We start from the raw sequence: 57,671 nt of genomic DNA on the forward strand, positions 1-57,671 counted from the left end.
GCGGGCCAGTGCCGCTTTCGGCAGCGGGACGGGTCAGGGCCGAGAGTTGCGCCCGGTTGGGACGTTCAGCCCGTTTCAGGGCGTCATGCAGATGTTCAGTTCGCACGGGTTTCACCACATAGCCCACGGCGCTGGCCTGCAGGGCTTCCACGGCAAATTCATCGGGGCTGGTGCAAAACACCACGGCGGGCGGCGTTTCTCGTTCGCACAGACGGGCAGCAACCTGCAGGCCATCGAGGCCCGGCATGCGGATATCGAGCAACACGATATCCGGTTTGTGGCTGTCGATCAGTGCCAACGCCTCCTCGCCATTCGTGGCGCTGGGCTCCAGAACTGTATAACCCTCGAGCTCGCTCACCATTCGGCTGAGGCGCTCGCGAGCCAGTGGTTCGTCATCAACGATCAGGACATTCATATTGCGCTGGATTCCTGCGTGAGTCTCGCACAAGCATAGCGTAGACAGGTGAAGTGACGTCCGTCACCGCGATCCACGCTAAGACTAGCCCGAGCGCCAAAAAGTGCCGTACGTCGGCCAGCAATATTTGCCAGTGTCCGGGTCGTACCGCTCAAAGCCCGCTGTTTCTCGCGTTTTTCACGGGGATTGCCGAAGGACAATTGCACCCACCCCCTCTTCTTATAGTCGGCGGCCAGACCTTTGCGCGATCCGCAGTCACGCCGACCCTTATGTCCTACTGTAGACGTTCGTCGGAACGATATTGCTCAATCGAAAAATATCCTTGCGCAAATCCGCGGGGGCAGCGCCGACTATGGTCGAGCCAATGAGAAAAAAACGTATCGACCGGTGTCAGCGACAGTCCGGGCAACCCTGTTATTATCCGCGCCAGCGTTTCACGCCTTTTTTCTTCAAGCCGATACGAGCGAATTCATGAGCACTGACAAGACCAATCAGTCCTGGGGCGGCCGCTTCAGTGAACCCGTCGACGCCTTCGTCGCCCGCTTCACCGCCTCCGTCACTTTCGACCAGCGCCTGTATCGCCACGACATCATGGGTTCGATTGCCCACGCCACCATGCTGGCCAAGGTCGGCGTGCTGACCGATGCCGAGCGCGACAGCATCATCGATGGCCTGAAGACCATTCAGGGCGAAATCGAGGCCGGCCAGTTCGACTGGCGCGTCGACCTCGAAGACGTGCACATGAACATCGAAGCACGCCTGACCGATCGCATTGGCGTCACCGGTAAAAAGCTGCACACCGGGCGCAGCCGCAACGACCAGGTCGCCACCGACATCCGCCTGTGGCTGCGTGACGAAATCGACCTGATCCTCGCCGAAATCACCCGCCTGCAAAAAGGCCTGCTGGAACAAGCCGAGCGCGAAGCCGCGAGCATCATGCCGGGCTTCACCCACCTGCAGACCGCACAGCCAGTGACCTTCGGGCACCACATGCTGGCCTGGTTCGAAATGCTCAGCCGCGACTACGAGCGTCTGGTCGACTGCCGCAAGCGCACCAACCGCATGCCTTTGGGTAGCGCCGCGCTGGCCGGCACCACCTACCCGATCGACCGCGCATACACCGCGCAACTGCTGGGTTTCGACGCTGTGGGTGGCAACTCGCTGGACAACGTTTCCGATCGCGACTTCGCCATCGAATTCTGCTCGGCTGCGAGCATCGCGATGATGCACTTGTCGCGTTTCTCCGAAGAGCTGGTGCTGTGGACCAGCGCGCAGTTCCAGTTCATCGATCTGCCAGATCGTTTCTGCACCGGCAGCTCGATCATGCCGCAAAAGAAAAACCCCGACGTGCCAGAGCTGGTGCGTGGCAAGACCGGCCGCGTGTTCGGTGCACTGATGGGCCTGCTGACCCTGATGAAAGGCCAGCCGCTGGCCTACAACAAGGACAACCAGGAAGACAAAGAGCCGCTGTTCGACGCCGCCGATACCCTGCGCGACTCGCTGCGCGCCTTTGCCGACATGATCCCGGCGATCAAACCGAAGCACGCGATCATGCGTGAAGCGGCGCTGCGTGGTTTCTCCACCGCGACGGATCTGGCGGACTACCTGGTACGCCGTGGCCTGCCGTTCCGTGACTGCCACGAGATCGTTGGCCACGCGGTGAAGTACGGCGTGGACACGGGCAAGGACCTGGCCGAGATGAGCCTGGAAGAACTGCGTCAGTTCAGCGACCAGATCGAGCAGGACGTGTTTGCCGTGCTGACCCTGGAAGGCTCGGTGAATGCCCGTGACCATATCGGCGGCACTGCGCCGGCGCAGGTCAAGGCAGCTGTGGTTCGCGGTCAGGCGCTGATCGCTAGCCGTTAAAAGCATCGCTGGCAAGCCAGCTCCCACAGGGTTCTTTGCTGGAACACAATTTTGGTTCGACCCAAAGACCTGTGGGAGCTGGCTTGCCAGCGATGACTGACTTCAGAACGCTAAAAAATCACTTCTTGGCCGCGATCATCGCCAAAAACGCCGGCATAGCCGCCTCCTTGTCCGCCGCAATCTTCTGCACATGCGGATTCTGCTCCAGTCGCTCCAACAGCGCCTTCGCCTGCGGCATCTCCGCCAGCAAATCAACCCCGAACAGTTTCTGCCCAACCGCACAGGCCAATGGCACGCTGTAGAGGAAGTACAAATCAGCAATGCTCAGACGGTCGCCCGCCACGTACGGGGCGAATTTGCCGTGCCGGCCCAACGCTGCAAATCCCAGCAGCAATTCGGCCTTGGTCTTTTCCTTGATGGCCTCGGGCAAGGTCACCCCGAAAAACGCTTCGCCGTAACAGGCGCGGCCCGGCAGCTCGATGTACAGCTCGATTTCCTTGGCAATCGCCAACACCTGCGCACGCTCGAACGGATCGCTCGGCAGCAGCGCTGTGCCTTTCTGGGTCTGCTCCAGATATTCAAGGATGATCGCGGTTTCGTTGATGTAACCACCATCGACGCCAAGCACCGGCACTTTGCCGCGCGGGCTGATGGCCAACGATTCCGGGGTCGGCGTCGGGTAGAACGTGACCTCTTCGAACGGCAGGCCTTTTTCCAGCAGGGCCAGTTTGACCATGTTGTAGTAGTTGCTGACTGAGAATCCGTAGAGCTTGAGCATCACATAGCCTCCAGGCCGTGCGGGGTGGGCAGTGCCTGTTTATAGATCGCCCCGGTCAATCCCGCCAGCAGCATCACGCCGCTGAATGCGGGTAAACTGGCGCCTTTCCTTGAGGAGCCTGCCATGAGCGAGCCGACAGACATCGACACTGACAACGACGAAGAAGAGTTCACCGAAGCGACGTTGATCGAAGCGATCGAGAACCAGATCGAAAGCGACAATCCGCCGGCCGCCAAAGCGACGTTCAACAAGCTGACCCTGGTCGGTGTCGAGCGTGAAGAGATTCTCAATCTGATGGCGCACGTATTGGCCTACGAGATTGACGCGATGCTCGATGAAGATCGCGCGTTCAATACCGAATGGTATGAAGCGGCGCTGCGCGCATTGCCTGAGTTGCCACCCGAAAAACAGTAAACCGCGATCCTGTAGGAGTGAGCCTGCTCGCGATAGCGTTCTGTCAGTGAAGAATACGCTGACAGGCACTCCGCTATCGCGAGCAGGCTCACTCCTACAATGTTTGTTACGCATCCATCCAGCCTTCTGCCTGGCCCGGACTACACTGGAATCCGCCTCAAGACAAAATCCCTGATCTGAGCACTGGACATGCCGCAAAAGCGGGTTCACCTTAGGGGCGCTGTCGTCCAATTCCTAGAAAGTCTGGAGTCCTTATGTCGCTTACCCCTGAGTTGGTTGCCGAACTGGAAGTCCTCGCACTCTTTCCCCTGGACAGTTCCCAGGAAGGTTTGAAAATTCATCAGACCGCTGCCCCGAAACATATTTCTGCCGCCAAACGCCTCTTTGAAAAAGACCTGACCGATCAGCCTGATGGCGGTTATCTGACCAGCCTCGGTCGCGACGCTGCACAAAATGTGCAAACCGTGCTGACCATTCTGAGAGAGCAGGAAACCGCCTGACCCCCCCTGACTTCGCCCACGGGAACTCCTGCCACGGGATTTCCGCGGGCCTGCCTGTTTGCCCGCGATAGAAATCTGACGTCAAAAAACAAAATCAGCTAAAAGTCCCGCCGCGCTAAGGCTAAACTGCCTCCCATTCCGAGACCCTCTACGTCCGAGCCTGCGAGCCGGTTTGAGCTGACATGATGCGCACCCACGAAATCCGCCCCGACCTGGACGAAGGCATTGACCGCAAGGTCCTCAGCCAACTGCGCGCGCGGTTTCTCAAACTCAATGAAGGCCGCCTCGGCCGTGCCCTGGAAGGGTTATCGACACGCCAGCAAAGCGTACTGACGCTGCTGCCGCTATTTTTCCACGTCAACCATCCACTGCTGCCGGGTTATGTCTCGGGCAGCACGCCGGCGGGGGTGTCCAATTACGAACCGGACACCGATGCACTTGCCGAAGCCCAGCGCCTGACCCGTTCGTTTTCCTACAAGCCGCGCCATGGCAGTAATCCGCCGCGACCGATTCACGGTCTGTTCCTGATGGGTAGCCTTGGCACGCTGGCGCAGGCCGATCAGAGCGACATGGACGTGTGGGTCTGCCACGCCCCAGACCTGAGCGAAAGCGAACTCGCTGAACTGAGCAAAAAATGCCAGTTGCTGGAAACCTGGGCGGCCAGCCAAGGTGCGGAAGCACATTTCTTTCTGATCGACCCGGTGCGCTTCGTCAAAGGCGAACGCGACACCCAACTGAGTTCGGAAAACTGCGGCACCACCCAGCACTATCTGCTCCTCGACGAGTTTTACCGCACCGCGATCTGGCTCGCCGGGCGCACGCCGATCTGGTGGCTGGTGCCGGTTTATGAAGAAACTACTTACGACCAGTACACCCACACGTTGCTGTCGAAACGCTTCATTCGCGCCGACGAAACGCTCGACCTCGGCCACTTGGCGACGATCCCACCGGGCGAGTTCATCGGCGCCGGTTTGTGGCAGCTGTTCAAGGGCATCGAATCACCGTACAAATCGGTACTCAAACTGCTGCTGACCGAGGTCTACGCCAGCGAACACCCGCACGTGCAGTGCCTGAGCCTGCGCTTCAAGAAAGCCGTGTTCGCCAATCAGCTCGATCTCGATGAGCTGGATCCGTACATGGTCGTGTACCGGCGCATCGAGGAATATCTGACTGCGCGCAACGAGCCGGAGCGCCTGGAACTGGTGCGCCGCGCTTTGTACCTGAAGGTCAATCGCAAGCTCACCGGCAACAGCCGCACCCAAGGCTGGCAACGTTCTCTGCTGGAACGACTGGCCGGCGAATGGCATTGGGATCAACGCCAACTCGCCCTGCTCGACAGCCGCAGCCAATGGAAAGTGCGCCAGGTCAGCGCCGAGCGCCGCGCCCTGGTCAGTGAGCTGAATTACAGCTACCGCTTCCTGACCCAGTTCGCCCGTACCGAGAAGACCGTCAGCCTGATCAACAAGCGCGATCTCAACGTCCTCGGCCGTCGTCTCTACGCTGCGTTCGAACGCAAGGCCGACAAGGTCGAGTTCATCAATCCCGGCATCGCCCCGGATCTGGCTGAAGACACGCTGACCCTGGTGCAGTCGCGCAATAAAAAGGAGCCTGGGCAAACTCAGTGGGGTCTGTATAACGGCAGCCTGACCGCGCTGGAGTGGGAACACTTCGCGCCGATCAAGCGCAGTCGCGAGTTACTCGAGTTGCTGACCTGGTGCCATCGCAACGGCGTGATCGACAGCAGCACGCGACTGGCCCTGCATCCCGGCACCAGCGATCTGAGCGAATTCGAGCTGTTCAACCTGCTCGGCAGCCTGCAACAGTGCATCGCCCTGCCCTTGGCCACAGTGGCCGAAGAGCCATTGCTGCGCGCCGCCGTGCCAAGTGAAGTGCTGATGCTGGTCAACGTCGGTGTCGACCCGCTCAAGCATCACCGCGACCTGAACATCCTGATGACCACCGAGCGCACTGACTCATTGAGCTACGCCGGTGTGCGCGAAAATCTGGTGCTGACCCTCGATCAAGTCACGCTCAACAGTTGGAACGAGGTGCTGGTCAACCGCTTCGACGGGCCGCACGCTTTGCTCGACTGCCTGCGCGACTACCTCAACAATCTGCCGCGCGGGCCGTTGCAGCCGTCGTTGAAGGTGCGTTGCTTCTGCCACAACCGCGCGCAATTCATTGCCCGCCGCGTCGAGGAAATCGTCGACACCGCGCAGAATCTGCTGCTCAGTGATTTAAACCACCGCTACCTGATTCAAGTGCAGCAGCACTATCACGTGCTGGAATTGGTGCCGGGCCAGGTCAACCACGTCGCTCTCGCCACGCTGCCGGCGTTGCTGGATTACCTCGGTGAGGAGCAGCCGCGCTACAGCCCGCTGCACCTGGACCCGATGGCGCTGGAGGAACACGATCTCGCGCTGATCCTGCCAATGGGCCAGCCGGAATGCATTCAAGTGTTTTACCGGATCACCGAGCAGCAGGCCGAGCTGTACGTGCTGGATGAATTCAATGCGTTGTGGCAGCAGCATTTGCCGTACCACGACGAGCAGAGTCTGCTGGTGCCGCTGCAGCGTTTCCTGCAATCGATCCTGTTCCGCCGCGAAGCGGTGCTGCCGATGGACGCGAGCCCGGAGGTGCGTCTAGAAACGTTGTATTACCAGTTATTGCCTTCGGGTCCGGGACGCGCACGGCGGGTCGAAGCGCGGCCAGCGCCGCAGACGCCGGTGAACAAGCCGTTCTACGACGTGCAGGCGATCGTCGGCAAAGCCGCACCGGGCGAAGTGCAGGTCACTTTGTATTGCAATCAACGGGAATTCAGCGAGCTGGAACATGGCGACCAGCTGTTCAGCGTGGTCGCCCGGGAGATCGTCGAGCAGCGCCGCGACAGCGAACGCTATCGCTGCTACATCACCGATCTGGACCTGTCGGGCCTGCTCGGTGATGGGCAGAGTTCAAGCAATCTGTATCTGCGCTACAAGGCTGACCTGGAGCGCGCCCTGAACGAGGCGCTCGAACAGGTCTGAGGCGGGATTACTCGGGGAAGGCGCCACCGTTGGCCGGCTGCGATTCGACTTCGAGCAAGGTCAGCTTGAGGGTCTTGCCACCCGGAGCCGGCCAGTCGATGTGCTGACCGACCTTCAAGCCCAGCAATGCACTGCCGACGGGCGCCAGAATCGAGATCTTGCCTTCGTCGGCGTTGGCGTCCTTGGGATAGACCAGCGTCAGGTGGTAATCCTTGCCACTGCCTTCTTCGCGGCAATGCACACGGGAATTCATGGTCACGACATCGGCGGGCACTTCATCGTGGCCGACCACGGTGTCGGCGCGGTCCAGCTCGGTTTGCAGCGCAATCACGCCCGGCGCAGCCTGATCTTTCTCGTTCAGGTTGTCGATCAGGCGCTCCAGACGTTGCACGTCCAGACGGGTAAGGGTGATGGAAGGTGCGGTCATGATCCGGGCAGACTCCTTTCTTCTGCACACAAAAAAAGCAAAACCCCGCCAAAAAAGACGGGGTTTTCACCAGGCCTCGATGGGTTGAGGCGTGTTCGGACACTATCACAGCTCAAAAAATATACAAGTCACGCCCCGCGGCACTGTTTGCGCTGCGATGCCTGCGCGCAAATTACCCGCCGCCGCTCATCGTCTGCCGAGCGCCATTCGCGAATATCTTCGACGTGGCGGAAGCAACCCAGGCAAACCTTCTGTTCATCCAGTCGGCACACGCCGCTGCACGGCGAGGGCACAGCCGGGCTGATGTTGCTGTAAAGCGGCTTCGGTGGACGAACAGGAGCGGTGTCAGTCACGGAATCACAGACCTTCGAAATCGAATTCGGCGCCGGCCTGCTGCTTGACGATGCGCTCGAGCATTTCGCCCAGCTGCTCTTCGCTCTTGTCGCACATCCAGCGCTCGCTTTCTTCGTCATAGTCGAAGTGGAAACCACCGGACACCGCCGCCAGCCACAGCTGACGCAACGGCTCCTGACGGCTGAAGATCAGCTGCGAGCCGTTTTCGAACTTGACGGTGAGGACACCGGCCGAGTTCTCCATGTCGATATCCAGGTCGCTTTCATCAAAGATGTCTTCCAGTTTTTCCTGGGTTTCATCGACCAGATCGTGGAAACGGGCTTCGGACAAACTCATTGTGGCAACCTCAAAAAATGTCTGATCAGGCTCAAGCGCCGAAAGATACGGACGCTTCCGGCCGATTGCAAAGATTAACGACCAAGCACCAATCGACGTAACGAACCTGGGCCCTGTGGGAGCGGGCTTGCCCGCGATGAGGCCGGCAAATTCAACATTGATCTCGATTGAACCACCGTAATCGCGGGCAAGCCCGCTCCCACAGGGTTCTACATGCTGGCGAACAAGCCCCGCCGGACGGGAACCCCCTCGCATAGGCAAGCTGCCGGGTGGCCGGTATACTCCGGCGCAATTAACGCATTTTCAAGGATTTCGCCATGAAGCGCCTGATCTCTTCCCTTGCTGCGCTCGTCGCGGTTGCCTGCCTTGTTTCGGCCTGCGGTCAAAAAGGCCCGCTGTACCTGCCCGATGACGACCAGGACCCGGCCGAGCAAGCCAAATCGTCGCAACAAAAGCCTGCCTCCAAGGCACACAAGCACGACGTTTACCAATAAGGGATCGCCATGGACGCTTTTAACTACCGTGGCGGGGAACTGTTCGCGGAAGGTGTGGCGCTGTCCGCCATCGCCGATCGCTTCGGCACGCCTACTTATGTTTACTCGCGCGCGCACATCGAAGCCCAATATCTGGCTTACGCCGACGCACTGGCCGGCATGCCGCACCTGGTCTGCTTTGCGGTCAAGGCCAACTCCAACCTCGGCGTACTGAATGTCCTGGCGCGTCTCGGCGCCGGTTTCGACATCGTTTCCCGTGGCGAGCTGGAACGCGTACTCGCCGCTGGCGGCAGCGCTGACAAAATCGTCTTCTCCGGTGTCGGCAAGACCCGTGACGACATGCGTCGCGCACTGGAAGTCGGCGTGCACTGCTTCAACGTCGAATCCACTGACGAGCTCGAGCGCCTGCAGGTCGTGGCTGCCGAGCTGGGCGTTCGCGCGCCGGTATCGCTGCGGGTGAACCCGGACGTCGATGCCGGCACCCACCCGTACATTTCCACCGGTCTCAAAGAGAACAAGTTCGGCATCGCCATTGCCGACGCCGAAGACGTGTACGTGCGCGCCGCGCATCTGCCGAACCTCGAAGTGGTCGGTGTCGACTGCCACATCGGTTCGCAACTGACCACGCTGCCACCGTTCCTCGATGCCCTCGACCGTCTGCTGGATCTGGTCGATCGTCTCGGCGATTGCGGTATTCACCTGCGCCACATCGATCTCGGTGGTGGTTTGGGTGTGCGTTATCGCGATGAAGAGCCGCCGTTGGCTGCCGACTACATCAAAGCCGTGCGCGAGCGTCTCAACGGTCGTGATCTGGCACTGGTGTTCGAGCCGGGCCGCTTCATCGTTGCCAACGCCGGCGTGCTGCTGACCCAGGTCGAGTACCTCAAACACACCGAGCACAAGGATTTCGCCATCGTCGACGCGGCGATGAACGACCTGATCCGCCCGGCGCTGTATCAGGCATGGATGGACGTTACCGCGGTCAAACCGCGTGACACCGCTGCGCGTAAATACGACATCGTCGGCCCGATCTGCGAAACCGGCGACTTCCTCGCCAAGGATCGCGAATTGGCTCTGGCCGAAGGCGATCTGCTGGCCGTGCATTCGGCCGGTGCCTACGGTTTTGTGATGAGTTCCAACTACAACACCCGTGGCCGTGCCGCTGAAGTGTTGGTGGATGGTGATCAGGCTTTTGAAGTGCGCCGCCGCGAAACCGTGGCCGAGCTGTTTGCCGGCGAAAGCCTGCTGCCGGAGTAACCCATGCTGCTGCGTTTTACCAAAATGCACGGCTTGGGCAATGACTTCATGGTTCTCGACCTGGTCAGCCAGCACGCGCATATTCAGCCAAAGCACGCCAAGCAATGGGGCGACCGCCACACCGGCATCGGTTTCGACCAGTTGCTGATCGTCGAGGCGCCGAGCAACCCGGACGTGGATTTCCGTTACCGGATCTTCAACTCCGACGGCTCGGAAGTTGAGCAGTGCGGCAACGGCGCGCGCTGCTTTGCGCGCTTCGTGCTCGACAAGCGCCTGACCGCCAAGCGGCAGATCCGCGTCGAGACCAAGGGCGGCATCATCGAACTGGACGTGCGTAACGACGGCCAGATCGGCGTGAACATGGGCGCTCCGCGTCTGGTGCCGGCGGACATTCCGTTCGAAGCGCCAGCGCAGGCCAGCAGCTATCAGCTGGAAGTCGACGGCACCACGGTCGAACTGGCCGCCGTGTCGATGGGCAACCCGCACGCGGTATTGCGCGTGCAGGACATCAACAGCGCACCGGTACATGAACTGGGGCCGAAAATCGAACACCATCCGCGCTTCCCAGCACGGGTCAACGTCGGTTTTCTCCAGGTCATCGACCGCAACCGCGCGCAATTGCGCGTATGGGAACGCGGCGCCGGGGAAACCCAGGCCTGCGGCACCGGCGCGTGTGCAGCGGCTGTCGCTGCGATCAGCCAGGGGTGGATGGATTCACCGCTATTGATCGACCTGCCCGGCGGGCGTCTGTCCATTGAGTGGGCAGGCCCAGGCCAACCGGTGCTGATGACCGGTCCGGCAGTGCGTGTATACGAAGGACAAGTACGTCTTTGAGTGAGCAGAAACCATGACCGATAAGCCTCAGGTACCCGCCCGACAGTCCGACGAATCAGCGTCCGAGAGCCTGGAGGCGGCAGCGGTTGCCGCATACCTCGAGGCGCACCCGGATTTCTTCGTCGAGCACGAAGAACTGCTGCCCGCCCTGCGCATTCCGCATCAGCGCGGTGACACCGTTTCGCTGGTCGAGCGGCAGATGACCATTCTGCGCGACCGCAACATCGAGATGCGTCACCGCCTCTCGCAGTTGATGGACGTCGCCCGTGACAATGATCGGCTGTTCGACAAGACCCGCCGCCTCATTCTTTCCTTGATGGATGCCTCCAGCCTGGAAGACGTGGTGATCAGCGTCGAAGACAGTTTGCGTCAGGATTTTCAGGTGCCTTTTGTCAGCCTGATCCTGCTCGGCGACAACCCGGCGCCGGTCGGTCGCTGGGTCACTCACGCGGATGCCCAAGTCGCCATCGGCGGCTTGCTCACCGAAGGCAAAAGCGTCAGCGGCAGCCTGCGCGAGCACGAACTGGATTTCCTCTTCGGCGAAGAACAGCGCAAGCAGATCGGCTCCACCGCCGTGGTCGCCGTCAGCCATCAAGGTATCCACGGCATTCTGGCAATCGCCAGCCGTGATCCGCAGCACTACAAGAGTTCGGTCGGTACGCTGTTCCTCAGCTACATCGCCGAAGTCATGGGCCGCGTGCTGCCACGGGTCAACAGCTCCCTGCGCTCGGTACGTTGACCATGGAACGACAACTGGACGCTTACTGCGAACACCTGCGCAGTGAGCGACAGGTGTCGCCGCACACACTGTCGGCCTATCGCCGCGACCTCGATAAAGTCCTCGGCTGGTGCGTCAAACAGAACATCGGCAGTTGGGCCGCGCTGGATATTCAGCGCCTGCGCAGCCTGATCGCTCGTTTGCATGCGCAAGGCCAATCCTCGCGCAGCCTCGCTCGCCTGCTCTCGGCGGTGCGCGGGCTCTATCATTATCTGAATCGCGAAGGCCTTTGCGACCATGATCCGGCGACCGGTCTGGCCCCGCCGAAAGGCGAGCGACGTCTGCCGAAAACCCTCGATACCGACCGTGCGCTGCAGCTGCTTGAAGGCGCGGTCGAGGATGATTTTCTGGCGCGGCGCGATCAGGCGATTCTGGAGTTGTTCTATTCCTCCGGACTGCGCCTTTCCGAACTGACCGGGCTCAATCTCGATCAACTCGACCTCGCCGACGGCATGGTTCAAGTACTCGGCAAAGGCAGTAAAACCCGCCTGCTGCCGGTCGGTAAAAAGGCCCGCGAAGCGATCGAACAATGGCTGCCGCTGCGCGCGATGACCAACCCAGCGGACGACGCCGTGTTCGTCAGCCAGCAAGGCCGGCGCCTTGGCCCACGAGCGATTCAGGTACGGGTCAAACTGGCCGGCGAGCGCGAACTGGGGCAGAACCTGCACCCACACATGCTGCGGCACTCCTTCGCCAGCCATTTGCTGGAATCCTCGCAGGACCTGCGCGCGGTGCAGGAATTGCTCGGCCACTCCGACATCAAGACCACGCAGATCTACACGCACCTGGACTTCCAGCACCTGGCGGCGGTCTACGACAGTGCCCATCCACGGGCCAAACGTATGAAAGGCGACGATTCATGAGCATCCAGTTGATCACCTTCGACCTCGACGACACCCTGTGGGACACCGCCCCGGTGATCGTCAGCGCCGAAGCAGTCTTGCGCGAATGGCTGAGCGAACACGCGCCGAATCTCGGCGCAGTGCCGGTGGAGCATTTGTGGGCGATTCGTGAGCGTGTACTGGCTAACGAACCGGGGCTCAAGCATCGGATCAGCGCTCTACGTCGGCGAGTTCTGTTTCATGCGATGGAAGACGCTGGATACGCCCATGGCGAAGCAACTGATTTGGCAGACAAGGGCTTTGAAGTGTTTCTGCATGCCCGGCATCAGATCGAAGTGTTCCCTGAAGTCGAGCCGGTGCTGGAGATTCTCGCCAATCATTACGCCCTTGGCGTGGTTACCAATGGCAATGCCGACGTGCGTCGGTTAGGGCTGGCGGATTACTTCAAGTTTGCGTTGTGCGCCGAAGATATCGGCATCGCCAAACCGGATGCGCGGTTGTTCCACGAAGCATTGCAGCGCGGTGGCGCCACCGCCGAAACCGCCGTGCATATCGGTGATCATCCGGGTGATGACATTGCCGGAGCGCAGCAGGCGGGGTTGCGGGCTATCTGGTTTAACCCGGCGGGTAAAGCCTGGGAAGCGGATCGCTTGCCGGATGCTGAAATCCGCAGCCTCACGGATCTGCCAGCGGTGCTCGCCCGCTGGAATACCCAACACTGACCCTGAATTTACATCACTCCCTGTGGGAGCTGGCTTGCCAGCGATGAGGCCAGCACATTCAACATCAATGTTGTCTGACAGGCCGCCATCGCTGGCAAGCCAGCTCCCACAGGGTCTGCATCGCCTTCAAATGTTTATTCCAGGCATGAAAAAGCCCGCAGCGACGGCGGGCTTTTTCAGCAAGCAAGCGGCACGCCTCAGATAGGGCGGCTGCCGTACTTGTTGTCCGGTTTCTTCGGTGGATCGGCGACCACATTGGCCTCCACTTCCTGCACTTTTCCGCCGCGCGACAGGAACTCTTCCATGGCCTTGGCCAGGGCGTCGCGTTCCTTGTTCTTGGCTTCAATGCTCGGCAACTCGTCTACCGACACCGCAGCCTTGGCTTTGCCTTTGGCAGCCGGGGCCGGCGTGTCTTCGCCGCCATCGTCGTCAGCAACGTCTTCCGCTGCTGCTTCCAGGCCTTCCTCGGCCTCGTCTTCGTCGCCTACTTCGAGGTCGTCGTTTTCCAGATCATCGTCGCTCATGTTCTACCTCATGACTTGCGAAAAGCAGATTAGTTATAGACCAGCTTTGGCAACTGTCGAAAGTCGCCGTTAAAAAATCAGTAACCATTGGTGACCAACGGTTTATGCCCCTTCACCGTGCAAGGTGGCGAGGACTTTTCGAGCACCGCCATGATCACGGTGCTCGCCCAGATAAACGCCTTGCCAGGTCCCCAGTGCCAACCGACCTGCCGAAACCGGCAGACTGATCTGACAACCAAGCACGCTGGCCTTGAAGTGCGCCGGGAGGTCGTCCAGGCCTTCGTCGTTATGCTCATAGCCGTCTGTTCCTTGTGGGATCAGACGATTGAAAAATCGTTCGAAGTCGCGACGGACCGCCGGATCGGCGTTCTCGTTGATGGTCAACGACGCCGAGGTATGCTGCAGCCACAAATGCAACAGACCAACCCGGCACTCCCTGAGTTCAGGCAGGCCGGCGAGTAACTCGTCCGTTACCAGATGAAAGCCCCGGGGCCTTGCCCGCAGGGTTATCAGAGTCTGTTGCCACATACAGTTCTCCGCACGTTCGGGGCGCATTCTAGCGCGCTCTGGGAAAAAACAAAGGCCCTAATATTCGCTCAATGATGTAAGCCATTGGCGGCAGAAAAACGCCCGTCGTAAACACGACTAAAGGCGTACGAAAAATCCTTTCAGCTGCTCTCTCAATGACAAATTCCAGACAAAAAAATGCCCGGCGAACCGGGCAAGTTTTTTGATGCGCGTACTTACAGGTTGTAGCCGCGTTCGTTGTGTTGTGCCAGATCGAGGCCGACCGACTCTTCTTCCTCGGTCACACGCAGACCCATCACGGCGTCCAGGACTTTGAGGATGATGAAGGTGACGATCGCGGTGTAGATGACAGTGAAGCCGACGCCTTTGCACTGTATCCACACTTGTGCGGCGATGTCGGTCACGGTGCCGAAGCCACCCAGCGACGGTGCAGCGAAGACGCCGGTGAGGATCGCGCCGAGGATACCGCCGATACCGTGCACGCCGAAGGCATCCAGGGAATCGTCATAACCGAGTTTGCGTTTCAGGGTGGTAGCGCAGAAGAAGCACACCACGCCTGCGGCCAGACCGATCACCAGTGCGCCCATCGGGCCCACGGTGCCGGCAGCCGGAGTGATTGCGACCAGACCGGCAACCACACCCGAGGCGATGCCCAATGCACTTGGCTTACCGTGGGTGACCCACTCGGCAAACATCCAGCCCAGCGCGGCAGCAGCGGTAGCGATCTGGGTGACCAGCATCGCCATGCCGGCGGTGCCGTTGGCCGCCGCAGCGGAGCCGGCGTTGAAGCCGAACCAGCCGACCCACAGCATCGCCGCGCCCATCAGGGTGTAACCGAGGTTGTGCGGGGCCATCGGGGTAGTCGGGAAGCCTTTGCGCTTGCCCAGTACCAGGCAGGCAATCAGACCGGCCACACCAGCGTTGATGTGCACCACGGTGCCGCCGGCGAAGTCGAGCACGCCCCAGTCCCACATCAGGCCGCCGTTGCCGGACCAGACCATGTGCGCAATCGGCGCATAAACCAGGGTGAACCAGATGCCCATGAAGATCAGCATCGCGGAGAATTTCATCCGCTCGGCGAACGCACCGACGATCAGCGCCGGGGTGATGATCGCGAAGGTCATCTGGAAGGTGATGAACACCGCCTCAGGGAACAGCGCCGCAGGGCCAGTCAGGCTCGAAGGCGTGACACCGGCGAGGAACGCCTTGCCCATGCCGCCGAAGAACGAGTTGAAGTTGACGACGCCCTGCTCCATGCCGGTGGTGTCGAACGCAATGCTGTAGCCATAAATGACCCACAGGATGCTGATCAGACCGGTAATGGCGAAGCACTGCATCATCACGGAAAGAATGTTTTTCGAGCGAACCATGCCGCCGTAGAACAGCGCCAGGCCCGGGATGGTCATGAACAGCACGAGGGCTGTCGAGGTGAGCATCCAGGCAGTGTCGCCGGAATTGAGGACTGGGGCCGCCACTTCGTCTGCCGCCATTGCAAGGCTTGGCATTACGATGGACAACAGGGCTCCTAGCCCTGCGAATTTACGCAGAGTCATATTGTTTTCTCCTGGGGCGTTGGGGTTTGTGGCGGCGTTTAAATCGCGTCGGTATCGGTTTCGCCGGTACGGATACGAATCGCCTGTTCCAGATTGACCACGAAGATCTTGCCGTCACCGATCTTGCCGGTGTTGGCCGCCTTGGTGATCGCCTCGATCACCCGATCCAGATCCTTGTCGTCGATGGCCACGTCGATTTTCACCTTGGGCAGAAAATCGACCACATACTCCGCGCCGCGATACAGCTCGGTGTGACCCTTCTGCCGGCCGAAGCCTTTGACTTCAGTAACGGTAATGCCCTGCACGCCGATTTCGGACAGCGACTCGCGCACGTCGTCCAACTTGAACGGCTTGATGATGGCAGTGACTAGCTTCATGAAACTCTCTCCCGAATTGGTGGACTTGCCCCAGGAAAACAAACCCGACTCAAGTCTAAGCGCAGTGCCTGGCTTTGTAACGCATCGTCGGCCTTACCTGCCCGACTGACGCCAGCTAACCGCTGCTGACGAAACTCCCCGCTCCGTCTGCCGCACTGCATTCGTCACAGCGACTGCATCAGTGCATGGGTCGAAGGTGACTAAGCAGAAACCTTGCCATCTCGCCAAAATCCCCTGATTTCAATCCCTTGGCCGCTGCAGCAAGCCATTGCACGCAAAAGGCCATCCGGATACGCACAATAACGGTGCGCCGCCGTCCGTCCGCTTGCGCGAAAAGCGTGCATCCCTGACCGCGTAAATGACTATAGACACTGCGTGATACACTGCCGGCCATTGTTTCCAGGACATCCACCATGCTCGCGCCCAAAGACTTCCTCGACGCCCTGAGCGGCACCGCCTCCCGCCTGTTCAACGGCGACACCCCGCTGCCAAAAGCCGAAATCGAAAGCCAGTTCAAGATGCTGCTGCAGAGTGCCTTCAGCAAACTGGACCTGGTCAGCCGTGAGGAATTTGATAGTCAGATGGTTGTGTTGGCGCGTACTCGTGCCCGGCTTGAAAGCCTTGAAGCGAAAGTTGCTGAGTTGGAAGCGAAGCTGACTGCGCCCGCTGAATAAGCCGCTCCCCCTGTAGGAGCTGCCGAAGGCTGCGATCTTTTGATCTCCAGCCCTTCAATCATCCCGGCAACGTCCTACAACCTGCACCACCGCCGTCCGATTGCGCCGAAAAGCCCAGGTTTCTAAGCTCACCCGATGCTGAATGTTCAGCAGCGGGTTTGGCGACCTGGATCGAATTTGACGCAATGCATCTAACTTCACAGAGAGGTTTTTTCTCTCAACGAGTTATGGCGGCTTTGCGTGGGAGACCTCAGGGTCTGCCGGTTTCGAATTCACCGGTTCGCCAACCCGCGCATAGCTGCCACCCTATTCGTTTGGCGACGAACAGAAGCAGTTTTCTTCACTTGAATTCGAGAACTGAACCATGGACGAAAACTACCTGACACCTAGCATCTTCACGCGCCACAAACTCCCCCTCCACGCCCTCCTCATCCAGAACCAACCCTGGTTCTGCGCCCGAGACCTGAGCCGCCTGCTGCACATCTACCTCAACGAACGCATGCTGCGAAAACTCGACCCCGACCAATACCAAACCCGCAAAACCTTGATCCACAACCAGATCGAAAACACCCTGCTGATCAGCGAATCAGGCATCTACGCCCTCCTCGTCTACCACTACTGCCCCGAATACCGAGCGTTGCGCGAATGGCTCACCCACCAAGTCATCCCCACCCTGCGCGACGCCCAACATCCCAGCACAAGCGAACGTCCACACCTGAGCCTGCTCAGTTGGCCGGACATGACGTTGAGTTTGTTGCACTGGAATAACCAGCCGTGGATACGGTTGCAGGATGTGCCACACATTGTGACGGAGCGAGAACAGGCAAACCGCACGGTTGTGAACTCATGGTGGAGAAAGGCTCTGCAATTGATCTGAATTTTTGCGCTGCAACCTCACCAACGGTCATTTCAGTGATACCACTGAAATGACCTGTTTTGTGTCTTCGTTAACTCGCCCCCTACTCCGAAATCCTCCACTCACAGAAGTAACGTCCTACAAAACGCGTCCCCCACGTCTGATTCCGCTGCCCCTCTCTGCTGGCTATCTTCTGCGACCAGATCCAAACAGATGAAAACAATGAGAAGAAAAGGCAAAGCAACGGATCTTCGTAACCAGACATTCAGATCAAACTCGCGAAAGATCGCCTACAAATTCTTTCTAAAGAACATTGCCCCGAGAATCCCAGATATTGATGCAGCAGCGGTCAAGTTTGAGCCAATTACCCCAGCAGCGATAAAGCAATACTTTCTCTGGGAGGGGCCAACAATTTTCCCTTGGGATGACGTTGCAGACTGGAAAAGTAAAGACGCGAAAGGTCTGGATTTGGCGATATGGTACAAACAGATTCTTTGCGGCATGTGCTATGCGACCCCGCGCGCAAGCTCTATCTGCTTAAAGATTATTCTGTTGGAAGGGCATCCGGACAGAGCGCACCCGCTTCGCGGCAGGATCGCGCCGATTGCTCTGCTTGTCGCTGATCACTATGCGCGAGCGCTAGGATGCAAAGAAATCGAGATTCAGGATCCTGATCCGAATGTTGTTTTTTACTACCGGAAACTGGGGTTCGAATTCGACCACACCAACCGGCTTGTCATTTCTGTGGACGGTCAATAACATCGAAATCAACAACGCAATCGCACGAGGTGCGTATGAGCCCAAAAAAGCGAAAGGCAAAGCTTCTTCAGATTGTTGAACTACATCTCGAGGCACTCCGGTTGGCTGGGGATATGTCAGCCAACCAACGGCGATTTATTGAAGTTGCTGTTACATGTGGGCCAGAGCTTGAGCCAAGCGGCCCGCTGGCCGGTAGAAGATCTTGAGTCAAAAATAAAAAGGCGTCCATAGGACGCCTTTTTTGTGTTTGGAGGAGTAGTCGCAGCGATTCTTTAGCTCCTGGCTTTGCAGCATTGGGTTCAGAATCCGACGAGCTGGCCCGTCGTCACTACTTCAGAGAAACCAGCTTTCTCTGCTGCCAAAAATGCGGGGGAGCTTTTACTGGTGCCCAGTCCCAACGAATGCGCTGTTGCAGTCCTCGAACGGGAGGATTCGTCAATGCCGGGCGAGAGTCAACGCTCCAATTCAGGCAAGCAGTGACAGCCCATCGGGTCTTGATACGTCTTGTAAACCTCTATTTCAGCACTGAAACCCGGCTCAACTACCCTTCAAAAACCCGCAGGAAGCGGCTCCCCGATTCAGCTCAAGGAATGACCATGTCCCTCGCCATCGTCCACAGCCGCGCCCAGATTGGCGTGGATGCCCCCGCTGTCACCGTCGAAGTCCATCTCGCCAACGGTCTGCCCTCGCTGACCATGGTCGGTCTGCCCGAGGCGGCAGTGAAAGAGAGCAAGGATCGCGTGCGCAGCGCGATCATCAATTCCGGCCTGCAGTTTCCGGCGCGGCGGATCACCTTGAATCTGGCGCCTGCCGATTTACCCAAGGACGGCGGGCGATTCGATCTGGCGATTGCCCTGGGAATTCTGTCGGCGAGTGTTCAGGTGCCAACGTTGACCCTCGACGATGTGGAATGCCTCGGCGAGTTGGCGTTGTCCGGCGCCGTGCGACCAGTGCGCGGTGTGTTGCCGGCGGCACTGGCAGCACGCAAGGCTGGGCGGGCGCTGCTGGTCCCGCGGGCGAATGCCGAGGAGGCGTGTCTGGCTTCGGGACTGAAGGTGTTTGCGGTGGATCATCTGCTCGAAGCGGTGGCACATTTCAATGGCCACACGCCGGTGGAGCCTTACGTGTCAGACGGCTTGATCCATGCCGCCAGACCCTATCCCGACCTCAACGAGGTTCAAGGGCAGATTGCTGCGAAGCGAGCGCTGCTGGTTGCGGCGGCAGGTGCACATAACTTGCTGTTCAGCGGGCCGCCCGGTACCGGCAAGACATTATTAGCCAGCCGCTTGCCCGGATTGCTGCCACCGCTGTCCGAGAGCGAAGCGCTTGAGGTGGCAGCGATTCAGTCGGTGGCCAGCGGCATTCCCCTCACCCATTGGCCGCAGCGGCCGTTTCGCCAACCGCACCATTCCGCGTCCGGGCCGGCGCTGGTCGGCGGCAGTTCGAAACCGCAACCCGGCGAAATCACCCTCGCCCATCACGGCGTGCTGTTTCTTGATGAGCTGCCAGAGTTTGATCGTCGGGTTCTGGAGGTGCTGCGCGAGCCGTTGGAATCCGGCCATATCGTGATTGCCCGAGCCAAGGATCGGGTCCGCTTTCCGGCGCGCTTTCAATTAGTGGCAGCGATGAATCCGTGCCCCTGTGGATATCTTGGCGAACCGAGCGGCAAGTGTTCGTGCACGCCGGACATGGTTCAGCGCTATCGCAACAAATTGTCGGGGCCATTGCTGGACCGCATCGACCTGCATCTAACAGTGGCACGCGAACCCACCGCACTCAACCCCGTGGTCAAACCCGGAGACGATAGCGCCAGCGCAGCCGTTCTGGTCGCAGAGGCACGTGAGCGCCAGCGCAAACGTCAGGGCTGTGCCAACGCATTTCTTGATCTGCCGGGTCTGAAGCGCCACTGCACGTTATCCACAGCTGATGAGAAATGGCTGGAGTCGGCGTGCGAGCGGCTGACCCTGTCCCTGCGCTCGGCACACCGCTTGCTCAAGGTCGCACGCACGCTGGCAGACCTTGAACAAGTCGATGCAATCAAACGCGAGCATGTGGCCGAGGCTCTGCAGTACCGCCCGGCTTCGCCTTAATGCACAGTCAAATCCACCAACGGCGTTTGCCGTACTTCGGTTTCCCGGCCTGCCTGAATCTCGCTGACGCGTTTCAACGCGTTATCCACCGCGCCCTTGTCTGCCAGCAGGCTGTAGCTGATCTGAAACTGTTGGCTGGCTTTCGGCGCGATGGTCGGCACCAGGTTCAACGGCCGTTGATAACGACGGTTGTAGGAAAAACTGGTCCCGGGCTCAAGACCCGTGACGTAGCCCTGCCCTTGGGTATCGGTGTTTTTCCACAGGGAAAACACCGGCAGTTGTTGAGTATTGAAGCCGACAGAGACACCCAGACTCCCCGCCTTGTTATGCAGAACAGTCAGAGTCTGACCCTTGGCATCCGCATAGGGCACGACGTTGTAAACCGTTTCGTCGTAATCCTTGGTCGGCGCGCGATACGTCTGCCAGTCGGCCAGTTCGCCCTTGGCCTTGTCGTTGAACGGCGAGACCTGTTTGACCGGCGCTGCAAACCGGGCGCCCTGCTCGAGAAACGGCGTACTGAAATTACTGTGATACAGCGCCTGATATTCCTTCGGATAATCGCCCTCGTTGGTCAGCGTGTCGTTCAGCGCGAACGTTGTGCTGCCCGGCACCGTGACCAGTTCGGTGGCCACGGAGAAGTCGACCTTCTTGAACGCCTGCTCTTTCAGTTCGCCACGCAGGCTGATGGCATACGGCGGCTTCTCGTCGATGTGCAGGGTGACCTGGCTGGCCGGGATGTTCGCGGCGCGACCGTGCAGGGTCAGCAACTCACCGTTGTCCATGCCCGGATGGCCGACCCATTCGTAACCACAGCGGGTCACCATTTCGTTGAAGCCTTCCAGCCAGCCCAGACCGCCACGGCCACCGAGCTCGATAAAGGCTGGATTGACCACTTCCTTGACGGGAGAGACCCAGCCCATGCGTACATCGCCGACCGTAGCCTGCAAGACATTCATGCCGCGAGTCGGCACCACCGAGAGCTTCATCGTGCCGTTATCGATGTCGACAATGCTCACACCTTCCTGCCGACCACCATGCAAGGTGCGCAGGGTCACGGAGAAGGCTTTATCGGTTTTGACGCCCAGTTGCTCACTGGTGAGGGTCCAGTTTTGTGCAGGCTTGTCGGTGTCGAGCAGGACATAGTCCCAAGCCATGGCCTGGGAAGCTGCCGCCATCGTGGCGAGGGCAACAGCGAGTTTGAGCGAAGTCATGAGCGTGCCTTTTATTGGATTTGTAGGTTTTTTATAGCGCTGATGAATCGTTTCAGCAAGCGTAAATAAACCAAATCCAGGCAGCTCTTTGTTGAGTGACGAATTAATCCCGAGCGAGCCGCGCAATCTTCAGCTAGCCTCGTTCGGTTTTGGCCTAACGGCTGATTGACGGCGACATCATAATGACATTAAGGTCGCCAGCTAAATGCAGGAGCAAGGCACAGGCATTTCCGCCTGTCATTGCGCAATGGAACATATGGAGTATGGATGCGCGGGGCACTACTACGTAGCGGTAAGAGCGGGTCATTCACTGCCTTGGGCGAAACAGGCCAACCGGTGTATCGGGCGGCACTGCAATTGCGCGAAGCGATTCGCCGCAAGAATCCCGACCTGGTCGATCACCTGGCTATTCCGCAGAGCGATGAACTCGGTAACCAGATCGACTGGTACAGCGGCCTCGACGGCGATGTGATCCCATGGAGCAGCGCGACCGAAGAAGAGCGCGCGCCTGCACGTCGCCAACTGGAAGCGCTGAAGACGGCACTCGAGGAGCTGAGTCTGCGTTTCCTCGGCACTGACTCGGACGAGCCGCAGCAGGGCGACAAAGCCGTGTTCGGCAAACTGCTCAAGCGCGTCATCCATTTCCCCGACGAAAACTTCGTCTACCTGGTGCAAGGCAAACCCGTGCTGACCTTCTGGGGCTTCGAGCACGCCGGCGCCGATCGCAATCGCGATCCGCTGCACTGCCTTTATCAGGTTTCGCCTGTTTTCACCTTGCCTCCCGAAACGCCAGCGCCGGTAGCGGCCCCGATCGCGCCGGTGGTTCCGGTCGTGGCGCGCCCATGGTGGCGACGCTGGTGGTGGCTGTTGCTGCTACCGTTCCTGTTGCTGCTGTTGTGGCTGTTGCTCGGTTTGCGTGGCTGCGTGCCAATTCCATTGGTGGCCGTCGACTTGCTGCCCGAGGGCGTCGTGCCCGTAGAAAGACAGGTTGAACCACTGCCCGTCGGCACCGCGACAACGCTCAATGGCGTCCCGGTGACCGGCACTGGTGCGAGCGTCGACACCGGCGCCGCCGTGCTCGACACGCAAGGCGCAGAAGCCCCGGCACTCGAAGGCGACCAAGCAGCTGCCGAGAACGCAGGCGTGACTCAGGATCCGGCGGCCGAACCCCCAGCCAATACTCCGGAAAACCCGACTGCACCGCCTGCCCCACCATCGACCGACCCAGACAAAGCCGCCGCTGCCAAAGCAGGTCCGGCGCTGAGCATTCCGCCCAATGCCGCTGACGGCGCCGCCGATTTCCTCGATGGCCAATACCGCGCTGGCGCCGGCATTCAAGACCGCCGCACCGGCAAGCCGTTGCGCCTGGAATACCAGTTCAAGGACGGCAAGGGCGAAGTGACGGTGCATCAGGCCGACGGCTCGAAATGCAGCGGCCCGGTCGCCGCCTCCATGAAGGGCGGCAGCCTCGCCATCGACAGTCAGGGCCAGGCCGTTTGCGGCGATGGCAGCACCTACGACATGCCCAAGGTCAACTGCCGCAAGGGAGCGACCACGGTCGCTGATTGCACCGGCGGTTATGGCAAAGATCAATTCCCCATGTCCATGCGGCAGATGGGCGAATAAGTACGGAATAACGCGAAATGTTGCCTGAAGTCACCCAGTTCGAAGACACCGTCACGCTCGTCAGCGACACCGGCATCCAGTTCATGGATTTCGCCCTGCGCCTGGATCCTCGCAAGGAACCGGCGGGCGAGTTCGCTCAGATGATCAGCGGGCTGGTGTGCCGGTTGATGTACAACGAAGAGAAAGACTTCTACTTCTACGAGCCGGAACCGGAAAAGATCGAGAAGGCCAAACCGGCGTTCAGCCTCGACATGAAAAGCAGCCTCGACCTGCTCAACGGCGTCTGGCTGCCGATCCCGTTTTTCCGTTTCATGCCGCCGCACCGCTTTGACGAAGGTCCGAGCAACTGGTCGCGCATGCGCCTGGTCAAACTGGACTCGCCCGACATCGACGGCAATACCCATCGCCTGACCATGGCCTTCGACAGCCGCGTGATGCCCAAGCGTGACGGCACCGCGTACCTGGCGCCAAACGAAGAAGACATCAGCTCCGGCGTCTCCTTCAAACTGGCGACCAAGGCCAGCGAAACCCGCTGGTTCCTGGCTCAGCCGTGGGTCAACGAATGGCTGCTCGAACTGTTCAACGAGGGCAACAACCATCGTTCCCGCGAAGAACTCGACATCGACATTCGCGCCAACCATCACCTGGCGCATTACCTCAACGTGCTGAGCCTGCTGGGCAAGCCGTCCACCGCGATGCAGTCGACGGCGCGGCCGAAAGTCGATATCCCGGAACTGAAAGTGGTCGCCAACGACAGCAACGGTCAACCGATCCTGGTGGATCTGGTGCTCGACGTCGGCAACTCGCGCACCTGCGGCATCCTCATCGAAAACCATGGTCAGGCCGGGTCCGGGCTCAAGCACAACTACGTGCTGGAACTGCGCGACCTGATCACCCCGGAACACACCTACAACCAGCCGTTCGAAAGCCGTGTCGAATTCGCCCAGGCGAACTTCGGCAAGGACCATTGCTCGGTCAAAAGTGGTCGGCACGATGCGTTCCAGTGGGCGACGATCGCCCGCGTCGGTAACGAGGCCGGACGTCTGGCCAGCCGCCGTCGCGGCACGGAAGGCTCGACCGGGCTGTCGAGTCCGAAGCGTTATCTGTGGGACGAAAAGGCCTATGCACCGGGCTGGCGTTTCAACTGTTCGTACGTCAAAACCGATAACGAACCCTACGCCACCGCCGCGCCGTTTTCGCACCTGATCAACGAAACCGGCGAAGCGCTTTACAGCCTTGACGAAGATGACCGTTTGCCAGTGTTCATGCCGCGCTATTCGCGCAGTTCGCTGATGACCTTCATGCTCGCCGAAGTGCTGGCGCAGGCGTTGTCGCAGATCAACAGCCCGGCCCAGCGCTCGCGTCAGGGCCACACCCGCTCGCCGCGTCAGCTCAACAGCATCACCCTGACCGTGCCGCCGGGGATGCCACAGGCTGAGCGCAGCATCCTCAACGAACGCATGCTGCAAGCCATCGGCCTGGTGTGGAAAAGCCTCGGCTGGCACGCCGGCGAAGAGGATCCACACGAAAAAGAAGGTGTCAGCCCGCGCACGCCGATCCCGAGCATTCGCGTCGAATGGGACGAAGCGTCCTGCGGCCAATTGGTCTACCTGTACACCGAGGTCAACGAGAACTTCGCCGGTCACCCGGAGGAGTTCTTCGACACCATCGCCCGGCCTGACAAGACCGATCGCGAGCGAATCACGCTGGCGACCATCGATATCGGCGGCGGCACCACCGACCTGGTCATCACCGATTACCGTCTCGACCGCGCCGGCAATACCGGCAGCGGCAGCAACGTGCACATCGTGCCCGAGCAACGTTTCCGCGACGGTTTCAAAGTGGCCGGCGACGACATTCTGCTCGACGTGATTCAGGACTTCATTCTGCCGAGCTTCGAAAAAGCCCTGCAGAACGCCGGGGTGAAAGCGCCGGACTCGTTGATGTCACGGCTGTGTGGCGATGAATCGGTCAGTGCTCAGGACGTGATCCTGCGCCAGCAACTGAACCTGCAAGTGTTCTCGCCCCTCGGCCTGGCGTTGCTCAAGGCCTACGAACACTACGACCCGCAAGTCCCCCAGGAAGTGACGCCGCAAAGCTATCGCCAGTTGCTCGGCGACCATGCGATCAGCCTGACCGTGCTCGAATACGTCAATGCTGCCGTGCGCCGCGATGTTGGTGGTCAGAGCAATTTTGATCTGTATGAAGCGCAGATCAGCTTCGATCTGCAAAAGCTTCACGCTGCGTTCCTCAACGATCAGATCAACATCACCAAGATCCTCGGTGCACTGTGTGAAGTAGTCGCGCAGTACCCGTGCGACGTCTTGCTGCTGACCGGCCGCCCTTCGCGCTTGCCGGGCATTCAGGCGTTTATCCGCAAGGTCTTGCCGCTGCCTCCGGGGCGCATTCTGGCCCTGCAGAATTACCGCACCGGCGGCTGGTACCCGTTCCACAAGAACGGCCGCATCGACGACCCGAAAAGTACCGCATCGGTCGGCGCCATGCTCTGCCTGCTGTGCGCCAATCACAGCGTGCCGAACTTCTACTTCCGCTCTTCGGCGCTGAAACCGTATTCGACGGTCAAGCACATCGGCGTGATCGACCTGAACAACGTGATCAAGGATGCCGACGTGCTGTACCGCGACATCCAGTCCGAAGACTACAAGATCAAGTTGCCGGAAATCGGCGTCGGTGATGACGCCGACACGCCGCAGCTGGAAATGCGTGGCGATCTGCGTCTGGGCTTCCGCCAGTTGGCTGCTGATCGCTGGTCGGCCTCGCCGCTGTACACCTTGCGTTTCACCAAGAGTGGTCGGGACAAGTTCTCCCGTGCGGTCGGTGAAAACGGTAGTGCGCCGTTGCTCAAGGTGCGCTTCGAGGTGAAGAGCGCCGATCAATACACGAAAAAACAGGATCTGGTCAGCGACCGCCTCTCGGTGCGGGCCATCGAATCCAACAGCAGCAACGTCAGCTTCAACCCGCGCAGCGACCTCGAGCTGGAACTCAACACCATGCTCGACGCCGGTCTGAGCGAGACCAAATACTGGCTCGACAGTGGAAGTGTGAAACGCAAATGAACGACCTGACCCCCGAGCAACGCCAGCTCTCTGCCCAATGGGCTGCGGTTTACGAAGGTGCCGGTCAGGCACTGGACTGGATTGACCAGACGCGCGTCAACGCACCGCGTCTGGACAGCGAAGCCGACAACCTGAACATCCGCCTGCATCGCGCCCGCAACCTGGCTCACAGCCTCGGTCGCGTGGCCTGCACACCGATGACCATCGGCTTTTTCGGTTTGTCCCAGGCCGGCAAGTCCTATTTGATTTCCGCTTTGGCGGCGGGTCAGAACGGCAAACTGGAGACCGATTACGGTGGCCAGCGGCTGGACTTCATCCGCCACATCAACCCGGTCGGTGGCGGCAAGGAAGCGACCGGTCTGGTGACGCGCTTCAGCCGTCGCGCCACGCCGAGCCCGGACCCGCAATTCCCGGTGGAGCTGACACTGTTCAAGGAAGTCGAGCTGGCGAAGATTCTCGCCAACTCCTGGTTCAAGGACTTCGACCTTGAGCGGATCTCCTACGAGATTGACGAAGAACGCATCCAGCGCGTGCTGAAACCGTTCGAAGGCCGCGAGAACGGGCCGCTGCAACCGGGCGTCAACGCCGACGATCTGGTGTCGCTGTGGGATTACCTGCGGGACAACTTCCGCAATTCGGTGAAGAAACTCGAACACCTGTACTGGCCGAAAGCGCTGCAACTGGCGCCACGTCTGAACTATCAGGAGCGTGCCGAGCTGTTCGCCATCCTCTGGGGCGAGCAACGCGAGCTGACCCGCGTTTATCAACAACTGGCCGGCGCGCTGCACAAGCTCGGCCTGCCCGAAACCGTGTTCGCACCGCTGAAAGCCTTGGTGACGTTCGAAAACGACACCTACAGCCAGCGCGACAGCATCATGAACGTCGACATTCTCGAGCGCTTCGGCAGCCCGGCGGATTTGCCGGTCGACGTGCGCCCGCAAGTCGGCGGACGCCTGCAAAACAGCCAGGGCATCCCGGTTGCGCAACTGGCGGCACTGACGGCGGAAATGACCTTCGGCCTGATCGAGCCGCCGGCGGACGACATCGTCAATCAGGTCGACCTGCTCGACTTTCCCGGTTATCGCGGGCGCAAGAAACTCCACGAGATTGCCGACTCCAGCGACCCGGAATCCGCGACCAAGGACAACTCGGTCTCGCAGCTGATTCTGCGCGGCAAGGTCGCTTACCTGTTCGAGCGTTACACCGACAATCAGGAAATGAATGCGCTGGTGGTCTGCACCGGCTCGACCAAGCAGAGTGACGTCAACGACGTTGGCCCGGTGCTGACACGCTGGATCGAAAAAACCCAAGGCGCCGATGCCGCCGAACGCAGCAAACGCGCGACCGGACTGATCTGGGCGCTGACCATGCTCGACCTGCGGGTGACCAACTCGCTGAGCCTGACCGCCGATCAATACGACGAGAGCTGGAACGGCATGGTCAAGCTGACCATGCTCGAACGCTTCGGCAGCCTCAGCTGGATGAACGACTGGGCCGGCACACCGTTCCAGAACACCTTCCTGGTGCGTAAACCGCGGATGGATGCGGCGTTTATCGTGCAGGACGCCAGTGGCGCCGAAACTGGCCTCAACAGTAATTATCAAAGCCGCGTCGAAGCGCTGGGCAGCAGCTTCGCCAGCAACGCGCTGGTGTGCAAACACGTCTCCAACCCGGCCAAGGCCTGGACGGAAATGCTGCGCAATGACGACGGCGGCATCAGCCATTTCAGCGGCAGTTTTACTGGTGTGGCCAATATCGAATTCAAGTTGCAGCGCATCCGCGAGCAGCTCGACGAATGCCTGGAAGGCCTGACCACTCACGGCCTCAGCACTTGGTATCATGCCGACGGTGACGGTGCGGCAGCAGCCAAGAAAGCCCAGGCGCAAATGATTTTGTCCGGCCTGGGTCGGCGCCCGGCGGTGCTCGGCGAGTTGATCGATCAGCTCGACATGAGCAGCGAAGAAGTGCGCGACCTGTACCTCAGCGGCGTCTACGAAACCGACGAAGAGCCGACCGCCAGCGATGAGCCGGTCAGCACGCCGCCGAGCCAGAGCCTGTACGGCAACGACGCCGGGTTCGATTTCGACTTCGGCGGCGACCTCGGCCAGGACAGTGCGCCCGTCAGCAGCAAAACCAGCAGCGCCGCGCCGGAACTGCAAAGCAATGAACACCGCTTTGCCAAAGCGGCGTTCAAAGCCTGGATCGCCCATTTGCGCGAACTGACCACCCGGCAAAGCCTGCTCAACCTGCTGGGTCTTGAGAAAGCCTTGCTCGAAGCGGTGGTCGATGAGTTGATCACCGCCGGCTACCGCCATGATTTGCCGGGCCAACTCAGCCGCGCCGTACTCAAGCGTGCGCAGAGCGGCGCCCGTCGCGATCAACTGGTCGAACGTCAGGTACTGGAAGTGCAGCGTGTGCTGCGCGATTTCGTCTCCTGGTTCGGCTACATCCAGAAACCGCTGAGCGAGCGCCCGAACAGCCGGGCCGGTGCCAAGGCGCCGCTGTTTTCGTTCTATGCCGACATCGGTCCGGGACAGGTTCCGGTGCTGCCGGCACAGCCGTCGAACCAGGCGCAGCTGTTTTTGGGCGACTGGCTCTCGGGCCTGGCCTACATCACGCTGGACAACGCCGGCCATGGTGCCGGTCGCGAAATCACCCCTGAACAGAACGAACGGCTGGGCCAAGTGCTCACCGCTTTCGTAGCGAGATAAGCAATGCCAATCCGTGTCGACCTGCTCGCGTTAGAGCCCAATGTCCCTGGCCGCGCCTGCCTGACCGTAAAAAAATGGACAGGCGCCGAGGAACAGCTGGAGTTTTCCATTCAGCGTAACCAGGACAGTTTCTATCTCCAGGAAGGACAAGTCTGGAGCAACAACCCGTTCTGGTTTCAGGTCTCGCGTTTCGACGTTGCCGCCAGCGGTGAAGCGCTGGAAGCCCAGGTTGGCCCGGAAGTCGTCGATCCGTTGCTGGAAGGCGGCGCCAATTCGCAATTTCGCATCGAACTGCGCGAGCAGGGGCCGGGGCATACCGACGTTGGCGTGGTTCGACCGGGCGTGGGGCTGCTGCCTTCAACGGCCGGCGGTGAAACCCGCTCGACTTACGGCGCTGCGCAACTGAGTACGCCGAAAGCTCCGGAACCCGAGATTCCCGAGCTGCCTGAGCTGGTACTGCCTGACCTCGAAGCGCCCGTCGAGCCTGAGCCGATTACCCCTGAGCCCGTCTACACCCCGCCGCCGGCGCCAGTGAAGAAGAGCAACAAAGGTTTGATTGGTCTGATCATTGTGGTGTTGTTGCTATTGGCAGCTGCCGCCGTGTTCTGGTGGATGAAGCGCACCCCGGAACCTGCCGCCCCGGCTATTGCCGCGACGCCGCCAGCCAGCGCCGACGCTGCGGCCTGCACCCTGGAAAGCATGAACAGCGTGCCCGAGCTGACGTTCGTCCAGACCTGCATCAAGGCCGCGCCCGACAGCGCCAAGCTGCTGGAGATCATCAACCAGGCCAAGGCCGGCAAACACTGCGGTGTCGCCCAGCGTCTATACGCCAACCGCGCCCAGGCCGGTGACGCCCTGATCGCCAACGCCTACGCCCATGAATACGATCCGAAGTACCTGCAAGCCAGCGATTGCTTCCCTACAGCGGACAACGCTACCGCTGCTTACTGGTACGAAACGATCCTGACGCAAGACCCGAACAATGCCGAAGCCAAGCAGCGTCTCGAGGAGTTGCAGAAGTGATGCGCACCTCCATGAACCGTTTCCTGCTCAGCGGCGCCGCGCTGCTCGCACTGTGCATTGGCTCGTTGGCCCACGCCGATGACAAACCGTTGATTCAGGCCGGTAAAAAAACCCTGTTCCAGCGTGTACTGACCACCCCGGGCTGCAAAGTCAGCCCGACGGCGGGTGGTGCGGCCGGCGACGAGCAGCCGGTGTTCAGCCGTTTCTACGTCTACGAGCGCGCTCAGGCGAGCAATGCCGAGTGGCTGAAAGTCGGCCCCGACAGTTACGGCAAAACCATCGGCTGGCTGCCTGCCAGTTGCACCACCGACTGGAAAATGCAGCTGACCCTGGCTTTCACCAATCCGGCCAACCGCGACCGACTGCTGTTTTTCAAAGAACGCGCTACGGTCGAAGGCATCCTTGATGCGCCGGACCCGGTGAGCAAAGTCGCGCCGCTGCGGGCCACACTGAAGAAAGGCCAACAGGCACCCGGCGTGCTGGCCGAAGAACCTGAATACTTCGTCGACCTGCAAAAGCAGTTCTACTTGCTGCCGGTGCTCAGCGGCGAAGAAGTCATGACCGAAGCGGGTTTCCGCACGCGCCTGCTCAATGTCGCATCGGTCAGCAAAACCGAGGCGAAAGACGCCAAAGGTGCCGCCGCTGGTGGCGCCTCCGGCGGCAAGGAAGCCGAAGACAAGGCCACCAGTCAACTGAAGGAATTCAGTGCGGCGGTGGTGTTTGTCATCGACTCGACGATTTCCATGGACCCGTACATCGACCGCACCCGCGAGGCGATCCGCAAGGTCTATCAGCAGATCGAATCGCAGAATCTCGGCAAACAAGTGAAGTTCGGCCTCGTTGCTTTCCGCTCCAGCACCGATGCGGTGCCGGGCCTGGAATACACCACGAAGATGTACGCCGACCCGACCAAGGTGAAGGACAGCGCGGACTTCCTCGCCAAGGTCGCCGACCTCAAGCAGGCCAAGGTTTCCAGCAGCAGCTTCGACGAAGATGCCTACGCCGGTGTGATGCACAGCATCGACAAGGTCGACTGGAGCCAGTTCGGCGCGCGTTACGTGGTGCTGATCACCGATGCCGGCGCCATCGAAGGCGACGACAAACTGTCGAAAACCGGTTTGAGCGCTGCCCAGGTCCGCCTCGAAGCGGCCAATCCGGGCGTGGCGATTTACACCCTGCACCTGAAAACCCCGGCGGGGATCAAAGACCACGCCAAGGCCGAAGCGCAGTACCAAAACCTCTCGACTTATCCGGGCACCAACACCTCGCTGTACTACCCGGTCAACGCGGGCGACATTCAGGAGTTCGGGCGCAAGGTCGACACCCTGGCAGCGGCCATCACCTCGCAGGTGAAAGCCGCCTACATGGGCGAAGATGCCATCGGCAGCGCGGCGAACGCCAAGCAGGATCCAGCCGAGAAGAAGATGCTCGACGATGCCGCGCTGATCGGCCACGCCATGCAACTGGCGTATCTGGGCGAGAAGACCAACAGCAAGGCGCCGCCGGTGTTCAAGGCGTGGATCACCGACCGTGACCTGATCAAGCAGAACATCCCGACCACCGACGTGCGCGTGTTGCTGACCAAATCCCAACTCAGCGATTTGAGTGATGTGATGAAGCAGATCCTCGACGCGGCCAACGAAGGCCTGATTTCGCCGACGGAAATGTTCGATCGTCTGCGCTCGGTCGCCGCGACCATGGGCGCCGATCCCAATCAGCTCAAGCAGAACAGCAATGCCAAACTGGCGGACATGGGCGTGCTCGGCGAATACCTCGAAGACCTGCCCTACCAGAGCGAAGTGTTGAACCTCGACGAGGAAACATGGAAGAGCTGGGACGGTCTGGCGCAAGAGAAATTCATCCGCACGCTCAACACCAAACTGCGCCACTACCAGCGCTACAACGCTGACGTCGACCGTTGGGTGGCATTGGCCAAGGACAGCGATGCGCGGGACAACGTTTACCCCGTGCCTCTGGAAATGATGCCCTGACGAGACGCTGATGCTCGATATCAAAAACCTGCTGGTGCGCCGTGGTGAGGGCGCACTGGCGCATCACGTGCGTCTGCCGCAATTGCAGGTCGGTGCCGGGGAAATCCTCGCCATCACCGGTGAGAGCGGCAGCGGAAAAAGCACGCTGCTCGAGGCCATCGGCCTGTTGCTGGCACCGGTCGAGCTCGAACGCTTTCGCCTGGGCAAAACAGCGGCGGCCACACAGCCGGCGCAGGACATCGCCCGGCTGCTGGCCAGCAATGACCAGCCGGGGCTGGCGGCGGTGCGTTCGCGGGATTTGGGCTTCATTCTGCAAAGTGGCGGCCTGCTGCCGTTTCTCAGTGTGCGCGACAACATCAGCCTGCCGCGGCGCTTGCTGGGCATGCCGGCGCACAGCGCTCACGTCGACCAGGCGGTCGAGGTGCTGCGCCTGCAAGGCTTGCTGGATAAAAAGCCGCAAGCCTTGTCGATCGGTGAACGCCAACGGGTCGCCTGCGTGCGCGCGATTGCCCATGAACCGCTGCTGCTGTTGGCCGACGAACCGACTGCCGCTCTCGATCCGCACAGCGCGCGACGCTTGTTCGAATTGTTGCTGAGCCTGGTGTCGAGTATGGGTTTGAGCGCCCTGGTGGTTTCCCATGATTGGGCGCTGCTCAAGGATTTCGGTTTGCCACGGCTTGGGGCCATCAGCCGTCAGGGAGAGACACTGTTTGAACCGATGGACTGAGCGCCTGCGCCTGCTGACTACGCTGGCTCTGCAAGACCTCTGGCACGACCGCAAGGTGTCGCTGTGCATCGCCGCCTCGCTGGTGGCGGTGATCGCGCCGCTGTTGCTGTTGTTCGGGCTCAAGCACGGTGTGGTCAGCCAGTTGCAGGATGAGCTGCTGCGCGACCCGCGCAATCTTGAAGTGAAGATGCTCAGCAACGGCAACTATGACAGTGCCTGGATCGAACGCTTGCGCCAGCGCCCGGAAACCGGATTTGCCCTCGGCCAGACCCGCTCGCTCAATACTCAAGCGGACTTGTTTGTCGGCCTGCAAAAGTTTGTCGAAGGCGCGGAAATCATCGCCACCGAACCCGGCGACCCGCAACTGAACCTGCCGCAATTCAACCCGGTCGGCAATCAAGTGATCCTCAGCGCCCGCGCCGCACAACGTTTGCAGGCCAAGGCTGGCGACCGTGTGCAACTGCGAGTGCTGCGTCGGCTGGAAGGTGTCAACGAGCGCGGCGAAATCAGCTTGAGCGTCCTCGCCGTGCTGGATGGCGCACGCTTCGGTCGCGCCGCCGGTTTTGTCGCGCCGCCGCTGCTGCTGGATCTCGAACGCTTTCGCGACGGCTATCAGGTCGCGGCGTTCGGCATCGCCACCGGCAAGCCGCAAGGCAATCTGCAACCGCTGTATGCGCGAGCCCGCGTGTATGCGCGTGACATCGATCAGGTCGCTCCGCTGGAACGCTGGCTCAACGAACAGCACATCGAAACCTCGAGCCGACTGGCCGACATCGACAACGTCAAAGCCATCAACCACGTACTCGGTTTGATCTTCGGCGTGATCGCCCTCGCGGCGCTGATCGGTTGCGTGGCGTCGATGGTCGGGGCGTTTCTGGCCAACATCGACCGCAAGCGCAAAAGCCTTGCGGTGCTGCGCCTGCTGGGGTTCAACCGGGCAGCGGTCGGCGGCTTCGTGATCACCCAGGCGCTGCTGCTGAGCCTCGCCGGTTATCTCGGCGGGTTGGGGTTTTACGCCATCGGCAGCCATTTGTTCGACTACTTGCTCGGCAGCAGTCAGGCCACCGGCACGTTCGTTTGCCACATCACTTTCTGGCATGGCTTCGCGGCCCTGCTTCTGACCTTTCTGGTCGCTGCACTGGTGGCCGTGGTCGGCGCCGTGCGAGCCATCAGCATCCAACCTGCGGAGAGTCTGCGTGAGCTATAAACGTTTTGGCTTGCTGTTGCCCCTGAGCCTGGGTTACCTGCTCGACGCCTCGGCGGCGGGCTGGGAAGAGAAGTATTACAACCCGATGCCCGAGGCCAGCGACGTCGTCCTGCCGATGCCGTGCGAGGGTTCGATGGTGTTTCGCAAGGTGTTCATTCCGGTCGCCGGGCCGCTCGATGACTACCCGATCAACATCGGCCAGGACGGCGCCGAGTACGGCTATGTCGAACAGACTCGGCCGACTTTCATCGCCGGCAGTTTTACCGGCGGCAAGAGCGATAAATCCCGTTACTACCTGATGGCCAAGTACGAGATGAGTCAGCTGCAATACGCCGCGCTGACCGAGGAGACCTGCCCCACCGCCGCGACCAAAATGCGCCTGCCGCAAGTTGCCGTGAGCTGGGTGCAAGCCATCGATGCCGCCGACAAGTACAACCTGTGGCTGCGCAAGAATGCTGCCGACAAGCTGCCGAAAGAAGACGGCGCGCTAGGCTTCCTGCGCTTGCCGACCGAGGTCGAGTGGGAGTTCGCCGCCCGTGGCGGACTGGAAGTCGGCGCGGCGGAATTTCGCGACACGCACTATCCGATGCCGGACGGCATCAACGCCTACGAGTGGTTCGCCGGGGCGCAATCGTCCAACGGCAAACTGCAACTGACCGGCCTGCAAAAACCAAACCCACTGGGCCTGCACGACATGCTCGGCAACGTTGACGAGATGATGTTCGAGCCGTTTCGGCTGAACAAACTCGACCGTCAGCACGGTCAGGCCGGTGGTTATGTGGTGCGCGGCGGCAACTACCTCACCGCCCAGGCCGACCTGCGCACTGCGCTGCGCAAGGAACAGCCGTACTACAACGCCGAAGGCCAGGTGAAGAACAAGACCTCTGGTCTGCGTCTGGTGATGGTCTCGCCAACCCTGACCTCGCGGGAACGCGTCGCCAGCATCGAAAGCAGCTGGAAGAAACTCGGCACTGGCAGCAAGGAAACCGAATCGGCCGATAAAGGCACGGTGCAATCGCTGAATAATCTGGCCTCGGGCGTCGAAGACAAGGCGCTCAAGGAAAAACTCCAGGCCCTGGAAAACCAGTTGCGCGCCAGCAATCAGCAGCAGGAAGAAACCCGCGATCAAGCGATTCGCGCCAGCCTCAACCTCGGTGCCTTCCTCTGCACCAAGATGCTCGATGACGGCCAGTACGTGGATTTCCTGCAGAAAAACTACAAGCTCAACTGCGAGTCCGCCGACAAGGACGCCAGTTGCGACATGCGCAAGGGCAAGCTCGACGAGCAGAAGGATCGCCTGCACAAACTCAGCCGTTACTACGCCAGCAGCCTGGTGGAATCGGCGACGCTGTACGGTCAGCCGCTGCTTGAAGCACAGGTTCCGGTGATGGAAGAAATCATCACCCGCAACAAACAGCTGCAAGACCTCAAACCTTATTTGCGCACGCACTGGGCCAATCAGAAGACCTTCCTGCAAAAGCAGAAGATCGACACCGACGCCTGGCTCAGCAGCTGCAAAACCGTATCCCAATAACAACGCACCACAACACTGTCATCAAGGAGCTTCACCATGTCGCGCAGCCTCTGGACTCGCTTCAAGCTACAAATCGCTTTCTTTGTCACCGGCAGCCTGCTGCTGACCGGTTGCGCCAACACTGGCAGCTCGATGCTCGGCGGCAGCGACGGTGCCGACCCACGCCTGACTCAGGGCAGTGACGCGCAGTTCTTCAGCAAGTCTGGTTATCAAGCCTGCGCCGTGGGTGCCGGCGTCGGCATCCTCGGTTGCGCGCTGTCCAACAGCAGCAACAAGGCTGTCTGCGCCATCGCCGCCGGTATCACCGCGTGTGGCGTGGCCATGGGCGCCAACTACTACCTGGATCAGCGTCGCAGCGAATACTCCGACACCACGACCCGTCTGGCGAAGATGAACAGCGATGTCGAGCAGGACACGCAAAACGTGGTTGCCCGTACCGCCACCGCGCAACAGGTGATCAACGACGATCAGGCACGCATCGCCCAGATCAAGAAAGACATCGCCAGCAAGAAGGTCGACAAGACCAAGGCCCAGGCGCAAATCGCCGAGATCGACCAGAACATCGCGCGTCTGCGCAAAGACCTCGGCAACATGCGCACCAAGGTCACCGAGTACACCAAAGTGGCTGACGCCGAACGTGCTCAGGGTGCCAGCGCCGAGATGAAGCAGGTCGACGTGAACATCCTGAAGATGAACGAGAAAGTCGCGGCCCTGCAGAAGGAAGTCGACGGTCTCTACAGCCAGCGCTCCGCGATCACCCTGGGCTAAGCACATGACCCTAAAACAGCTGGCGGTCCTGACCGCCATCCTGGCGTTGGGCGGATGCGCAACCAAGCCGGGCGAATGCGATTCGACCAATCGCGACAGCAGCATGCTGACCAAGATGAACTGTGACTACTCCGGGGGTTACAGCGATCAGGTCAAGCAGAAGGAGCAGGCGCTGGCCGAGTCGCGTCAGCAGAACGCGATGTTCCGACAGGTCTACCAGAACATCCAGGCCCAGCAACTGAACACCAAACTCGATCTGGCCAGCCAGCAGAAATCCCAGGCTGACCTCAACCAGTCGCTGGGCAAGTTGCTGACTTCGCTCAAGGGCCGACGCGGTAATGAAGGCTCGGTGCAGAAGCAGATTGCCGATCTCGAGCAGCAGCTCAAGGCCTCGCAGGCAGCGCCAACCGCCAAGGCTTCACCGGCGGCGCTGGCAGCCAAGCAGGAACAGCTGAAAACGTTGCAGAAGAAGGTCAATCAGTTGCAGTTCAGTCTCGGTTACGAAGAGTAACTGTTCACCCCGCAGGCCTGCCGTCGCAGGCCTGCAGCTTTTTCAGGAATCGTCGTCATGCAGCGGGTCATCAGGGATGCGCACGCCACACCGGAGGGGATGAGTGCGCTGCAGGCCAAAGTCGCCCTCATTCAGAAACACTTCCCCCCCACCACCGCGAGCCTGTTCGCCATCCCCCGGATGGGCAGCGGCGAGGTGCTGGAATGGTGGACCGAACTGGGTGGCCAGCCGACGCCCTATGCCGAGCTCAATGAGGACGCGCAGCGCCGCTTGCTGCAAACCTATGAGGTGCGCCAGACCTCCCTCGAACAACTGGCCGACGAATTGCAAAAACGCGGCCAGCCGGGTGTAGCGGATGATCTGCGCAGCCTGCTCGGCAGCCCGGAGCTGGACAAGCTCTACAGCCTCAACGGCGAGCCATTGGTAGTGCGCTGGAACCAGGGACCGCCCCGTCCGATCGTGCCGCCGGTGGTTCCGCCGGTGCCATTGGCGCCGGTAGTGCCGCCTTCGCGCCGTGGCTGGTGGATCGCCGCTGCCTTGCTGGCGCTGTTGTTGCTGCTGCTGGCGTTGTGGCTGTGGTGGTTCCTGCACCGTGAACCTGCCGTCGTCGCGGTGCCACCGGCAGCACCGATCGTGGCGCCATTGGAACAACCGGTCGCGCCAGTGCCTGAGCCCGTCGTGGAACCGGAACCTGTTCCAGAACCGGAACCAGAGCCGGTACCGGAACCCGCACCCGTTCCGCCGCCAAAACCGGTGGTCGTCGCCCCGCCGCCGCCACCGACACTGGACAACTTCGCTTGCCGTAAAAAAGCACCGAACGCGGTGGTCCCGCAATTCGTCGTGGTCCTCGATACCTCGGGCTCGATGGAGCTCAACATCAAAGCGGTGAAAGCCGACGAAGACTGGTTCTTTGGCAACAATCTCAACAAATACACCGACCCGAGCCGCACCCTGCAAATCTTCGAGAAACCGAGCCGCATGGACGTCGCTCAGGATTCGCTGGCAGGGATGATCAATGCGCTGGATCCGAAGATCGACACGCGCCTGATCACCTTCGCCGGTTGCGAAAGCACGCCTGACCAAGGCGTGTTCAAGTTCGGCGATCGTCAGCGTCTGATCAACGGGATCCGTGGCCTGGTGCCTAACCAGGGCACGCCGCTGGCCGACAGCCTGTCCAAAGCGGCCAGCACCGTTGACGGGCGCAACAATGACGCGGTGATCGTGATGTTCGTCGACGGCGAGGACGGTTGCCAGAAGGACGTTTGCGCCGTGTCCCGACGCATTGCCCAAGAGCAGCCGCGGTTGCGGGTCAACGTGGTGAACATCGGCGCCGGCGGACCTTCGCAGTGCATTGCGAAAAACACCGGAGGCCGGGTTTATTCGAGCACCAACGCGGCCGAACTGGCCAAACAGTTGAAACTGGCGAGCAAGGAAGTGTCGAGCAGCGCCAAATGTAACTGAGCTACTGAATTGAGGTGACTGCTCTCGCGAGCAGGCTCACTCCTACAAGGATTTTCGGTGATCACAAATGCTGTGAACTACCGATGCCTGTGTAGGAGTGAGCCTGCTCGCGATAGCTATTTCAGCCGCACTCAACGAAAGCGATCAACCTCGGAGCGCAAATCCGCCGCCAGCTTCTCCAGCTCTTTCGCGGTGACCGCAAGGTTCGACACCACCTCACGCTGCTCACTGTTGGCCAGGGCAATGCTCTGCAGATTGCTGCTGAGCAATGTCGCCGTGCTGCTCTGCTCCTGAGTCGCCGTGGTGATCGCGGCAAACTGCTGACCCGCCGAGCGGCTCTGCTCATCGATGCGTGCCAGCGCCGAGGCGACATTGGCGTTGCGCGACAGACCTTCCTGCATCAGCACATTGCCCTGCTCCATGGTGCTGATCGCGTTGCCGGTTTCCTGCTGAATGCTGTGAATCATGCTGGAAATTTCATCGGTCGCCTGACGGGTACGCGAAGCCAGACTGCGCACTTCATCGGCGACCACAGCAAAACCGCGACCTTGTTCACCGGCACGCGCCGCTTCAATCGCAGCGTTGAGTGCCAACAGGTTGGTCTGCTCGGCAATCGAGGTAATCACGCCGACGATGCCGCCGATTTCCTGCGAACGCTGACCGAGGGTGTTGATCACCGTGGCGGTGCTGTTCAGCGCGCCAGCGATTTGCTCCAGAGACGACGAAGCCTCTTGCATCGAGCTACGACCGATCTGCGTTTGCTGAGCATTTTCCTGGGCCAGACGCTGAGTCGCACCCATGTTGTCGGCGATGTTCAGCGAAGTGGCGCTGAACTCTTCCACCGCGCCAGCCATGCTGGTGATTTCGCCGGACTGCTGCTCCATGCCTTCGTACGCGCCACCGGACAAACCGGACAGCGCCTGCGCACGGCTGTTGACCTCTTCGGAAGAACGACGGATGTGCTCGACCATCGTCGACAGCGCCTGGCTCATCTGGTTGAACGCGCGGGACAGCTGACCGATTTCGTCGTTGCTCGTCACGTTCAGGCGCACGCTCAGATCACCGGCACCCAAGGCTTCGGCCTGACGCACCAGATCACCCAGCGGTTGCAGCTTGGAACGCAGCAGCCACATCGCCGAACCTACGGCCAACAGCATCGCCAGCAGGCTGCCGATCGCCAGTTGCGTACCGACGCTCCAGGTCACCGCGCGAATCTCGGCCTTCGGCATGCTCGCCACGACCGACCACGGGCCACCGTCGAACGGCACGGCGACGCTGTAGAAATCTTCGGCCTTGTCGCCCCAGAACTGACCTTTGCCCGGCGTCTTCGACAAACCGTTGATCACCGGTATCGCCTGATCCAGCGCCTGCACACCCGCAGGTGGGACCAGCCATTTGTTTTGCTCATCAAGCAGCGCCAGCGAGCCGGTCTGGCCGATGCGGAAGCGCTTGAGGTTGTCGAACTGGGCGTTCTGCGCGTCGGTGTAGTCGAAGCCGACGAACAGCACCGCAATCACCTTGCCGCTGCCATCACGCACCGGGGTGTATTGGGTCATGTACGAACGATCAAACAGCAAGGCGCGGCCGACGTAGCCTTGCCCCGCCATCAACTTGGCGTAGGCCGGGTGCGCGTGATCAAGCAAGGTGCCGATGGCACGGCTGCCATCCTGCTTGGTCAACGAGGTGCTGACCCGCACGAAGTCTTCGCCGCTGCGCACGAACAGTGTGGCGACGCCGGCGGTCATCTGCTTGAACTCGTCGACTTCCTTGAAGTTGTTGTTCAACACTTCGCTGCCCAGGTGCAGGCCCGGGGTCTGGGTCCCGGCGACATTCACCGGCTCATCGGCGTGAATGCTCAGGCCAGCGCTGAAGCGCTTCTCGAACAACCCGCTCAGACGCTGGGTGCTTTCACGCAGCGTGCCGTGGAACGTGCTCAGTTGGTCGGCCAGCAGCCGCGCCTCACTGGCCAAATGTTCTTCACGGGTGGCGAGGTTGGCAGTATCCAGCGAACGCAGGGCGAACACCGTACTGCCGCTGATGACAATCGCCAGTATCACAGCGAGCGCGAGGCCCAGCTGCGAGGCGATCCGAGCGCGAGGTTGAGACATGGACAGCTCCTGGCCGAGCGACGGGATCCTCCTTGATCTCGACTCGGATAATTTTCTAATAATGGGGGTGGATCGTGGATACCGGCACGACGGTTCCACATGCTCATAGTCGGCGGTGAAACCGAATACTTGAGCGCGCAACGTGGGTATGGCGCAAGGCCGCCATTGTGGCGGCTCGAACGTTTCAGCTCAAGCGCGTAACCGCCGGCAGCTCCATGGCGCGAACTTCGCCTTGCAGGAAGTCGCTGAGACGGCGCAAACGTTCACCTCCCGGACGGGTTTTTGGCCACACCAAGTAATAATTCAGTCCGCTGGCGACCGCAGTCGGCCACGGCAGACTCAGCCGACCCTGCGCGACATCCTCGGCCACCATCAGCAGATCGCCCATCGATACGCCGTAACCGCGAGCCGCCGCAATCATGCCCAGTTCCAATGTGTCGAAGACTTGTCCGCCCTTGAGCGAGACCTGATCGGACAAGCCCATGTGCTCCAGCCAACTGCGCCAGTCGCGGCGATCCGGGGTCGGGTGGAGCAGTTCGGTGGAGGCCAGCCGGGCCAGATCCCACGGCTGGTCATTGAGCAGGTTCGGCGCTCCGACCGGTATCAATTCTTCGGGAAACAACAGGCTCGCCTCCCAATCCGGCGGGAAGTGCCCGTCGCTCAACAACACCGCGCAATCGAACGGCTCATCGTTGAAGTCCACCGAATCGACGTCCATCCAGGCGCTGGTCAATTGCACTTCGTTGCCCGGCTGCAAATGACGAAAGCGACTGAGCCGCGCCAGCAGCCAGCGCATGGTCAACGTCGACGGGGCTTTCATGCGCAGGATGTCGTCTTCGGCGCGCAAGGTATTGCAGGCGCGTTCGAGGGCGGCGAAACCTTCGCGAATGCCAGGCAGCAGCAAGCGGGCCGACTCGGTGAGCTGCAAATGGCGACCGCTGCGGTGAAACAGCTTGCAGGCAAAGTGATCTTCGAGCGTACGAATATGCCGGCTCACCGCACTCTGGGTGATCGACAACTCCTCGGCTGCGCGGGTGAACGAGCTGTGCCGCGCCGCCGCTTCAAATGCGCGCAGGGCATACAACGGAGGAAGACGACGGGACATGCACAAAGCTCCTGTAGCGGGGTGCAGCGAAATTGGCGGAATCTGATCAGCATGAGTATTAATCATGCCACCCATCCTTTTTATCCCTTTGTGCAATGCCTGCCAAGCGCCGAGAATCGACGCTCTCCTGTTCCCTCCGAATCGAGTGGTGATGACCATGCAGCATCCTGTGCGTACCGAACTCTGGGCCATTCTGCGGCTGGCAGGGCCGTTGATCGCTTCACAGTTGGCGCACATGCTGATGGTGCTGACCGACACTTTGATGATGGCGCGGTTAAGCCCCGAAGCGCTGGCTGGCGGCGGGCTGGGCGCAGCAACCTATTCGTTCGTGTCGATTTTCTGCATCGGCGTGATTGCGGCGGTCGGCACGCTGGTGGCAATTCGCAAAGGTGCCGGCGACATTATTGGCGCGGCGCGGCTGACCCAGGCCGGTTTGTGGCTGGCGTGGCTGATGGCGCTGGGCGCCGGGTTACTGCTGTGGAACCTGAAGCCGGTATTGCTGCTGTTCGGCCAGACCGAAACCAACGTCAACGCTGCCGGGCAATTCCTGATCGCCCTGCCCTTCGCCCTGCCCGGCTACCTGAGCTTCATGGCCCTGCGCGGTTTCACCAGTGCGATTGGCCGGGCGACCCCGGTGATGGTCATCAGCCTGGCCGGCACGGTGGCGAACTTCCTGCTCAACTACGCGCTGATCACCGGCATGTTCGGCCTGCCGAAACTCGGGCTGATGGGCATCGGCCTGGTCACGGCGATTGTCGCCAACTGCATGGCGCTGGCATTGGCCTGGCATATCCGTCGGCATCCGGCTTATGACGCTTACCCACTGCGCGCCGGCCTGTCGCGGCCGAACCGGCAGTACTTGAAAGAGCTGTGGCGCCTCGGCCTGCCAATCGGCGGTACCTACGCGGTGGAAGTCGGGCTGTTTGCTTTCGCGGCGCTGTGCATGGGCACGATGGGCAGCACGCAGTTGGGCGCGCACCAGATTGCTCTGCAGATTGTTTCGGTGGCGTTCATGGTGCCGGCGGGGATGTCGTATGCGATCACCATGCGTGTCGGCCAGCATTACGGCGCCGGGCAACTTAGCGATGCGCGGATGTCCGGACGGGTCGGCATCGTCTTTGGCGCTGTGGTCATGCTGGGGTTTGCCATGGTGTTCTGGTTGCTGCCGAATCAATTGGTGGGGCTGTTCCTTGATCACAACAATCCGGCGTTTGCCGAAGTGATTCGCCTCGCGGTGAGCCTGCTGGCCGTGGCGGCGTGGTTCGAGTTGTTCGACGGCACGCAGACGATTGCCATGGGCTGCATTCGTGGACTCAAAGATGCGAAAACCACGTTTCTGGTCGGGCTCGGCTGCTATTGGCTGATCGGTGCGCCGGCGGCGTGGTGGATGGCGTTCCATTTGAACTGGGGGCCGACGGGCGTCTGGTGGGGATTGGCGCTGGGCCTGGCGTGCGCGGCGGTGAGCCTGACGCTGGCGTTTGAATGGAAGATGAAGCGGATGATTCGGTTGGAGCCTGCGTCATCCACGCCGTTCACAGTTCCTCAGACCGACTGAGATACCTTGTAGGAGTGAGCCTGCTCGCGATAGCGGTTTGTCAGATAATGATGAGTTGTCTGACTCTCCGCTATCGCGAGCGGGCTCACTCCTACATTGGTTATGCGTTCAGCTCACGATCTTGAGCGCTGGCTGCTGGCTTGAGCCGAAGGTGAGATATTCGACCAGCTCCGCCAACGGCAGCGGTCGGCTGATCAAGTAACCCTGCACCTGATCGCAACCAAACCCGCGCAGCAGCTCCAGTTGCTCCGGCGTCTCGACGCCCTCCGCCACCACTTCCAGATGCAGGTTGTGCGCGAGGTTGATCATCGCGTGCACCAGTTTGCGGTTCTCCTCGCGCTGCTCCATGCCACCGACGAAGCTCTTGTCGATCTTCAGCAAGGTGATCGGCAGGCTGTTGAGGTGCACGAACGACGAGAACCCGGTGCCGAAATCATCCAGCGAGAAACGCACGCCGAGGCGGCCCAGGGCATCCATGGTCTGCTTGACCAGATCGCTGCGGCGCATCACCGCAGTTTCGGTCAGTTCGAATTCCAGCCACTGCGCTTCAACACCGCGCTCAGCGATCAAGCGGCTGAGGGTCGGCAACAACTGGCTGTCCTGAAACTGGCGGAACGACAGGTTGATCGCCATGTGCAGGGCTGGCAACCCGCGCTCGCGCAACGCCTGCATGTCACGCAGGGCCCGGGAAATCACCCAGTAACCCAACGGCACAATCAAACCGCTCTGCTCGGCCAGCGGCACGAATTCGCTCGGCGGCAACAGACCACGTTCGCCATGGCGCCAGCGCACCAAGGCTTCGAGGCCGACGATCTGGCCGTCCTCAAGATTCAGCCGTGGCTGGTAGTGCAGTTCCAGCTCATCGCGACGCAAGGCCCGGCGCAGTTCGCTTTCCAGATCCGCCATGCTCCGCGCGTTGCGGTTGATGCGTTCGTTGAAGATATGAAAGGTGCAGCCCTGCGTGCTCTTGGCCTGTTGCATGGCGATGTGGGCGTGCCACATCAGCGGATCGGCGCCCGCCTGTGCACGGGCATGGGCGATGCCGAGGCTGGAGCCGATCAGCAGGCTCTCGCCATCGACCCAGTACGGTTCGGCCAAGGCTTCGGTGATGCGTTCGGCCATCCATTCGGCGCGTTGCGGCGCGCGACGGGTGTCGATCAACAAGGCGAATTCGTCGCTGCCCAGCCGCGCCAATTGATCGCCCGCCTCCAGCTGACTTTTCAGCCGTGCGACGACTTGCAGGATCAAGCGATCGCCCGCCTGATGGCCGAGGGCGTCGTTGGCGTGGCGGAAGTTGTCGAGATCGAGATGGCCGAGGGCCAGGCCACGACCGTCGTTTTCCGCGAGGCGCGCCGTGAGCAAGGTCTGGAAACCCTGGCGGTTGGCGATGCCGGTCAGCGGATCCTGTTCGGCGAGGCGTTGCAGGGTGTTTTCGAGAACGCCGCGTTCGCGCACATGGCGCAGGCAACGGCGCAGCATGCCGGCGTCGAGGGCGTCGAACACCAGCCAGTCACTGACACCAACCGGCGCGGTGTCCGGTTCGTGTTCCAGCAGCAATACCGTCGGCAGACTGCAACGGCCGGGTGCCGGTTGCAATGCCGGAATAGTCAACAATACCGCGTGGCGGTTGTCTTCGAACAAACTGCTGACCGACTCCCAGCTCGGCGCGCTGATCAGCACCGCCGCGCTCCCCATCGGAGCCAGACACTCACGCAATAACGCTGTCCACGCTGGCTCTTCGGCCAGTAGCAGCAAACGCAAGGGTTCGACAGGCGTAGACAAGCTAGCTCCCTAGACTCTGCAAAGATGTGGGCGGGGCATTATGCCGTTGCGCAGTTCAATGACCAAATGACAACGGTTATCAAAACGTTATTTTGTGTCACGAATGAGAACATTAGCCGCAAAATCACCGCGCATCCTGCGTGAAAGTAACAAAACCGGCAAATTTGAATCGCGTGGTACGTCACAAGTCGGACAGAGCAGCACAAATCTCTGAGCCTGTTAAAATGCCGGCCCATTTCGTCAACGACTCCCGAATTTTCGTATGTCCCGACTCAATCCCCGGCAGCAAGAAGCCGTGAACTACGTCGGCGGCCCTCTATTGGTGCTCGCCGGTGCTGGCTCCGGCAAGACCAGCGTGATCACGCGCAAGATCGCGCACCTGATCCAGAACTGCGGCATCCGCGCCCAGTACATCGTCGCCATGACCTTTACCAACAAGGCCGCGCGCGAGATGAAAGAGCGGGTCGGCACCCTGCTGCGCGCCGGCGAAGGTCGCGGCCTGACGGTTTGCACCTTCCACAACCTCGGTCTGAACATCATCCGTAAGGAACACGTGCGGTTGGGCTACAAACCCGGTTTCTCGATCTTTGACGAGACCGACGTCAAGTCCCTGATGACCGACATCATGCAAAAGGAATACGCAGGCGAAGACGGCGTCGACGAGATCAAGAACATGATCGGCGCCTGGAAAAACGACCTGATCCTGCCGCCTCAGGCGCTGGAGAACGCGCGTAATCCCAAGGAACAGACTGCCGCCATCGTCTACACCCACTATCAGCGCACGCTGAAAGCGTTCAACGCGGTGGACTTCGACGACCTGATCCTGCTGCCGGTAAAACTTTTCGAAGAACACGCCGATATTCTCGAAAAGTGGCAGAACAAGGTGCGCTACCTGCTCGTCGACGAATATCAGGACACCAACGCCAGCCAATACCTGCTGGTAAAAATGCTCATCGGCAAGCGCAACCAGTTCACCGTGGTAGGCGATGACGACCAGTCGATCTACGCCTGGCGCGGCGCGCGACCGGAAAACCTGATGCTGCTCAAGGACGACTATCCATCGCTGAAAGTGGTGATGCTCGAACAGAACTACCGTTCGACCAGTCGCATCCTGCGTTGCGCCAACGTGCTGATCTCGAACAACCCGCACGAATTCGAAAAGCAGCTGTGGAGTGAGATGGGCCACGGCGATGAAATCCGCGTGATCCGTTGCCGCAATGAAGACGCCGAAGCCGAGCGCGTGGCCATGGAAATCCTCAGCCTGCACTTGCGCACCGACCGCCCGTATAGCGATTTCGCGATTCTCTATCGCGGTAACTATCAGGCCAAGTTGATCGAGCTGAAGCTGCAGCACCATCAGGTGCCGTACCGCCTGAGCGGCGGCAACAGCTTCTTCGGTCGTCAGGAAGTGAAAGACCTGATGGCCTACTTCCGCCTGATCGTGAACCCGGATGACGACAACGCATTCCTGCGGGTGATCAACGTGCCGCGCCGGGAAATCGGCTCGACCACTTTGGAAAAACTCGGCAACTACGCCACCGAACGCAAGATCTCGATGTACGCCGCCACCGACGAAATCGGTCTGGGCGAGCATCTGGACAGTCGCTTCACCGATCGTCTGGGGCGCTTCAAGCGTTTCATGGACAAGGTCCGCGAGCAGTGCGCCGGCGAAGACCCGATCGCGGCACTGCGCAGCATGGTCATGGACATCGACTACGAGAACTGGCTGCGCACCAACAGCTCCAGCGACAAGGCTGCGGACTACCGGATGAGCAACGTGTGGTTCCTGATCGAGGCGTTGAAAAACACCCTCGAGAAGGACGAAGAAGGCGAAATGACCGTCGAGGATGCCATCGGCAAACTGGTCCTGCGCGACATGCTCGAACGTCAGCAGGAAGAGGAAGACGGCGCTGAAGGCGTGCAGATGATGACGCTGCATGCGTCCAAGGGGCTGGAATTCCCTTACGTGTTCATCATGGGCATGGAAGAGGAAATTCTCCCGCACCGCTCCAGCATCGAAGCCGATACCATCGAAGAAGAGCGCCGCCTGGCCTACGTGGGCATCACCCGCGCGCGCCAGACCCTGGCCTTCACCTTCGCCGCCAAGCGCAAGCAGTACGGCGAGATCATCGACTGCGCGCCGAGCCGTTTCCTCGATGAGCTGCCACCGGACGATCTAGCCTGGGAAGGCAACGACGACACACCGACCGAAGTCAAAGCCGTGCGCGGCAATAGCGCATTGGCTGATATACGCGCGATGTTAAAGCGCTAGAATTGACCACTTTTTTTACTAGACCTTCGGCGCACAAAGCGCCAAATGAGGACAGCTTCATGGAAGCATTGCACCAGAAAATCCGCGAACAAGGCATTGTGCTTTCCGACCAGGTCCTGAAGGTCGACGCCTTCCTGAACCACCAGATCGACCCGGCCCTGATGAAGCTGATCGGCGACGAATTCGCCGCGCTGTTCAAGGATTCGGGCATCACCAAGATCGTCACCATCGAAGCCTCGGGCATCGCCCCGGCGATCATGACCGGTCTGAACCTTGGCGTGCCGGTGATCTTCGCCCGCAAGCAACAGTCCCTGACCCTGACTGAAAACCTGCTGTCGGCGACCGTTTACTCGTTCACCAAGAAAACCGAAAGCACCGTCGCCATCTCCCCGCGCCACCTGACCAGCAGCGACCGCGTGCTGATCATCGACGACTTTTTGGCCAACGGTAAGGCGTCGCAAGCGCTGATCTCGATCATCAAACAGGCCGGCGCCACCGTTGCCGGTCTGGGCATCGTTATCGAGAAGTCGTTCCAGGGCGGCCGCGCCGAGCTGGACTCGCAGGGCTACCGCGTTGAGTCGCTGGCCCGGGTGAAATCGCTGACGGGTGGCGTCGTTACCTTTATCGAATAACAGCTGAAAGCCGCAAGCACACCCCAACACCTGTGGGAGCTAGCCCTGCTAGCGATGGCGTCGTGTCAGTCGACATATTCATGACTGACAGACCGCAATCGCCAGCAGGGCTGGCTCCCACACTGGGTTTTGCGGTGCGCAGTTATTGCGCGCTGGCTTTGAGGCTGGAGCGCATAGGCCCTTCATCGAGTAGGCAGCAACACCGCAATACCCCTGTGGGAGCTAGCCCTGCTAGCGATGGCGTCGTGTCAGTCGACATATTCATGACTGACAGACCGCAATCGCCAGCAGGGCTGGCTCCCACACTGGGTTTTTGCGGTGCGCAGTTATTGCGCGGTGGCTTTTAGGCTGGAGCGCATAGGCCCTTCATCGAGTAGGCAGCAACACCGCAATACCTCTGTGGGAGCTAGCCCTGCTAGCGATGGCGTCGTGTCAGTCGACATATTCATGACTGACAGACCGCAATCGCCAGCAGGGCTGGCTCCCACAGTTGGTTTTGCGGTGCGCAGTTATTGCGCGGTGGCTTTTAGGCTGGAGCGCATAGGCCCTTCATCGAGTAAGCAGCAACACCGCAATACTCCTGTGGGAGGTAGCCCTGCTGGCGATGGCGTCGTGTCAGTCGACATATTCATGACTGACAGACCGCAATCGCCAGCAGGGCTGGCTCCCACACTGGGTTTTGCGGTGCGCAGTTATTGCGCGGTGGCTTTGAGGCTGGAGCGCATAGGCCCTTCATCGAGTAAGCAGCAACACCGCAATACCCCTGTGGGAGCTAGCCCTGCTAGCGATGGCATCGTGTCAGTCGACATATTCATGACTGACAGACCGCAATCGCCAGCAGGGCTGACTCCCACACTGGGTTTTTACGGTGCGCAGTTATTGCGCGGTGGCTTTGAGGCCGGTGAGGAGCAGGCGCTGGAAGAGGTCTTCTCTCAGGCCTTCCGGGTGGGTGAGTTGCATGCGCTCAAGGTGCTCGGGGTATAGCGATGCCTCGGGGGCGTCGAGGGCGGCTTTGCCGAGTTCAAGGATTTCGGTGAGTTTGAACTTGCTCTTCAGCCAGTTCAGCGCCCGCAACAAATCCCGTTCGATCGCGGTGAAATCGCAGCCCAGCGGATACTCCGGAAACAGGTTTGGATGCCGTGCAGCAATAGCTTGCAAACGCTGTGGCGTGTTGTCGGCAAAGCGTGGGTCGAGACGGAAATCCTTTGGCAGCTTGCCGACCTTTTGCGCTTGCTCGATCAAGCCCTGCTGGAAGCGTGAGTCGCTGATATTGAGCAGCGATTCAATGACGACCGCATCTGATTTGCCGCGCAGATCGGCAATGCCGTACTCGGTGACAACGATGTCGCGCAGATGCCGTGGGATCGTGCAGTGGCCGTATTCCCACACGATGTTGGAACTGACATCGCCACCCGACTCGCGCCAGCTGCGCAGAATAAGAATCGAACGCGCATCGTGCAGTGCATGACCCTGCGCCACAAAGTTGTACTGCCCGCCGACACCGCTGAGCACTCGGCCGTCTTCCAGTTGATCCGCCACACCGGCACCGAGCAACGTCATGGTGAACACGGTGTTGATGAACCGCGCATCAAGGCGTTGCAGGCGCTTGAGTTCTTCCTGCCCGTACAGCTCGTTGATGTAGCTGATGCGGGTCATGTTGAATTCGAGGCGTTTGCTCTGCGGCAGCTCGCGCAGGCGCTCGTAGAAACTGCGCGGGCCGAGGAAGAACCCGCCGTGCACCGAGATGCCGTCAGGCTGCGCGGACTCGTCGAGGGTGCCGGCGTTGGCCTGTTCCTGGGTCGGCACATCCGGATAGACCTTGCGCCGGATGATCCCCGCATCCGCCAATACCAGCAGGCCATTGACGAACATTTCGCTGCAACCGTACAAGCCTTTTGCGAAAGGGCCAGTGCCGCCCTCACGCTCGATCAACTGCGCCCACTGACTGAGGTTGATGTCATCGAGCAACGCCTTGTAACCGGCGTTATCCGCCTGACGGGCCAGCAATGCGGCGGTCAGTGCATCGCCCATCGAACCGATACCAATCTGCAACGTGCCGCCATCGCGCACCAGCGTACTCGCGTGCACACCAATGAAATGATCCTGAAAGCCCACCGGCATGTTCGGCGTGGAAAACAGCGTGCTGCTGTCCTTTGCATCGATCAGCAGGTCGAAGGTGTCGATGTCGACTTCGGCATCGCCCGGCATGTACGGCAGATCCGTGTGCACCTGGCCGACCAGCAGAATGGTCTCGCCCGCATCGCGACGCTTGGCGATCATCGGTAACAGGTCGAGGGTGATGTCCGGGTTGCAGCTCAGGCTCAGACGGTCCGGGTGTTCACTGCTGCTGGCCAGCAGTTGCGCCACCAGGTTCAGCCCGGCAGCGTTGATGTCACGGGCGGCGTGGCTGTAGTTGCTGCTGACGTAATCCTGCTGGGCCGGCGCGCTGTTGAGCAGGCTGCCGGGCTGCATGAAGAATTGTTCGATACGGATGTTGGCGGGCAGGCTGTCGCGGTGCAGGTCGGCGAGGAAATCGAACTCCGGGTAATCACCGAAGACGCGCTCGACAAAGGGTTCGATGAAGCGCTTCTGCAAGCCATCGCCCAGTGCAGGGCGACCTAGACACAGCGCGGTGTAAATCGTCAGTTGCCGCTCGGGCAGCGCTTTGACTCGCCGGTACAGCGCGTTGACGAAGTGATTGGGCTTGCCCAACCCCAGCGGCATGCCCATGTGGATGTGCGCCGGCAAACGCGCCAGCACATCGTCCACTGCCTGTTCGATCGAACACAACTGCACCATCTGAAGCCTCCTGCCCGTTCCGTGAATAGGGGTAGACCGAGCTTGCCGGGGATTTACTTCCGAGGGAAGGCAATTAGTGCGAAAAAAAGTGAAATAGGCGAGTGCGGTGCTTGGTGCAAGCACATCCAGAAAACCTTCAACAATAACAATGAATTAACAACACCAAGAGAATCATCGCACAAGCCGACAGCTTCTTTCCTACATTGACTCGAATTTAATCACGCAGAACTTCAGGAAACCTCTGAATTGAAGTAATTTGAGTCACAGCTAGCATTAAAAACGTAACACTTCATTAGCAATCGATGCCTCCAGGCCAGACATAAATCTATAAGTATAAATTATGACGGCAAATACGAGCTCCCATTTCTTCCGCACTAAATGAATTTTATCAAACCATGAAAAGCAATCTGATACTTTGCTGCTTTGGCTTGGGCATCTCAGCTCTAACAAGCGCATCGCCTTACCTAATCGGCAATTCAATGAATTTGTATCTATCCCAAGATCGTTCATATTTATATGCACTCGCTGGTGCTTCGCTTTTTATCATCGCGACGCCTCCCTTGAAGCTAGCAGCCAACGTGTATCTACAAAAGACTGCTGCCAAGACAAGGTATATTCTGAAAAGGACGATTCTAATTCATCTGCGAAGCAAGGCATCCGCGCATACGAGAAACCCGGGTGAGCAGATCGAACTCATCGACGGCGATGTTGACGGCTCAATGTATCTATACCATTCGGTATTTTTTGACACTTCACTCAACTTCAGCATCATAATCTTCGCGCTGATTATAACGGCTCAGTATCATCCTCTTCTGGCGCTCGCCCCCCTTAGCGGCCTGCTATATGCCTCAGCTGCATATTTTATAACACGGAGAAAGAGCGACACCCTTTTTGAAGAATACGCCCAAGCAAACACCGTTATAATCGGGGCAATCTGTGCGCATGTATGCGATGCCAAACCGTACAACGACAGAGTCAAGTTGGACATCAAAAACATTGAGCGCCTCGCTTTTCGTTCAAACCTGAAGGCATCTTTTTTCGAATCAATTTCAGGAACATGTTACTTGGTAGCGATAGTTCTTTTGTTCTTGATATCTGCTCATTTAATAAGTGAAAGCGCTTTGACAACAGGCGCTATCTTTGCCTCAGCCATCTACCTTGAGCGTGTGCTCAGCCCAACAATTTCACTTATATCCATTTACTACTCAAGCAGAGAGGCCTCTTATCGCCGCAATCGAATACTGAGCTATCAACTACAGCACGGGGGGCGTTGAATTATGCTTATGTGTTTGCAAAAAAACGTGGGATTATTTTTGTTTTCAACAATATGCCTGACTTTAGCAGCTGCATGTCAGTTGCTAATACCTTCAATCGTGGCAAAGGCACTTACAGCTCTTAGTAATGGCGCTGCCAGCACTAATCTGTATTTAACTCTTACCGCTGTTTTTTTATCGAAACTCGCGGCGCAAACCTTGGGCAGTTCCATGGCGGCGCTCATGGAAACGAAATCCCGATTTCTACTCATCAATTTCATTGTGCATGATGAAAGACCTTGCCCGTTAAGCTCTCGCGTGACGATGATCAAAGAAGATGCCGAGAAAATTGCTTCAGTCCTTCATGACTCAATTCATCTGGCAGGATCTTGTATTTTGACATTTGCTACAGCCTATATCTTAATCCGTGAAAATACTTATTTTTTCATCCCGTTGATATTTATCACGACATTGACTTGTGTGCAGTTGAAATTTGCAAAACTACATATCCAGAGCCTGTATAAAGCCGAGATGATCAATGAAGACCTGTACAAGGAATCGTTAATCAGCACTTTCAGCTCACGCACAATTGATGAGCAAAGCTCTCAATCACTTATCAGCAATAGCAATGAATGTCTGAGCAACACAATACAAGCACGCTACAAATATCAAAAAGCCAACGCCATTCAGTGCTTCTGGCCGGAAATGGCTATCTCGGCCGGGACAGTATCAGTCATCATTTTTAGCGCCACTGCGACGCCGGAGTTATTCGGCGAGCGCCTTATTGCCTATCTTGGCTACGTCGGAATTTTTACCATGGCCAGCACGAGTTCGATAAGACTTGGTATAACGATGATTGGAGTAAAGGTATCCGTTGGTAGAGTATTCAGGGGGCGCCAATATGAATGATTTATTCATCCAGCAGATACGCCTGAAGCCAGACAGAGCCGCGGCTCATTTTTTACGCGGCCTTTTTCCGCTTCAATTCAATAGCAGAATTACCGTATTTATTGGAGAAAACGGTTCTGGTAAATCCACGTTGCTTGAAGCACTTGCCATAAAGTTGGGATGCAATCCAGAAGGCGGCGGGAAAAACTTCAATTTCTCGACTGAGAACACCCACTCGAAACTGCACGAAACCCTGACGCTTTCAAAAGGCTACCGAAGGGAGAAGGACGTTTTTTTCTACAGAGCAGAAACCTTCTATAACTTGAACACTGCGATCCGCAAGCTTGATGCAGAGGGGAGCTTTGATCCCGAAATAAAGACCTATTACGGCGGCGTGGATATGCATTGCATGTCGCACGGTGAAGCAATGGAGGCTCTGTTTCAAAACCGATTCAAAGCCCATGGACTGTACGTTCTCGATGAACCGGAAGCGTCGTTATCCCCATTGAGGCAATTAGTATTTATCAACCGAATAATGGAGCTAGCACGCAAAGGCGCACAGTTCATCATCGCCACTCACTCACCTCTCATTATGTCGATCCCGGGATGTGATCTGAGACAGATATCGGAAGGGCGCTCCGATCCAATAACCCCGGCAGATACTGATGCTTATGCGGTGTACAAAGCCGTGCTTAACTCTTCCGGGGCCTATATCGCGAAAACCCTGCAGTGATATCGCAGGCACAAAAAAACCGTCCGAAGACGGTTTTTTTCGTCAGAAGCGCAGCTTATTTCAGGCCGGACATCTTCTCGATTGCACCTTTGAGCTCGGCATCCGAGCAATCGGCGCAAGTGCCTTTTGGCGGCATCGAGTTGATACCGGTGATGGCTTTGGCGAGGATGCCGTCGAGGCCGCCCTGGTGATCGGCGCGTTCTTTCCAGGCTGCGGTGTCACCGATTTTCGGCGCGCCCAACAGGCCGGTGCCGTGGCAAGCGTTGCAATGTTTGGCAATCACTTCGTCCGGCGTCTTGGCTCCGCCACCGCCGCCTGCGGAGGCTGCCACTTCCATCCCTTTGCATTCCTGACCTTGAACACACACCTGGCCGACCGGCTCGAGGCGCTTGGCAATGTCGTCATTCGTCGCAGCTTGAGCGCTGACAGCCCAGAGGGCCAATACGGTTGCTGGTGCAGCCAGCATTTTCATAATTAGATTCACGCGTTCACCCTCAATGGTGGCTATTCACGCCTGCGGCCACGGTTCGCAGGCGGGCGCAAGTATAGCGGGTAGCCCGCTACACTGAAACAACCCCATGATTAAAGGGGTCTTGTTGCGCATCGGTAAAACGGTCCGGGTGCCTTCACCGTAGTGGCCTGGCGCCTCTTGGTTTAGAAATTCGCTGGCGTGGCTGCGCTGATTAGTCGCGCAGGCAAGTCGAACGGATTTCGAAAACGATGCGGCTTGGTACTTTCAAAGTAGTAGCTGTCGCCGGCTTCGAGAATAAAAGTTTCCAGACCCACCACCAGTTCCAGACGACCTTCCACCAGAATCCCGGTTTCTTCGCCTTCATGGGTGAGCATTTCTTCGCCGGTATCGGCGCCCGGCGGGTAGATTTCATTGAGGAATGCGATGGCGCGGCTGGGGTGCGCGCGGCCGACCAGTTTCATGGTCACGGCGCCGTCGGAGATGTCGATCAGCTCGTTGGCCTTGTAGACGATCTGGGTCGGTACTTCCTGCAGGATTTCTTCGGAAAAGAACTCGACCATGGACATGGGAATGCCGCCCAGTACCTTCCTCAGCGAACTGATCGAAGGGCTGACGCTGTTCTTTTCGATCATCGAAATGGTGCTGTTGGTGACGCCCGCGCGTTTGGCGAGTTCACGCTGGGAAAGCCCTTTGAGCTTGCGGATCGATTGCAGTCGTTCACCGACGTCCAAGGCGCGAGCCTCCTGATGTTGTAAGAATATTGAGCGTTATCATGGCGACAGCGTTCAGTATTTACAACACTTGGCCCCCGCAGCGGCCCTAACCCTCGGAATAGAGCCTTGGCACCCGGCGCAGGTTGCAGAAGATCTGGTACGGGATGGTGTCAGCCCACTGCGCCACTTCACTGGCGAGGATGTTTTTGCCCCACAGTTCGACGGTGGCACCGAGGCCCGCTTCCGGTACGTCCGTGAGATCGATGCAGAGCATGTCCATCGACACCCGACCAAGAATGCGGCTGCGTTTGCCGGCGACCAACACCGGCGTACCGGTCGGCGCCTGACGCGGATAACCATCGGCGTAACCCATGGCCACCACGCCGATGCGCATCGGTTTGTCGGTGATGAACTTGGCGCCATAACCCACCGGCTCGCCAGCGGGCAGTTCGCGCACGCTGATGACTTTCGATTCCAGGGTCATCACCGGTTGCAGACGATCGGCGACGGCGTTGGCTTCTTCGAACGGGGTCGCGCCGTAGAGCATGATGCCCGGACGCACCCAATCACTATGAATCTGCGGCCAGCCAAGCACGGCGGGCGAGTTGCGCAGGCTGACTTCCGCCGCCAAGCCCTGACGCGCCGCCTCAAACACGGCGACTTGCTCGGTGCTGCTCTGCGCATGCAGCTCATCGGCGCGGGCGAAGTGGCTCATCAAGACGATTTTCGCCACTTTGCCGCTGGCCAGCAGACGCTGATATGCCGCTGGATAATCCTTCGGATGCAGACCAACGCGATGCATGCCCGAATCAAGCTTCAGCCAAACAGTAATCGGTGTGCTCAGCGCGGCCTGCTCGATCGCTTCGAGTTGCCACAGCGAGTGCACCACCGTCCAGAAATCATGCTCGACGATCAGCGCCAGCTCATCGGCCTCGAAAAAACCTTCGAGCAGCAGCACCGGTGCGCGAATACCAGCAGCGCGCAGCTCCAAAGCCTCTTCGATGCAGGCCACGGCAAAACCGTCGGCCTCGGCTTCCAGCGCCTGGGCGCAACGCACCGCGCCATGGCCGTAGGCGTCCGCCTTGATCACCGCAAGCGCCTTGGCGCCGGTGACTTCGCGGGCAATTCGGTAGTTGTGGCGCAGGGCTTGAAGATCGATCAGGGCACGGGCAGGACGCATGGCGGCAGACTTCTAGGCGGTCATGGGAAGAAAAACCGGCGCCGACTGACGACGTGAACCGCCAACAGCGCCGGGAGAGGGATCTTTACATCGGTTTACGGCAGCGCGGCGACGATAGAGATTTCTACCAGAATGCTCGGCTTGGCCATTTTCGCTTCAACGGTGGCGCGGGCCGGTGCAGCGCCTTTTGGCAGCCACTGATCCCACACCGAATTCATCCCGGCGAAGTGTTCATCGATGCCGTTCAGGTAAATCGTCGCCGACAACAGGTGCTGCTTGTCGGTGCCGGCCAGATCAAGCAAACGCTCGATATTGGCGAGAACGTCGCGGGTCTGCTGTTCAATCCCGGCGTTGAAGTCATCGCCGACCTGCCCGGCCAGATACACGGTGCCGTTGTGGCTGACGATCTGACTCATGCGCTCATTAGTGAGCTGGCGCTGGATTGACATGTTTTGCGGACTCCTGAATTTTGTTGCCGTAACGGGAAATATCGAGGCCTTCGGCACTGATCTGTGGCTTTTTCTTCGCCATCAGGTCGGCCAGCAAGCGACCGGAACCGCATGCCATGGTCCAACCAAGCGTGCCGTGACCGGTGTTGAGGAACAGATTCTTGAACGGCGTGGCGCCAACGATCGGCGTGCCATCCGGGGTGGTCGGACGCAGACCGGTCCAGAAGCTCGCTTCGGCCAGATTGCCGCCCTGAGGATAAAGGTCGTTGACGATCATCTCCAGGGTTTCGCGCCGACGCGGGTTGAGCGACAGGTCAAAACCGGCGATCTCGGCCATGCCCCCGACGCGGATGCGGTTGTCGAAACGGGTGATTGCGACCTTGTAGGTCTCGTCGAGAATGGTCGACGTCGGAGCCATCGCCGGGTTGGTGATCGGCACCGTCAGCGAGTAACCCTTCAATGGATAAACCGGGGCCTTGATGCCCAGCGGCTTGAGCAATTGTGGCGAGTAGCTGCCGAGGGCCAGCACGTAGCGGTCGGCGGTTTCCAGCTTGCCGTCGATCCACACGCCGTTGATGCGATCACCGGCGTAGTCGAGTTTCTGGATGTCCTGACCGAAGCGGAATTCGACACCGAGTTTCACGGCCATTTCGGCGAGGCGCGTGGTGAACATCTGGCAGTCGCCAGTCTGGTCGTTCGGCAGACGCAGGGCACCGGCGAGGATGTCAGTGACGCCCGCCAGCGCTGGTTCGACGCGGGCAATGCCAGCGCGGTCGAGGACTTCGAACGGTACGCCGGATTCTTTCAGTACGGCGATGTCTTTCGCGGCGCCATCAAGCTGCGCCTGAGTGCGGAACAGCTGGGTCGTACCGAGGCTGCGGCCTTCGTAGGCGATGCCGGTTTCAGCGCGCAATTCGTCGAGGCAGTCGCGGCTGTACTCGGACAGACGCACCATGCGTTCCTTGTTCACCGCGTAACGGTTGGCGGTGCAGTTGCGCAGCATCTGCGCCATCCACAGGTACTGATCGATGTCGGCGGTGGCCTTGATCGCGAGAGGGGCGTGACGTTGCAGCAGCCACTTGATCGCCTTGAGCGGTACACCCGGCGCAGCCCACGGCGAGGCGTAGCCCGGCGACACTTGGCCGGCGTTGGCGAAACTGGTCTCCATGGCCGCGGCTGGCTGCCGGTCGACCACCACCACTTCAAACCCGGCACGGGCCAGATAGTAAGCACTGGCGGTACCGATGACGCCGCTACCCAAGACCATTACACGCATTTTGTATCCCTCATCGCGGCAGGGCCGCGCACGTCTGTTGTTAGAGCAATGATGCGCGCAGTGTAAAAAAGAAATGCCAGTGCTTTTCACTATATAAGCGCCTATATTTGGCGACAATTCTCGGCAAAAACCCTTTTCACGGAGGCGCATCCCCTATGCGTACCAACACTCAGACCAAACGTGAGCTGGACAAGATTGACCGC

The 57,671-nt window shown here is 59.7% G+C and carries 51 protein-coding genes (2 of these 51 only partly in view); 32 read left to right on the plus strand and 19 right to left on the minus strand.

The window, feature by feature from the left end:
• A protein-coding gene (locus tag AC3Y64_RS27125; RefSeq protein ID WP_007911111.1) for a LytR/AlgR family response regulator transcription factor crosses the window boundary here: on the minus strand, window positions 1-415 show its 5' portion. Its footprint begins 332 nt before the window's first position; the window shows 415 of its 747 coding nt (coding positions 1-415); the start codon lies at window positions 413-415; its stop codon lies off the left edge, out of view.
• A 471-nt stretch (window positions 416-886) separates the two neighbouring features.
• Between AC3Y64_RS27125 and argH the strand changes: the two genes are divergently transcribed.
• On the plus strand, window positions 887-2,281 hold the full coding sequence (gene argH / locus AC3Y64_RS27130) for an argininosuccinate lyase (RefSeq protein ID WP_489985840.1): 1,395 nt from the start codon (window positions 887-889) through the stop codon (window positions 2,279-2,281).
• Between the two features lie 118 nt (window positions 2,282-2,399).
• Here argH and AC3Y64_RS27135 read toward each other — a convergent pair whose 3' ends face one another.
• On the minus strand, window positions 2,400-3,059 hold the full coding sequence (locus tag AC3Y64_RS27135; protein WP_489985841.1) for a glutathione S-transferase family protein: 660 nt from the start codon (window positions 3,057-3,059) through the stop codon (window positions 2,400-2,402).
• Window positions 3,060-3,182: 123 nt separating this feature from the next.
• Between AC3Y64_RS27135 and AC3Y64_RS27140 the strand changes: the two genes are divergently transcribed.
• The 3 genes from AC3Y64_RS27140 (at window position 3,183) to AC3Y64_RS27150 (ending at window position 6,999) form a co-directional block, all read left to right on the plus strand.
• Window positions 3,183-3,473: a hypothetical protein gene (locus AC3Y64_RS27140; protein ID WP_489985842.1), complete on the plus strand. Its 291-nt coding sequence runs from the start codon at window positions 3,183-3,185 to the stop codon at window positions 3,471-3,473.
• A 254-nt stretch (window positions 3,474-3,727) separates the two neighbouring features.
• On the plus strand, window positions 3,728-3,973 hold the full coding sequence (locus AC3Y64_RS27145; RefSeq protein WP_008084565.1) for a TIGR02647 family protein: 246 nt from the start codon (window positions 3,728-3,730) through the stop codon (window positions 3,971-3,973).
• Between the two features lie 182 nt (window positions 3,974-4,155).
• The gene (locus AC3Y64_RS27150) at window positions 4,156-6,999 is read left to right on the plus strand and encodes a class I adenylate cyclase (RefSeq protein ID WP_489985843.1); all 2,844 of its coding nucleotides are present in this window, start codon (window positions 4,156-4,158) and stop codon (window positions 6,997-6,999) included.
• A 7-nt stretch (window positions 7,000-7,006) separates the two neighbouring features.
• On the opposite strand, the gene rnk is transcribed toward AC3Y64_RS27150, so the two are convergent.
• The 3 genes from rnk to cyaY form a co-directional block, all read right to left on the minus strand.
• Entirely contained in the window at window positions 7,007-7,426 is a 420-nt protein-coding gene (rnk, locus tag AC3Y64_RS27155) for a nucleoside diphosphate kinase regulator (RefSeq protein WP_053124969.1), read from the minus strand.
• Window positions 7,427-7,554: 128 nt separating this feature from the next.
• Window positions 7,555-7,779 (minus strand): DUF1289 domain-containing protein, encoded by a 225-nt coding sequence (locus AC3Y64_RS27160; RefSeq protein WP_489985844.1) that lies wholly within the window; start codon window positions 7,777-7,779, stop codon window positions 7,555-7,557.
• A gap of 4 nt (window positions 7,780-7,783) precedes the next feature.
• Entirely contained in the window at window positions 7,784-8,116 is a 333-nt protein-coding gene (gene cyaY / locus AC3Y64_RS27165; protein ID WP_007911100.1) for an iron donor protein CyaY, read from the minus strand.
• A 317-nt stretch (window positions 8,117-8,433) separates the two neighbouring features.
• Between cyaY and lptM the strand changes: the two genes are divergently transcribed.
• From lptM to AC3Y64_RS27195, 6 genes are read left to right on the plus strand one after another with little or no spacing between them, the layout of a single operon-like run.
• On the plus strand, window positions 8,434-8,610 hold the full coding sequence (gene lptM / locus AC3Y64_RS27170) for an LPS translocon maturation chaperone LptM (protein WP_122594558.1): 177 nt from the start codon (window positions 8,434-8,436) through the stop codon (window positions 8,608-8,610).
• Between the two features lie 9 nt (window positions 8,611-8,619).
• A complete protein-coding gene (lysA, locus tag AC3Y64_RS27175; protein WP_159814397.1) occupies window positions 8,620-9,867 on the plus strand; it encodes a diaminopimelate decarboxylase in 1,248 nt (415 codons plus the stop codon).
• A 3-nt stretch (window positions 9,868-9,870) separates the two neighbouring features.
• Window positions 9,871-10,701: a diaminopimelate epimerase gene (gene dapF / locus AC3Y64_RS27180; protein WP_095119833.1), complete on the plus strand. Its 831-nt coding sequence runs from the start codon at window positions 9,871-9,873 to the stop codon at window positions 10,699-10,701.
• A 13-nt stretch (window positions 10,702-10,714) separates the two neighbouring features.
• Window positions 10,715-11,440 carry a DUF484 family protein gene (locus tag AC3Y64_RS27185; RefSeq protein ID WP_053124974.1) on the plus strand — a complete coding sequence of 242 codons (726 nt, stop codon included), beginning with the start codon at window positions 10,715-10,717 and terminating at the stop codon, window positions 11,438-11,440.
• Between the two features lie 2 nt (window positions 11,441-11,442).
• Window positions 11,443-12,342, plus strand: coding sequence for a tyrosine recombinase XerC (gene xerC, locus AC3Y64_RS27190; RefSeq protein WP_034152032.1), 900 nt, complete (start codon window positions 11,443-11,445; stop codon window positions 12,340-12,342).
• Window positions 12,339-13,043 carry an HAD family hydrolase gene (locus tag AC3Y64_RS27195; RefSeq protein ID WP_489985845.1) on the plus strand — a complete coding sequence of 235 codons (705 nt, stop codon included), beginning with the start codon at window positions 12,339-12,341 and terminating at the stop codon, window positions 13,041-13,043. The genes xerC and AC3Y64_RS27195 overlap by 4 nt, the downstream gene beginning before the upstream one ends.
• A gap of 197 nt (window positions 13,044-13,240) precedes the next feature.
• Here the strand turns inward: AC3Y64_RS27195 and sutA are convergent, their stop codons facing one another.
• From sutA to glnK, 4 genes are all read right to left on the minus strand, one after another.
• Window positions 13,241-13,567, minus strand: a complete 327-nt coding sequence (sutA, locus tag AC3Y64_RS27200; protein ID WP_122594554.1) for a dormancy-specific transcriptional regulator SutA — start codon at window positions 13,565-13,567, stop codon at window positions 13,241-13,243.
• Window positions 13,568-13,669: 102 nt separating this feature from the next.
• The gene (locus AC3Y64_RS27205) at window positions 13,670-14,095 is read right to left on the minus strand and encodes a secondary thiamine-phosphate synthase enzyme YjbQ (RefSeq protein WP_007920418.1); all 426 of its coding nucleotides are present in this window, start codon (window positions 14,093-14,095) and stop codon (window positions 13,670-13,672) included.
• Between the two features lie 215 nt (window positions 14,096-14,310).
• The gene (locus tag AC3Y64_RS27210; RefSeq protein WP_158955508.1) at window positions 14,311-15,648 is read right to left on the minus strand and encodes an ammonium transporter; all 1,338 of its coding nucleotides are present in this window, start codon (window positions 15,646-15,648) and stop codon (window positions 14,311-14,313) included.
• A 38-nt stretch (window positions 15,649-15,686) separates the two neighbouring features.
• The gene (gene glnK / locus AC3Y64_RS27215) at window positions 15,687-16,025 is read right to left on the minus strand and encodes a P-II family nitrogen regulator (protein WP_002555808.1); all 339 of its coding nucleotides are present in this window, start codon (window positions 16,023-16,025) and stop codon (window positions 15,687-15,689) included.
• A 413-nt stretch (window positions 16,026-16,438) separates the two neighbouring features.
• On the opposite strand from glnK, the gene AC3Y64_RS27220 reads away from it, so the two are divergent.
• From AC3Y64_RS27220 to AC3Y64_RS27235, 4 genes are all read left to right on the plus strand, one after another.
• Window positions 16,439-16,699, plus strand: coding sequence for an accessory factor UbiK family protein (locus AC3Y64_RS27220; RefSeq protein ID WP_489985846.1), 261 nt, complete (start codon window positions 16,439-16,441; stop codon window positions 16,697-16,699).
• 364 nt (window positions 16,700-17,063) lie between these two features.
• Window positions 17,064-17,576, plus strand: coding sequence for a BRO-N domain-containing protein (locus AC3Y64_RS27225; protein ID WP_489985847.1), 513 nt, complete (start codon window positions 17,064-17,066; stop codon window positions 17,574-17,576).
• A gap of 192 nt (window positions 17,577-17,768) precedes the next feature.
• Window positions 17,769-18,314 (plus strand): N-acetyltransferase, encoded by a 546-nt coding sequence (locus tag AC3Y64_RS27230; protein WP_489985848.1) that lies wholly within the window; start codon window positions 17,769-17,771, stop codon window positions 18,312-18,314.
• 596 nt (window positions 18,315-18,910) lie between these two features.
• Window positions 18,911-20,404 carry a YifB family Mg chelatase-like AAA ATPase gene (locus AC3Y64_RS27235; protein WP_489985849.1) on the plus strand — a complete coding sequence of 498 codons (1,494 nt, stop codon included), beginning with the start codon at window positions 18,911-18,913 and terminating at the stop codon, window positions 20,402-20,404.
• On the opposite strand, the gene AC3Y64_RS27240 is transcribed toward AC3Y64_RS27235, so the two are convergent.
• Window positions 20,401-21,615: an aldose 1-epimerase family protein gene (locus AC3Y64_RS27240; protein WP_489985850.1), complete on the minus strand. Its 1,215-nt coding sequence runs from the start codon at window positions 21,613-21,615 to the stop codon at window positions 20,401-20,403. The two genes, AC3Y64_RS27235 and AC3Y64_RS27240, sit on opposite strands and share 4 nt — an antisense overlap.
• A gap of 267 nt (window positions 21,616-21,882) precedes the next feature.
• Here AC3Y64_RS27240 and AC3Y64_RS27245 point away from each other — a divergent pair, with 267 nt between their 5' ends.
• From AC3Y64_RS27245 to AC3Y64_RS27295, 11 genes are read left to right on the plus strand one after another with little or no spacing between them, the layout of a single operon-like run.
• The gene (locus AC3Y64_RS27245) at window positions 21,883-23,241 is read left to right on the plus strand and encodes an SrfA family protein (RefSeq protein ID WP_489985851.1); all 1,359 of its coding nucleotides are present in this window, start codon (window positions 21,883-21,885) and stop codon (window positions 23,239-23,241) included.
• A gap of 17 nt (window positions 23,242-23,258) precedes the next feature.
• Window positions 23,259-26,318 carry a virulence factor SrfB gene (locus AC3Y64_RS27250; RefSeq protein WP_489985852.1) on the plus strand — a complete coding sequence of 1,020 codons (3,060 nt, stop codon included), beginning with the start codon at window positions 23,259-23,261 and terminating at the stop codon, window positions 26,316-26,318.
• Entirely contained in the window at window positions 26,315-29,029 is a 2,715-nt protein-coding gene (locus AC3Y64_RS27255) for a putative virulence factor (RefSeq protein ID WP_489985853.1), read from the plus strand. The genes AC3Y64_RS27250 and AC3Y64_RS27255 overlap by 4 nt, the downstream gene beginning before the upstream one ends.
• Window positions 29,030-29,032: 3 nt before the next feature.
• Window positions 29,033-30,052, plus strand: a complete 1,020-nt coding sequence (locus AC3Y64_RS27260) for a hypothetical protein (protein ID WP_489985854.1) — start codon at window positions 29,033-29,035, stop codon at window positions 30,050-30,052.
• Complete coding sequence (locus AC3Y64_RS27265; RefSeq protein ID WP_489985855.1) at window positions 30,052-32,043, plus strand: vWA domain-containing protein; 1,992 nt, start codon at window positions 30,052-30,054, stop codon at window positions 32,041-32,043. The genes AC3Y64_RS27260 and AC3Y64_RS27265 overlap by 1 nt, the downstream gene beginning before the upstream one ends.
• Before the next feature lie 10 nt (window positions 32,044-32,053).
• On the plus strand, window positions 32,054-32,770 hold the full coding sequence (locus tag AC3Y64_RS27270) for an ABC transporter ATP-binding protein (RefSeq protein WP_489985856.1): 717 nt from the start codon (window positions 32,054-32,056) through the stop codon (window positions 32,768-32,770).
• Window positions 32,754-33,977: an ABC transporter permease gene (locus AC3Y64_RS27275; RefSeq protein ID WP_489985857.1), complete on the plus strand. Its 1,224-nt coding sequence runs from the start codon at window positions 32,754-32,756 to the stop codon at window positions 33,975-33,977. The genes AC3Y64_RS27270 and AC3Y64_RS27275 overlap by 17 nt, the downstream gene beginning before the upstream one ends.
• Window positions 33,967-35,511, plus strand: coding sequence for an SUMF1/EgtB/PvdO family nonheme iron enzyme (locus tag AC3Y64_RS27280; protein ID WP_489985858.1), 1,545 nt, complete (start codon window positions 33,967-33,969; stop codon window positions 35,509-35,511). Before AC3Y64_RS27275 ends, AC3Y64_RS27280 begins: the two co-directional genes overlap by 11 nt.
• 36 nt (window positions 35,512-35,547) lie before the next feature.
• The gene (locus AC3Y64_RS27285; protein ID WP_489985859.1) at window positions 35,548-36,279 is read left to right on the plus strand and encodes a hypothetical protein; all 732 of its coding nucleotides are present in this window, start codon (window positions 35,548-35,550) and stop codon (window positions 36,277-36,279) included.
• Between the two features lie 4 nt (window positions 36,280-36,283).
• Window positions 36,284-36,790 carry a hypothetical protein gene (locus tag AC3Y64_RS27290; RefSeq protein ID WP_489985860.1) on the plus strand — a complete coding sequence of 169 codons (507 nt, stop codon included), beginning with the start codon at window positions 36,284-36,286 and terminating at the stop codon, window positions 36,788-36,790.
• Window positions 36,791-36,847: 57 nt separating this feature from the next.
• Window positions 36,848-38,251 carry a vWA domain-containing protein gene (locus AC3Y64_RS27295; protein ID WP_489985861.1) on the plus strand — a complete coding sequence of 468 codons (1,404 nt, stop codon included), beginning with the start codon at window positions 36,848-36,850 and terminating at the stop codon, window positions 38,249-38,251.
• Between the two features lie 131 nt (window positions 38,252-38,382).
• Here AC3Y64_RS27295 and AC3Y64_RS27300 read toward each other — a convergent pair whose 3' ends face one another.
• Window positions 38,383-40,359: a methyl-accepting chemotaxis protein gene (locus AC3Y64_RS27300; protein WP_158955548.1), complete on the minus strand. Its 1,977-nt coding sequence runs from the start codon at window positions 40,357-40,359 to the stop codon at window positions 38,383-38,385.
• Window positions 40,360-40,543: 184 nt separating this feature from the next.
• On the minus strand, window positions 40,544-41,464 hold the full coding sequence (locus AC3Y64_RS27305) for a LysR substrate-binding domain-containing protein (RefSeq protein WP_064389542.1): 921 nt from the start codon (window positions 41,462-41,464) through the stop codon (window positions 40,544-40,546).
• Between the two features lie 157 nt (window positions 41,465-41,621).
• Here AC3Y64_RS27305 and AC3Y64_RS27310 point away from each other — a divergent pair, with 157 nt between their 5' ends.
• Window positions 41,622-43,019, plus strand: a complete 1,398-nt coding sequence (locus AC3Y64_RS27310) for a NorM family multidrug efflux MATE transporter (RefSeq protein WP_489985862.1) — start codon at window positions 41,622-41,624, stop codon at window positions 43,017-43,019.
• A 108-nt stretch (window positions 43,020-43,127) separates the two neighbouring features.
• Here AC3Y64_RS27310 and AC3Y64_RS27315 read toward each other — a convergent pair whose 3' ends face one another.
• Window positions 43,128-44,801, minus strand: a complete 1,674-nt coding sequence (locus AC3Y64_RS27315; protein WP_489985863.1) for a putative bifunctional diguanylate cyclase/phosphodiesterase — start codon at window positions 44,799-44,801, stop codon at window positions 43,128-43,130.
• 262 nt (window positions 44,802-45,063) lie between these two features.
• Between AC3Y64_RS27315 and rep the strand changes: the two genes are divergently transcribed.
• Window positions 45,064-47,073 carry a DNA helicase Rep gene (gene rep / locus AC3Y64_RS27320; protein WP_489985864.1) on the plus strand — a complete coding sequence of 670 codons (2,010 nt, stop codon included), beginning with the start codon at window positions 45,064-45,066 and terminating at the stop codon, window positions 47,071-47,073.
• Window positions 47,074-47,132: 59 nt separating this feature from the next.
• A complete protein-coding gene (locus AC3Y64_RS27325; RefSeq protein ID WP_016985833.1) occupies window positions 47,133-47,705 on the plus strand; it encodes a xanthine phosphoribosyltransferase in 573 nt (190 codons plus the stop codon).
• A gap of 876 nt (window positions 47,706-48,581) precedes the next feature.
• Here AC3Y64_RS27325 and AC3Y64_RS27330 read toward each other — a convergent pair.
• Window positions 48,582-50,504 carry an acetyl-CoA hydrolase/transferase C-terminal domain-containing protein gene (locus tag AC3Y64_RS27330; RefSeq protein WP_489985865.1) on the minus strand — a complete coding sequence of 641 codons (1,923 nt, stop codon included), beginning with the start codon at window positions 50,502-50,504 and terminating at the stop codon, window positions 48,582-48,584.
• 395 nt (window positions 50,505-50,899) lie between these two features.
• On the opposite strand from AC3Y64_RS27330, the gene AC3Y64_RS27335 reads away from it, so the two are divergent.
• From AC3Y64_RS27335 to AC3Y64_RS27345, 3 genes are read left to right on the plus strand one after another with little or no spacing between them, the layout of a single operon-like run.
• The gene (locus AC3Y64_RS27335; protein ID WP_489985866.1) at window positions 50,900-51,778 is read left to right on the plus strand and encodes an ABC transporter ATP-binding protein; all 879 of its coding nucleotides are present in this window, start codon (window positions 50,900-50,902) and stop codon (window positions 51,776-51,778) included.
• A gap of 9 nt (window positions 51,779-51,787) precedes the next feature.
• A complete protein-coding gene (locus AC3Y64_RS27340) occupies window positions 51,788-52,666 on the plus strand; it encodes a 6TM ABC transporter family protein (RefSeq protein ID WP_489985867.1) in 879 nt (292 codons plus the stop codon).
• Window positions 52,659-53,378 carry an AAA family ATPase gene (locus AC3Y64_RS27345; protein WP_489985868.1) on the plus strand — a complete coding sequence of 240 codons (720 nt, stop codon included), beginning with the start codon at window positions 52,659-52,661 and terminating at the stop codon, window positions 53,376-53,378. Before AC3Y64_RS27340 ends, AC3Y64_RS27345 begins: the two co-directional genes overlap by 8 nt.
• A gap of 55 nt (window positions 53,379-53,433) precedes the next feature.
• On the opposite strand, the gene AC3Y64_RS27350 is transcribed toward AC3Y64_RS27345, so the two are convergent.
• The 5 genes from AC3Y64_RS27350 to dadA form a co-directional block, all read right to left on the minus strand.
• Window positions 53,434-53,850: a c-type cytochrome gene (locus AC3Y64_RS27350; protein WP_194936471.1), complete on the minus strand. Its 417-nt coding sequence runs from the start codon at window positions 53,848-53,850 to the stop codon at window positions 53,434-53,436.
• Between the two features lie 182 nt (window positions 53,851-54,032).
• A complete protein-coding gene (locus AC3Y64_RS27355) occupies window positions 54,033-54,581 on the minus strand; it encodes a cupin domain-containing protein (RefSeq protein WP_008086779.1) in 549 nt (182 codons plus the stop codon).
• An 88-nt stretch (window positions 54,582-54,669) separates the two neighbouring features.
• The gene (gene alr / locus AC3Y64_RS27360; protein WP_489985869.1) at window positions 54,670-55,743 is read right to left on the minus strand and encodes an alanine racemase; all 1,074 of its coding nucleotides are present in this window, start codon (window positions 55,741-55,743) and stop codon (window positions 54,670-54,672) included.
• A gap of 95 nt (window positions 55,744-55,838) precedes the next feature.
• Window positions 55,839-56,192 (minus strand): RidA family protein, encoded by a 354-nt coding sequence (locus AC3Y64_RS27365; protein ID WP_053125004.1) that lies wholly within the window; start codon window positions 56,190-56,192, stop codon window positions 55,839-55,841.
• Complete coding sequence (gene dadA / locus AC3Y64_RS27370) at window positions 56,167-57,468, minus strand: D-amino acid dehydrogenase (RefSeq protein WP_489985870.1); 1,302 nt, start codon at window positions 57,466-57,468, stop codon at window positions 56,167-56,169. Before dadA ends, AC3Y64_RS27365 begins: the two co-directional genes overlap by 26 nt.
• Window positions 57,469-57,623: 155 nt before the next feature.
• Between dadA and AC3Y64_RS27375 the strand changes: the two genes are divergently transcribed.
• Window positions 57,624-57,671: the 5' portion of an Lrp/AsnC ligand binding domain-containing protein gene (locus AC3Y64_RS27375; RefSeq protein WP_003206849.1), read on the plus strand. The gene runs 441 nt beyond the window's last position; 48 of the gene's 489 nt are visible here — the first part of the coding sequence; it begins with the start codon at window positions 57,624-57,626; the stop codon falls past the right edge of the window.

This window comes from Pseudomonas sp. 4CAES_32.4, from assembly GCF_058136335.1.

Coding starts and splice junctions, on each gene's coding strand:
- argH (WP_489985840.1), top strand. CDS start 887: ATGAGCACTGACAAGACCAATCAGTCCTGGGGCGGCCGCTTCAGTGAA.
- AC3Y64_RS27135 (WP_489985841.1), bottom strand. CDS start 3,059: ATGCTCAAGCTCTACGGATTCTCAGTCAGCAACTACTACAACATGGTC.
- AC3Y64_RS27140 (WP_489985842.1), top strand. CDS start 3,183: ATGAGCGAGCCGACAGACATCGACACTGACAACGACGAAGAAGAGTTC.
- AC3Y64_RS27145 (WP_008084565.1), top strand. CDS start 3,728: ATGTCGCTTACCCCTGAGTTGGTTGCCGAACTGGAAGTCCTCGCACTC.
- AC3Y64_RS27150 (WP_489985843.1), top strand. CDS start 4,156: ATGATGCGCACCCACGAAATCCGCCCCGACCTGGACGAAGGCATTGAC.
- rnk (WP_053124969.1), bottom strand. CDS start 7,426: ATGACCGCACCTTCCATCACCCTTACCCGTCTGGACGTGCAACGTCTG.
- cyaY (WP_007911100.1), bottom strand. CDS start 8,116: ATGAGTTTGTCCGAAGCCCGTTTCCACGATCTGGTCGATGAAACCCAG.
- lptM (WP_122594558.1), top strand. CDS start 8,434: ATGAAGCGCCTGATCTCTTCCCTTGCTGCGCTCGTCGCGGTTGCCTGC.
- lysA (WP_159814397.1), top strand. CDS start 8,620: ATGGACGCTTTTAACTACCGTGGCGGGGAACTGTTCGCGGAAGGTGTG.
- dapF (WP_095119833.1), top strand. CDS start 9,871: ATGCTGCTGCGTTTTACCAAAATGCACGGCTTGGGCAATGACTTCATG.
- AC3Y64_RS27185 (WP_053124974.1), top strand. CDS start 10,715: ATGACCGATAAGCCTCAGGTACCCGCCCGACAGTCCGACGAATCAGCG.
- xerC (WP_034152032.1), top strand. CDS start 11,443: ATGGAACGACAACTGGACGCTTACTGCGAACACCTGCGCAGTGAGCGA.
- AC3Y64_RS27195 (WP_489985845.1), top strand. CDS start 12,339: ATGAGCATCCAGTTGATCACCTTCGACCTCGACGACACCCTGTGGGAC.
- sutA (WP_122594554.1), bottom strand. CDS start 13,567: ATGAGCGACGATGATCTGGAAAACGACGACCTCGAAGTAGGCGACGAA.
- AC3Y64_RS27205 (WP_007920418.1), bottom strand. CDS start 14,095: ATGTGGCAACAGACTCTGATAACCCTGCGGGCAAGGCCCCGGGGCTTT.
- AC3Y64_RS27210 (WP_158955508.1), bottom strand. CDS start 15,648: ATGACTCTGCGTAAATTCGCAGGGCTAGGAGCCCTGTTGTCCATCGTA.
- glnK (WP_002555808.1), bottom strand. CDS start 16,025: ATGAAGCTAGTCACTGCCATCATCAAGCCGTTCAAGTTGGACGACGTG.
- AC3Y64_RS27220 (WP_489985846.1), top strand. CDS start 16,439: ATGCTCGCGCCCAAAGACTTCCTCGACGCCCTGAGCGGCACCGCCTCC.
- AC3Y64_RS27225 (WP_489985847.1), top strand. CDS start 17,064: ATGGACGAAAACTACCTGACACCTAGCATCTTCACGCGCCACAAACTC.
- AC3Y64_RS27230 (WP_489985848.1), top strand. CDS start 17,769: ATGAAAACAATGAGAAGAAAAGGCAAAGCAACGGATCTTCGTAACCAG.
- AC3Y64_RS27235 (WP_489985849.1), top strand. CDS start 18,911: ATGTCCCTCGCCATCGTCCACAGCCGCGCCCAGATTGGCGTGGATGCC.
- AC3Y64_RS27240 (WP_489985850.1), bottom strand. CDS start 21,615: ATGACTTCGCTCAAACTCGCTGTTGCCCTCGCCACGATGGCGGCAGCT.
- AC3Y64_RS27245 (WP_489985851.1), top strand. CDS start 21,883: ATGCGCGGGGCACTACTACGTAGCGGTAAGAGCGGGTCATTCACTGCC.
- AC3Y64_RS27250 (WP_489985852.1), top strand. CDS start 23,259: ATGTTGCCTGAAGTCACCCAGTTCGAAGACACCGTCACGCTCGTCAGC.
- AC3Y64_RS27255 (WP_489985853.1), top strand. CDS start 26,315: ATGAACGACCTGACCCCCGAGCAACGCCAGCTCTCTGCCCAATGGGCT.
- AC3Y64_RS27260 (WP_489985854.1), top strand. CDS start 29,033: ATGCCAATCCGTGTCGACCTGCTCGCGTTAGAGCCCAATGTCCCTGGC.
- AC3Y64_RS27265 (WP_489985855.1), top strand. CDS start 30,052: ATGCGCACCTCCATGAACCGTTTCCTGCTCAGCGGCGCCGCGCTGCTC.
- AC3Y64_RS27270 (WP_489985856.1), top strand. CDS start 32,054: ATGCTCGATATCAAAAACCTGCTGGTGCGCCGTGGTGAGGGCGCACTG.
- AC3Y64_RS27285 (WP_489985859.1), top strand. CDS start 35,548: ATGTCGCGCAGCCTCTGGACTCGCTTCAAGCTACAAATCGCTTTCTTT.
- AC3Y64_RS27290 (WP_489985860.1), top strand. CDS start 36,284: ATGACCCTAAAACAGCTGGCGGTCCTGACCGCCATCCTGGCGTTGGGC.
- AC3Y64_RS27295 (WP_489985861.1), top strand. CDS start 36,848: ATGCAGCGGGTCATCAGGGATGCGCACGCCACACCGGAGGGGATGAGT.
- AC3Y64_RS27300 (WP_158955548.1), bottom strand. CDS start 40,359: ATGTCTCAACCTCGCGCTCGGATCGCCTCGCAGCTGGGCCTCGCGCTC.
- AC3Y64_RS27305 (WP_064389542.1), bottom strand. CDS start 41,464: ATGTCCCGTCGTCTTCCTCCGTTGTATGCCCTGCGCGCATTTGAAGCG.
- AC3Y64_RS27310 (WP_489985862.1), top strand. CDS start 41,622: ATGCAGCATCCTGTGCGTACCGAACTCTGGGCCATTCTGCGGCTGGCA.
- rep (WP_489985864.1), top strand. CDS start 45,064: ATGTCCCGACTCAATCCCCGGCAGCAAGAAGCCGTGAACTACGTCGGC.
- AC3Y64_RS27325 (WP_016985833.1), top strand. CDS start 47,133: ATGGAAGCATTGCACCAGAAAATCCGCGAACAAGGCATTGTGCTTTCC.
- AC3Y64_RS27330 (WP_489985865.1), bottom strand. CDS start 50,504: ATGGTGCAGTTGTGTTCGATCGAACAGGCAGTGGACGATGTGCTGGCG.
- AC3Y64_RS27335 (WP_489985866.1), top strand. CDS start 50,900: ATGAAAAGCAATCTGATACTTTGCTGCTTTGGCTTGGGCATCTCAGCT.
- AC3Y64_RS27340 (WP_489985867.1), top strand. CDS start 51,788: ATGTGTTTGCAAAAAAACGTGGGATTATTTTTGTTTTCAACAATATGC.
- AC3Y64_RS27345 (WP_489985868.1), top strand. CDS start 52,659: ATGAATGATTTATTCATCCAGCAGATACGCCTGAAGCCAGACAGAGCC.
- AC3Y64_RS27350 (WP_194936471.1), bottom strand. CDS start 53,850: ATGAAAATGCTGGCTGCACCAGCAACCGTATTGGCCCTCTGGGCTGTC.
- alr (WP_489985869.1), bottom strand. CDS start 55,743: ATGCGTCCTGCCCGTGCCCTGATCGATCTTCAAGCCCTGCGCCACAAC.
- AC3Y64_RS27365 (WP_053125004.1), bottom strand. CDS start 56,192: ATGTCAATCCAGCGCCAGCTCACTAATGAGCGCATGAGTCAGATCGTC.
- dadA (WP_489985870.1), bottom strand. CDS start 57,468: ATGCGTGTAATGGTCTTGGGTAGCGGCGTCATCGGTACCGCCAGTGCT.